This is a genomic window from Pseudomonas sp. KK4 (genome assembly GCF_001984065.1).
GTDB lineage: Bacteria > Pseudomonadota > Gammaproteobacteria > Pseudomonadales > Pseudomonadaceae > Aquipseudomonas.
This window is the reverse complement of the sequence record NZ_LYVP01000013.1, coordinates 1-57,437: the sequence shown is the minus strand read 5'-3', so window position 1 is coordinate 57,437 and position 57,437 is coordinate 1. Positions and strand designations below refer to the sequence as shown.

The 57,437-nt window shown below is 61.1% G+C and carries 50 protein-coding genes and 1 pseudogene (1 of these 51 running past the window's edge); 28 read left to right on the top strand and 23 right to left on the bottom strand.

Going from position 1 to position 57,437, the window contains the following annotated elements; all coding sequences use genetic code 11:
* The 10 genes from rlmB to B0W55_RS07470 form a co-directional block, all read left to right on the top strand.
* On the top strand, positions 1-512 hold the 3' portion of the coding sequence (gene rlmB / locus B0W55_RS07515) for a 23S rRNA (guanosine(2251)-2'-O)-methyltransferase RlmB (RefSeq protein ID WP_077045381.1). The gene continues 256 nt to the left of window position 1, outside the view; the window shows 512 of its 768 coding nt (coding positions 257-768); its start codon lies off the left edge, out of view; the stop codon is at positions 510-512.
* Between the two features lie 316 nt (positions 513-828).
* Positions 829-1,251, top strand: coding sequence for a 30S ribosomal protein S6 (gene rpsF / locus B0W55_RS07510; protein ID WP_007939579.1), 423 nt, complete (start codon positions 829-831; stop codon positions 1,249-1,251).
* 28 nt (positions 1,252-1,279) lie between these two features.
* Entirely contained in the window at positions 1,280-1,510 is a 231-nt protein-coding gene (rpsR, locus tag B0W55_RS07505; RefSeq protein WP_002551829.1) for a 30S ribosomal protein S18, read from the top strand.
* A 36-nt stretch (positions 1,511-1,546) separates the two neighbouring features.
* Positions 1,547-2,440: a hypothetical protein gene (locus B0W55_RS07500; RefSeq protein WP_077045380.1), complete on the top strand. Its 894-nt coding sequence runs from the start codon at positions 1,547-1,549 to the stop codon at positions 2,438-2,440.
* 19 nt (positions 2,441-2,459) lie between these two features.
* Positions 2,460-2,906 carry a 50S ribosomal protein L9 gene (gene rplI, locus B0W55_RS07495; protein ID WP_007973276.1) on the top strand — a complete coding sequence of 149 codons (447 nt, stop codon included), beginning with the start codon at positions 2,460-2,462 and terminating at the stop codon, positions 2,904-2,906.
* 122 nt (positions 2,907-3,028) lie between these two features.
* Positions 3,029-4,426 carry a replicative DNA helicase gene (gene dnaB / locus B0W55_RS07490; RefSeq protein ID WP_077045379.1) on the top strand — a complete coding sequence of 466 codons (1,398 nt, stop codon included), beginning with the start codon at positions 3,029-3,031 and terminating at the stop codon, positions 4,424-4,426.
* A 255-nt stretch (positions 4,427-4,681) separates the two neighbouring features.
* Positions 4,682-6,985, top strand: coding sequence for a YgiQ family radical SAM protein (locus tag B0W55_RS07485; protein ID WP_077045378.1), 2,304 nt, complete (start codon positions 4,682-4,684; stop codon positions 6,983-6,985).
* A gap of 353 nt (positions 6,986-7,338) precedes the next feature.
* Positions 7,339-10,614, top strand: coding sequence for a DUF2126 domain-containing protein (locus B0W55_RS07480; protein WP_077045377.1), 3,276 nt, complete (start codon positions 7,339-7,341; stop codon positions 10,612-10,614).
* Between the two features lie 88 nt (positions 10,615-10,702).
* Positions 10,703-13,189, top strand: coding sequence for a circularly permuted type 2 ATP-grasp protein (locus B0W55_RS07475; RefSeq protein WP_077045376.1), 2,487 nt, complete (start codon positions 10,703-10,705; stop codon positions 13,187-13,189).
* A complete protein-coding gene (locus tag B0W55_RS07470) occupies positions 13,189-14,079 on the top strand; it encodes a transglutaminase family protein (RefSeq protein WP_077045375.1) in 891 nt (296 codons plus the stop codon). Before B0W55_RS07475 ends, B0W55_RS07470 begins: the two co-directional genes overlap by 1 nt.
* Before the next feature lie 224 nt (positions 14,080-14,303).
* On the opposite strand, the gene B0W55_RS07465 is transcribed toward B0W55_RS07470, so the two are convergent.
* Entirely contained in the window at positions 14,304-14,495 is a 192-nt protein-coding gene (locus B0W55_RS07465) for a hypothetical protein (RefSeq protein ID WP_077045374.1), read from the bottom strand.
* Positions 14,496-14,563: 68 nt separating this feature from the next.
* Positions 14,564-15,151, bottom strand: a complete 588-nt coding sequence (locus B0W55_RS07460) for a TIGR00730 family Rossman fold protein (RefSeq protein ID WP_077045373.1) — start codon at positions 15,149-15,151, stop codon at positions 14,564-14,566.
* A gap of 344 nt (positions 15,152-15,495) precedes the next feature.
* On the opposite strand from B0W55_RS07460, the gene azu reads away from it, so the two are divergent.
* Entirely contained in the window at positions 15,496-15,942 is a 447-nt protein-coding gene (gene azu / locus B0W55_RS07455) for an azurin (protein WP_077045372.1), read from the top strand.
* Positions 15,943-16,117: 175 nt separating this feature from the next.
* Here the strand turns inward: azu and nadE are convergent, their stop codons facing one another.
* The 3 genes from nadE to B0W55_RS07440 form a co-directional block, all read right to left on the bottom strand.
* Positions 16,118-16,945, bottom strand: coding sequence for an ammonia-dependent NAD(+) synthetase (gene nadE, locus B0W55_RS07450; RefSeq protein WP_077045371.1), 828 nt, complete (start codon positions 16,943-16,945; stop codon positions 16,118-16,120).
* Positions 16,946-16,970: 25 nt separating this feature from the next.
* Entirely contained in the window at positions 16,971-18,176 is a 1,206-nt protein-coding gene (pncB, locus tag B0W55_RS07445) for a nicotinate phosphoribosyltransferase (RefSeq protein ID WP_077045370.1), read from the bottom strand.
* 190 nt (positions 18,177-18,366) lie between these two features.
* Positions 18,367-19,278, bottom strand: a complete 912-nt coding sequence (locus tag B0W55_RS07440) for a LysR family transcriptional regulator (protein WP_077045369.1) — start codon at positions 19,276-19,278, stop codon at positions 18,367-18,369.
* A gap of 175 nt (positions 19,279-19,453) precedes the next feature.
* On the opposite strand from B0W55_RS07440, the gene B0W55_RS07435 reads away from it, so the two are divergent.
* From B0W55_RS07435 to B0W55_RS07400, 8 genes are all read left to right on the top strand, one after another.
* Entirely contained in the window at positions 19,454-20,944 is a 1,491-nt protein-coding gene (locus tag B0W55_RS07435) for an aldehyde dehydrogenase family protein (protein ID WP_077045368.1), read from the top strand.
* Between the two features lie 187 nt (positions 20,945-21,131).
* Positions 21,132-22,415 (top strand): FAD-binding oxidoreductase, encoded by a 1,284-nt coding sequence (locus B0W55_RS07430; protein WP_077045367.1) that lies wholly within the window; start codon positions 21,132-21,134, stop codon positions 22,413-22,415.
* Positions 22,416-22,778: 363 nt separating this feature from the next.
* Entirely contained in the window at positions 22,779-23,912 is a 1,134-nt protein-coding gene (locus B0W55_RS07425) for an ABC transporter substrate-binding protein (RefSeq protein ID WP_077045366.1), read from the top strand.
* 239 nt (positions 23,913-24,151) lie between these two features.
* The gene (locus tag B0W55_RS07420; RefSeq protein ID WP_077045365.1) at positions 24,152-25,066 is read left to right on the top strand and encodes a branched-chain amino acid ABC transporter permease LivH; all 915 of its coding nucleotides are present in this window, start codon (positions 24,152-24,154) and stop codon (positions 25,064-25,066) included.
* 3 nt (positions 25,067-25,069) lie between these two features.
* A complete protein-coding gene (gene livM, locus B0W55_RS07415) occupies positions 25,070-26,353 on the top strand; it encodes a high-affinity branched-chain amino acid ABC transporter permease LivM (RefSeq protein ID WP_077045364.1) in 1,284 nt (427 codons plus the stop codon).
* The gene (locus tag B0W55_RS07410; RefSeq protein WP_077045363.1) at positions 26,350-27,222 is read left to right on the top strand and encodes an ABC transporter ATP-binding protein; all 873 of its coding nucleotides are present in this window, start codon (positions 26,350-26,352) and stop codon (positions 27,220-27,222) included. The genes livM and B0W55_RS07410 overlap by 4 nt, the downstream gene beginning before the upstream one ends.
* Positions 27,219-27,935 carry an ABC transporter ATP-binding protein gene (locus tag B0W55_RS07405; RefSeq protein WP_077045362.1) on the top strand — a complete coding sequence of 239 codons (717 nt, stop codon included), beginning with the start codon at positions 27,219-27,221 and terminating at the stop codon, positions 27,933-27,935. The genes B0W55_RS07410 and B0W55_RS07405 overlap by 4 nt, the downstream gene beginning before the upstream one ends.
* 832 nt (positions 27,936-28,767) lie before the next feature.
* Positions 28,768-29,538 carry an SDR family oxidoreductase gene (locus B0W55_RS07400; protein WP_077045361.1) on the top strand — a complete coding sequence of 257 codons (771 nt, stop codon included), beginning with the start codon at positions 28,768-28,770 and terminating at the stop codon, positions 29,536-29,538.
* Between the two features lie 241 nt (positions 29,539-29,779).
* Here the strand turns inward: B0W55_RS07400 and B0W55_RS07395 are convergent, their stop codons facing one another.
* The 8 genes from B0W55_RS07395 to B0W55_RS29820 all read right to left on the bottom strand — a co-directional run bounded on the left by B0W55_RS07395 (position 29,780) and on the right by B0W55_RS29820 (position 35,222).
* On the bottom strand, positions 29,780-30,913 hold the full coding sequence (locus B0W55_RS07395; RefSeq protein WP_077045360.1) for an AGE family epimerase/isomerase: 1,134 nt from the start codon (positions 30,911-30,913) through the stop codon (positions 29,780-29,782).
* A gap of 165 nt (positions 30,914-31,078) precedes the next feature.
* Positions 31,079-31,651: a HupE/UreJ family protein gene (locus B0W55_RS07390; RefSeq protein WP_077045359.1), complete on the bottom strand. Its 573-nt coding sequence runs from the start codon at positions 31,649-31,651 to the stop codon at positions 31,079-31,081.
* Between the two features lie 29 nt (positions 31,652-31,680).
* Complete coding sequence (gene ureG, locus B0W55_RS07385) at positions 31,681-32,295, bottom strand: urease accessory protein UreG (RefSeq protein ID WP_077045358.1); 615 nt, start codon at positions 32,293-32,295, stop codon at positions 31,681-31,683.
* Between the two features lie 24 nt (positions 32,296-32,319).
* Positions 32,320-32,994, bottom strand: a complete 675-nt coding sequence (locus B0W55_RS07380; RefSeq protein WP_077045357.1) for an urease accessory protein UreF — start codon at positions 32,992-32,994, stop codon at positions 32,320-32,322.
* Positions 32,991-33,491 carry an urease accessory protein UreE gene (gene ureE, locus B0W55_RS07375; RefSeq protein WP_077045356.1) on the bottom strand — a complete coding sequence of 167 codons (501 nt, stop codon included), beginning with the start codon at positions 33,489-33,491 and terminating at the stop codon, positions 32,991-32,993. The genes B0W55_RS07380 and ureE overlap by 4 nt, the downstream gene beginning before the upstream one ends.
* Before the next feature lie 270 nt (positions 33,492-33,761).
* On the bottom strand, positions 33,762-34,394 hold the full coding sequence (locus tag B0W55_RS07370; protein WP_077045355.1) for a TetR family transcriptional regulator: 633 nt from the start codon (positions 34,392-34,394) through the stop codon (positions 33,762-33,764).
* 175 nt (positions 34,395-34,569) lie between these two features.
* Positions 34,570-34,950 (bottom strand): hypothetical protein, encoded by a 381-nt coding sequence (locus B0W55_RS07365; protein WP_077045354.1) that lies wholly within the window; start codon positions 34,948-34,950, stop codon positions 34,570-34,572.
* 89 nt (positions 34,951-35,039) lie between these two features.
* Positions 35,040-35,222, bottom strand: a complete 183-nt coding sequence (locus B0W55_RS29820; RefSeq protein WP_139340878.1) for a hypothetical protein — start codon at positions 35,220-35,222, stop codon at positions 35,040-35,042.
* A gap of 117 nt (positions 35,223-35,339) precedes the next feature.
* Between B0W55_RS29820 and B0W55_RS07360 the strand changes: the two genes are divergently transcribed.
* Positions 35,340-37,409 (top strand): AsmA family protein, encoded by a 2,070-nt coding sequence (locus tag B0W55_RS07360; RefSeq protein WP_077045353.1) that lies wholly within the window; start codon positions 35,340-35,342, stop codon positions 37,407-37,409.
* Positions 37,410-37,537: 128 nt separating this feature from the next.
* Here B0W55_RS07360 and B0W55_RS07355 read toward each other — a convergent pair whose 3' ends face one another.
* The gene (locus B0W55_RS07355; protein ID WP_077045352.1) at positions 37,538-38,224 is read right to left on the bottom strand and encodes a hypothetical protein; all 687 of its coding nucleotides are present in this window, start codon (positions 38,222-38,224) and stop codon (positions 37,538-37,540) included.
* A 66-nt stretch (positions 38,225-38,290) separates the two neighbouring features.
* Entirely contained in the window at positions 38,291-39,058 is a 768-nt protein-coding gene (locus tag B0W55_RS07350; protein ID WP_077045351.1) for a hypothetical protein, read from the bottom strand.
* A gap of 222 nt (positions 39,059-39,280) precedes the next feature.
* Here B0W55_RS07350 and B0W55_RS31520 point away from each other — a divergent pair.
* Both B0W55_RS31520 and B0W55_RS07345 read left to right on the top strand, forming a co-directional pair.
* A pseudogene (locus tag B0W55_RS31520) lies at positions 39,281-39,352 on the top strand (QacE family quaternary ammonium compound efflux SMR transporter); the annotation flags it as partial.
* A 110-nt stretch (positions 39,353-39,462) separates the two neighbouring features.
* The gene (locus tag B0W55_RS07345; protein ID WP_077045350.1) at positions 39,463-40,353 is read left to right on the top strand and encodes a triacylglycerol lipase; all 891 of its coding nucleotides are present in this window, start codon (positions 39,463-39,465) and stop codon (positions 40,351-40,353) included.
* A gap of 142 nt (positions 40,354-40,495) precedes the next feature.
* Here B0W55_RS07345 and B0W55_RS07340 read toward each other — a convergent pair whose 3' ends face one another.
* A complete protein-coding gene (locus B0W55_RS07340) occupies positions 40,496-41,371 on the bottom strand; it encodes a DMT family transporter (protein WP_077045349.1) in 876 nt (291 codons plus the stop codon).
* Between the two features lie 96 nt (positions 41,372-41,467).
* Between B0W55_RS07340 and B0W55_RS07335 the strand changes: the two genes are divergently transcribed.
* The 3 genes from B0W55_RS07335 (at position 41,468) to B0W55_RS07325 (ending at position 43,885) form a co-directional block, all read left to right on the top strand.
* On the top strand, positions 41,468-42,262 hold the full coding sequence (locus tag B0W55_RS07335; protein ID WP_175645476.1) for a helix-turn-helix transcriptional regulator: 795 nt from the start codon (positions 41,468-41,470) through the stop codon (positions 42,260-42,262).
* Between the two features lie 64 nt (positions 42,263-42,326).
* A complete protein-coding gene (locus B0W55_RS07330; protein WP_077045347.1) occupies positions 42,327-42,632 on the top strand; it encodes a PsiF family protein in 306 nt (101 codons plus the stop codon).
* Between the two features lie 239 nt (positions 42,633-42,871).
* Positions 42,872-43,885, top strand: a complete 1,014-nt coding sequence (locus B0W55_RS07325) for an AI-2E family transporter (RefSeq protein WP_077045346.1) — start codon at positions 42,872-42,874, stop codon at positions 43,883-43,885.
* Positions 43,886-44,009: 124 nt separating this feature from the next.
* On the opposite strand, the gene B0W55_RS07320 is transcribed toward B0W55_RS07325, so the two are convergent.
* A complete protein-coding gene (locus tag B0W55_RS07320; RefSeq protein WP_077045345.1) occupies positions 44,010-45,284 on the bottom strand; it encodes an Hsp70 family protein in 1,275 nt (424 codons plus the stop codon).
* 295 nt (positions 45,285-45,579) lie between these two features.
* On the opposite strand from B0W55_RS07320, the gene B0W55_RS07315 reads away from it, so the two are divergent.
* Both B0W55_RS07315 and B0W55_RS07310 read left to right on the top strand, forming a co-directional pair.
* Complete coding sequence (locus B0W55_RS07315) at positions 45,580-46,524, top strand: DnaJ C-terminal domain-containing protein (protein WP_077045344.1); 945 nt, start codon at positions 45,580-45,582, stop codon at positions 46,522-46,524.
* Between the two features lie 24 nt (positions 46,525-46,548).
* A complete protein-coding gene (locus B0W55_RS07310; protein WP_077045343.1) occupies positions 46,549-46,854 on the top strand; it encodes a chaperone modulator CbpM in 306 nt (101 codons plus the stop codon).
* 176 nt (positions 46,855-47,030) lie between these two features.
* Here the strand turns inward: B0W55_RS07310 and B0W55_RS07305 are convergent, their stop codons facing one another.
* The gene (locus B0W55_RS07305; protein ID WP_077045342.1) at positions 47,031-48,158 is read right to left on the bottom strand and encodes a sensor histidine kinase KdpD; all 1,128 of its coding nucleotides are present in this window, start codon (positions 48,156-48,158) and stop codon (positions 47,031-47,033) included.
* A gap of 370 nt (positions 48,159-48,528) precedes the next feature.
* Here B0W55_RS07305 and B0W55_RS07300 point away from each other — a divergent pair, with 370 nt between their 5' ends.
* Positions 48,529-53,688 carry an NEL-type E3 ubiquitin ligase domain-containing protein gene (locus B0W55_RS07300; protein ID WP_077045341.1) on the top strand — a complete coding sequence of 1,720 codons (5,160 nt, stop codon included), beginning with the start codon at positions 48,529-48,531 and terminating at the stop codon, positions 53,686-53,688.
* A 105-nt stretch (positions 53,689-53,793) separates the two neighbouring features.
* Here the strand turns inward: B0W55_RS07300 and ureC are convergent, their stop codons facing one another.
* From ureC to ureA, 5 genes are all read right to left on the bottom strand, one after another.
* The gene (ureC, locus tag B0W55_RS07295) at positions 53,794-55,494 is read right to left on the bottom strand and encodes an urease subunit alpha (protein WP_077045340.1); all 1,701 of its coding nucleotides are present in this window, start codon (positions 55,492-55,494) and stop codon (positions 53,794-53,796) included.
* A 139-nt stretch (positions 55,495-55,633) separates the two neighbouring features.
* On the bottom strand, positions 55,634-55,939 hold the full coding sequence (locus B0W55_RS07290) for an urease subunit beta (protein WP_077045339.1): 306 nt from the start codon (positions 55,937-55,939) through the stop codon (positions 55,634-55,636).
* The gene (locus B0W55_RS07285; protein ID WP_077045338.1) at positions 55,939-56,472 is read right to left on the bottom strand and encodes a GNAT family N-acetyltransferase; all 534 of its coding nucleotides are present in this window, start codon (positions 56,470-56,472) and stop codon (positions 55,939-55,941) included. Before B0W55_RS07285 ends, B0W55_RS07290 begins: the two co-directional genes overlap by 1 nt.
* Before the next feature lie 6 nt (positions 56,473-56,478).
* A complete protein-coding gene (locus B0W55_RS07280; RefSeq protein WP_077045337.1) occupies positions 56,479-57,012 on the bottom strand; it encodes a GNAT family N-acetyltransferase in 534 nt (177 codons plus the stop codon).
* A 9-nt stretch (positions 57,013-57,021) separates the two neighbouring features.
* Entirely contained in the window at positions 57,022-57,324 is a 303-nt protein-coding gene (gene ureA, locus B0W55_RS07275) for an urease subunit gamma (RefSeq protein ID WP_077045336.1), read from the bottom strand.
* Positions 57,325-57,437 lie beyond the last annotated feature (113 nt).

Genomic DNA, 57,437 nt, shown 5'->3' with positions numbered 1-57,437 from the left:
TCGACGAACTGCTCGATCGTACCGACGGCGCACCGCTGCTGCTGGTGCTCGACGGCGTGACCGATCCACATAACCTCGGCGCCTGCCTGCGTTCTGCCGATGCAGCCGGTGCGCTGGCGGTAATCGTGCCCAAGGACAAGTCGGCCACGTTGACGCCGACGGTGCGTAAGGTTGCCTGCGGCGCAGCGGAAGTGATTCCGTTGGTCGCAGTGACCAACCTGGCGCGTACTCTTGAAAAGCTCAAGCAGCGCGGCTTGTGGGTTGTCGGCACCGCAGGGGAGGCTGAGGTCAGCCTGTACGAACAGGACCTGACGGGCCCTACGATCCTGATCATGGGCGCCGAAGGCAGTGGCATGCGGCGTCTGACGCGTGATCTTTGCGACTACCTGGTGCACCTGCCGATGGGCGGTAGCGTCAGCAGTCTCAACGTGTCCGTGGCGACGGGCGTTTGCCTGTTCGAGGCGCAGCGCCAGCGCGGTGTCAAGGCTGCCGGATCCGCCAAGAAGTCGTAAGCCGAACGCAGTTCAATGGTGGGAGCGGGCTTGCTCGCGAATACGGTCTGTCAGTCGACATCCATGTTGCCTGATGAACCGCTTTCGCGAGCAGGCCCGCTCCCACATTGGTTTGTGGTGATGCGAAAATTTCCGTTTGAGCGAACTGTTCAAATAATCACCAATTACCTTGCGCCTCCCACGCCCCTTCTCTACAATTGCGCCCCTTGCTGTGACGGCAGGCGCGCATGTGCCTTACCCACGCAAGTCCATAAGTGTCATTCACTCCTTGTCTGACCGCTTTTGAGCGGCAGGCTACAACCCGTAAGGAGCATTCATGCGTCATTACGAAATCATCTTTTTGGTCCACCCGGATCAAAGCGAGCAAGTCGGCGGCATGGTTGAGCGTTACACCAAGCTGATCGAAGAAGACGGCGGCAAAATCCACCGTCTGGAAGACTGGGGCCGTCGTCAACTGGCCTATGCAATCAACAATGTTCACAAGGCTCACTACGTGATGCTGAACGTTGAGTGCACCGGCAAGGCCCTGGCCGAGCTGGAAGACAACTTCCGCTACAACGATGCAGTGATCCGTAACCTGGTCATCCGTCGCGAAGAAGCCGTTACCGGCCAATCCGAGATGCTCAAGGCTGAAGAAAACCGCAGTGAGCGCCGTGAGCGTCGCGACCGTCCTGAGCACTCCGACGCCGAAGGCGTTGACAGTGATGACAGCGACAACAGCGATAACGCTGACGAGTAATCCACGGACCTTTTAAGGAGCCTATCAAATGGCACGTTTCTTCCGTCGTCGTAAATTCTGCCGCTTCACCGCTGAAGACGTGAAAGAGATCGATTACAAAGATCTCAACACTCTGAAAGCCTACGTATCCGAGACCGGCAAAATCGTTCCAAGCCGCATCACCGGTACCAAAGCTCGTTATCAGCGTCAGCTGGCCACCGCTATCAAGCGCGCCCGCTTCCTGGCCCTGCTGGCCTACACCGACAGCCACGGCCGCTGAGACCGGGCAGTCGACACGTAGCAAAGGATTGAATGTATGCGTGCCTTAGCTGAGTTCATCATGCGGGGCCGTATGCAGGCCACTCTGGTAGTGGCCGGATGCGCGGCGTTGCCGTTGTTGTATTGGTTGGGTGCTGCCGCCGGATGCCTTGTGCTCCTGCGGCGCGGATTGAGGGACGCCCTGGGCGTTCTTGCTCTGGGACTGCTGCCGGCGTTGATCTGGTGGCTTTACTCCGACGACCCTCGGGCACTTCTGGTGCTGCTGGGGTCGGCGAGCCTTGCGTTGGTTTTGCGCGCAAGCGAGTCCTGGAACCGCGTGCTGCTGGTCAGCATAGCGATGGGAGTGGTGTTTTCAGTGGTGCTGGGGACGGCTTTTGGTCCTCAGATCGAGATGCTGGCGCAGGCGTTGATCAAGGTCATGCCGTCGCTACTCGGTCAGGTCTACCAGCAGATGTCGGTAGACGAGCAAGCGCGTTTCGCGGCCCTGATTGCACCTATCCTGACCGGCCTGATAGCGGCCTTGCTGCAAATCGTCAGTGTGCTGAGCCTGATTATCGGGCGCTACTGGCAGGCGTTGTTGTACAACCCCGGTGGTTTCGGTCGCGAGTTTCGCGCCGTCCGAATCCCGCTGGGGCCCGCGATGTTGCTGCTGGCGGGCATGGTTGTGACACCGAATTTCGGTGCCCAGATGTCCATGCTCGTGCCGTTGTGCAGTGTACCGCTGGTTTTCGCCGGGCTGGCCCTGATTCACGGGCTGGTGGCGCAAAAGCGACTGGCCAGGTTCTGGCTGGTGGGGTTGTACGTGACGCTGTTGCTGTTCATGCAACTGATCTATCCGTTGCTGGTGGTCCTGGCCATCGTCGACAGCCTGATTGATTTTCGCGGTCGTCTGGCGCCGAAAGACGCCGATAACGCGAACGGTGAAGGTTAAAAGTTAAGAGGATTTTCACATGCAACTGATCCTTCTGGAAAAAGTCACCAACCTGGGCAACCTGGGTGACAAAGTGAACGTTAAGGCTGGTTACGGTCGTAACTACCTGCTGCCTTACGGCAAAGCTACCGCTGCGACCCCAGCCAACCTGGCTGCGTTCGAAGAGCGTCGCGCTGAGCTGGAAAAAGCTGCAGCAGACCGTAAAGCATCGGCTGAAAGCCGCGCCGCCCAACTGGCTGAGCTGGAAGTGACTATCACTGCCACCGCTGGTGACGAAGGCAAGCTGTTCGGTTCGATCGGCACCCACGACATCGCTGATGCACTGACCGCCTCCGGCGTTGAAGTGCAGAAGAGCGAAGTTCGTCTGCCGAACGGCACCATCCGCAACGTAGGCGAATTCGACGTAGCCGTGCACCTGCACGCCGAAGTTGAAGCCACCGTACGCGTTGTCGTGGTAGCAGCTTAAGCAGCACTTGTCGGCTGGCACCCTCGGGTGCTTGCCGGTAACATCGGGCACGATCCTGTTTACAGGTCGTGCCCTTTGTCTTTCTGGTAACTCCCGATTTTAAATCCTGACTCCAAGTGGCCATGAACGAAATCTCCGCTCCCGAGCAATACGATCTGCAAACCGCCGCGCTGAAGGTGCCGCCGCATTCCATCGAAGCCGAACAGGCTGTGCTCGGTGGTCTGATGCTGGACAACAACGCCTGGGAACGCGTGCTCGATCAAGTCTCCGACGGCGATTTCTACCGACATGACCACCGCCTGATTTTCCGCGCGATCGCCAAACTGGCCGATCAGAACTCGCCGATCGACGTCGTGACCCTTGCCGAGCAATTGGACAAGGAAGGTCAGACCTCGCAGGTCGGTGGCCTGGGTTACCTTGGCGAACTGGCGAAAAACACGCCGTCGGTCGCCAACATCAAGGCCTACGCGCAAATCGTTCGCCAGCGCGCGACCCTGCGCCAACTGATCGGCATCAGCACTGAAATCGCCGACAGCGCCTTCAACCCGGAAGGTCGCACCGCTGAAGAAATCCTCGATGAAGCTGAACGGCAGATCTTCCAGATCGCTGAGGCCCGGCCAAAAACCGGCGGCCCGGTGGGCGTGAATGAACTGCTGACCAAAGCCATCGACCGTATCGACACCCTGTTCAACACCGACAACGCCATCACCGGCCTGTCCACCGGTTACACCGACCTCGACGAGAAGACCAGCGGCCTGCAACCGGCCGACTTGATCATCGTCGCCGGTCGTCCGTCCATGGGTAAGACCACCTTTGCGATGAACCTGGTGGAAAACGCCGTGCTGCGCAGCGAGAAGGCCGTACTGGTTTACTCGCTGGAAATGCCAGGCGAATCGCTGATCATGCGTATGCTTTCGTCCCTGGGCCGCATCGACCAGACCAAGGTCCGTTCCGGTCAGTTGGAAGACGACGATTGGCCGCGCCTGACCTCGGCGGTGAACCTGCTCAACGACCGCAAGCTGTTCATCGACGATACCGCCGGCATCAGCCCATCGGAAATGCGCGCCCGTACCCGACGCCTGGTGCGTGAGCACGGCGACGTTGGCCTGATCATGATCGACTACCTGCAACTGATGCAGATTCCGGGTTCCAGCGGCGACAACCGGACCAACGAGATTTCCGAGATTTCCCGGTCCCTCAAAGCCCTGGCCAAGGAATTCAACTGCCCGGTGGTGGCGCTGTCCCAGCTCAACCGCTCCCTGGAGCAACGGCCGAACAAGCGCCCGGTGAACTCCGACTTGCGCGAATCCGGAGCGATCGAGCAGGACGCCGACGTGATCATGTTCGTGTACCGCGACGAGGTGTATCACCCGGAAACCGAGCACAAGGGCATCGCCGAAATCATCATCGGCAAGCAGCGTAACGGCCCGATCGGCTTTATCCGCCTGGCGTTCATCGGTAAATACACCCGCTTCGAGAACCTCGCGCCGGGTAGCTATAACTTCGATGATGACGAGTAACTGTTGATGCAGGGCCCCTGTGGCGAGGGAGCTTGCTCCAGCAGGGCTGCGCAGCAGTCCTCATACCTGCGGCACCGCATTGCTGGTTTTGCGACTGCTGCGCAGTCGAGCGGAAGCAAGCTCCCTCGCCACAAGGGTTGGGCCACGCTCTGAGGGTGGCGCCGCAATTTCCGACCACAACCGTCGGAATTGATCAAAATTTGTGCTATATTCCGCGCCCGCGAAATTCAATGAAAGCCAACACCGGTTATCGACATGCAAGCAGCCAAGCCGTTATTTGACTATCCCAAGTACTGGGCCGAATGTTTCGGGCCGGCGCCGTTCCTGCCAATGAGCAGGGAGGAGATGGATCAGCTCGGCTGGGATTCCTGCGACATCATCATCGTCACCGGTGATGCCTACGTCGATCACCCGTCGTTCGGCATGGCGATCATCGGCCGGCTGCTGGAGTCCCAAGGCTTCCGCGTCGGGATCATTGCCCAGCCGAACTGGCAGTCCAAAGACGACTTCATGAAGCTCGGCGAGCCGAACTTGTTCTTCGGCGTCGCTGCCGGCAACATGGACTCGATGATCAACCGCTACACCGCCGACAAGAAAATCCGCTCCGACGACGCCTACACCCCCGGTGGCCTGGCGGGCAAACGTCCGGACCGCGCGAGCCTGGTCTACAGCCAGCGCTGCAAGGAAGCCTACAAGCACGTACCGATCGTGCTCGGCGGCATCGAGGCCTCCCTGCGCCGCATCGCCCACTACGACTACTGGCAGGACCGGGTGCGCAACTCGATCCTGATCGACGCCAGCGCCGACATCCTGCTCTACGGCAACGCCGAGCGTGCGATCGTCGAAGTCGCCCAGCGTCTGTCCTACGGCCACAAGATCGAAGACATCACCGATGTGCGCGGCACCGCGTTCATCCGTCGTGACACGCCCAAAGACTGGTACGAAGTCGATTCCACGCGCATCGACCGTCCGGGCAAGATCGACAAGATCATCAACCCGTACGTGAACACCCAGGACACCCAGGCCTGCGCCATCGAGCAAGAAAAAGGCCCGGTCGAGGACCCGCAGGAAGCCAAGGTCGTGCAGATCCTGGCCAGCCCGAAAATGACCCGCGACAAGACTGTGATTCGTCTGCCGTCGGTGGAGAAGGTCCGCAACGACGCCGTGCTCTACGCCCACGCCAACCGCGTGCTGCACCTGGAAACCAACCCGGGTAACGCCCGCGCGCTGGTGCAGAAGCATGGCGAAGTCGACGTCTGGTTCAACCCACCGCCCATTCCGATGACCACTGAAGAAATGGACTACGTGTTCGGCATGCCCTATGCGCGCGTTCCGCACCCGGCCTATGGCAAGGAGAAAATTCCTGCCTACGACATGATTCGTTTCTCGGTGAACATCATGCGTGGCTGCTTCGGCGGCTGCACCTTCTGCTCGATCACCGAGCACGAAGGGCGGATCATCCAGAACCGCTCCGAAGAATCGATCATTCGCGAAATCGAAGAAATTCGTGACAAGGTCCCCGGTTTTACCGGCGTGATCTCTGACCTCGGCGGCCCGACCGCGAACATGTATCGCATTGCCTGCAAGAGCCCGGAGATCGAATCCGCCTGCCGCAAGCCGTCCTGCGTGTTCCCGGGTATCTGTCCGAACCTGAACACCGACCACTCGTCGCTGATCCAGCTGTATCGCAGCGCCCGTGCCTTGCCGGGTGTGAAGAAAATCCTGATCGCTTCCGGCCTGCGCTACGACCTCGCGGTCGAGTCGCCGGAATACGTCAAGGAACTGGTGACCCACCACGTCGGTGGTTACCTGAAGATCGCCCCGGAACACACCGAGGAAGGTCCGCTCAACCAGATGATGAAACCGGGCATCGGCAGCTATGACAAGTTCAAGCGCATGTTCGAGAAATATTCGAAGGAAGCGGGCAAAGAGCAGTACCTGATTCCGTACTTCATCGCCGCCCACCCGGGCACCACCGACGAAGACATGATGAACCTGGCCCTGTGGCTCAAGGGCAACGGTTTCCGCGCCGACCAGGTGCAGGCGTTCTACCCGTCGCCGATGGCCACTGCCACTGCGATGTATCACTCGGGCAAGAACCCGCTGCGCAAAGTGACCTACAAGAGCGACGCGGTGACCATCGTCAAGAGCGAAGAGCAGCGTCGCCTGCACAAGGCGTTTCTGCGCTACCACGACCCGAAAGGCTGGCCGATGCTGCGTGAAGCGTTGACCCGCATGGGCCGCGCCGATCTGATCGGCCCGGGCAAGAATCAGTTGATCCCGTTGCACCAGCCGTCCACGGACAGTTACCAGAGCGCCCGTCGCAAGAACTCGACGCCGGCCGGCAGCCATAAAGTGGCGGGGGAAAAGACCACCAAGATCCTGACCCAGCACACCGGCCTGCCACCGCGCGCCAGCGATGGCGGCAACCCGTGGGACAAGCGCGAACAGGCCAAGGCGGCGGCATTCGCCCGCAACCAGCAGGCGGCCAAGGAGCGCAAGGATGCGGCCAAGGGCAAGGGACCCAAGCCTGCACGCAAGCCGGTCGTACCGCGCTGAACCTCGCTTGAGCTGAACAGAACGCCAACCTCCGGGTTGGCGTTGTGCTTTTTGAGCGTCAATCAATTCCATTGTGGCGAGGGCGCTTGCTTGTGGCGAGGGAGCTTGCTCCCGTTGGTCGCGAAGCGACCCTGAAAGCATACGTCTGCTTCGCAGCCGAGCGGGAGCAAGCGCCCTCGCCACAAAATCTCATCCTCGCGCCACAAATCCGTGCAACCCCTGCAAACCATTTTCCCGCATCGCCCGATTTTGGTGCTGTACTGCCTCCAGTAACCGGAGAAAGTGCCAAGACCGCCGGGTGGCATAAGTCTTGCGCGCTTTCCAATACGCTTAGGGCTCGCAGGAGGCACGCCGTGTCGATTCATGTCGCATTGCATCACGTCACGCATTACCGCTACGACCGCGCCGTCGAACTCGGTCCGCAGATCGTTCGTCTGCGCCCGGCCGCCCACAGCCGCACGCGGATACTGTCGTACGCGCTGAAAGTCTCGCCCGAGCAGCATTTCATCAACTGGCAACAGGACCCCCAGGGCAATTACCTGGCGCGGCTGGTGTTCCCGGAGAAAACCGATGAACTGCGCATCGAAGTCGACCTGCTGGCGGAAATGGCGATCTTCAATCCTTTCGACTTCTTCCTCGAACCCTACGCAGAAAAAATCCCCTTCACCTACGCCGCCGACGAGCGCAAGGAGCTGGCGCCGTACCTGGAAACCTTGCCCCTGACGCCGAAGTTCAAGGCCTATCTGGACGGCATCGACCGTACGCCACTGCCCACGGTGGATTTCCTCGTGGCGCTCAACCAGCGCCTGAGCGAAGACGTCGACTATCTGATCCGCATGGAACCGGGTGTACAAACCCCCGAGTACACCCTTGAACACACCTCCGGGTCGTGCCGGGATTCGGCGTGGCTGCTGGTGCAACTGCTGCGCAACCTCGGGTTGGCCGCCCGCTTCGTTTCGGGCTACCTGATTCAACTGACCGCTGACCAGAAAAGCCTCGACGGCCCTTCCGGCACTGAAGTGGACTTCACCGATCTGCACGCCTGGTGCGAGGTGTATTTGCCCGGTGCCGGCTGGATCGGCCTGGACGCCACCTCTGGGTTGTTTGCCGGTGAAGGACATATACCGTTGGCCTGTAGTCCCGATCCGTCCTCGGCGGCACCGATCAGTGGCCTGGTGGAACCTTGCGAGTGCGAATTCAGCCACGAAATGTCGGTAGAGCGGATTTGGGAAGCGCCACGGGTCACCAAGCCCTACAGCGAAGACCAGTGGCTGGCGATCCAGGCCCTTGGGCGGCAGATCGATGCCGACCTGCTTGAAGGCGATGTGCGCCTGACCATGGGCGGCGAGCCGACGTTCGTGTCCATCGATGACCCTGACGGTGCCGAGTGGAACACCGCGGCACTGGGGCCGGACAAGCGTCGCCTGTCCGCCGAGCTGTTCCAGCGCATGCGCAAACGCTACGCCCCGCACGGCCTGGTGCACTTCGGCCAGGGCAAGTGGTACCCGGGTGAGCAGCTTCCACGCTGGTCCCTCAATTGCTATTGGCGCCGCGACGGCGTGCCGATCTGGCACAACAGCGCGCTGATTGCCGATGAACAGCAGGACTACGGTGCCGATGGCGAATTAGCCGGGCGTTTTCTGGCGAGCGTGGCCGAACGTCTGAAAATTCCGACACGCTTCGTGTTCCCGGCCTACGAAGACAATTTCTATTACCTGTGGCGCGAAGGCACCTTGCCGCAGAACGTCAGCGCCGAAGACTCGCGTCTTGAGGAGCCGCTGGAGCGTGCACGCCTGCGCAAAGTCTTCAGCCAGGGCCTGGACAAGGTCATTGGCCAAGTGCTGCCGCTGGCGCGTACCGCCAAGGGTGATCAATGGCAGAGCGGGCGCTGGTACCTGCGGGATGATCATTGCCGGCTGGTGCCAGGGGATTCACCACTGGGCTATCGGCTGCCCCTCGGTTCGCAGCCTTGGGTGAAAGCGGCGGAGTACCCGTTCATTCATCCCCGGGACCCGAATCAGGATTTCCCCGAGCTGCCCGACACGGCGCAACTCCAGAGCCAAGGCACTGCCGCCGTTGCCGATGAGCGCGTTCCCAGGATCGATGAGTCCGCCGACTGGCTGACCCGCACGGCGTTCTGTGCCGAAGCGCGGGAGGGTCGCCTGTACCTGTTCATGCCGCCGCTGGAGCGGGTCGAGGACTATCTGGAGCTGGTCGCAGCCATCGAAGCCACCGCCGAAGAATTGCATTGCCCGATCCTGCTCGAAGGCTATGAACCACCGAGCGATCCACGCCTGAGCAACTTCCGTATCACCCCGGACCCTGGCGTGATCGAAGTCAACGTGCAGCCGTCCGCGACCTGGGATGAGCTGGTCGAGCGCACCGAATTTCTTTACGAAGAAGCGCGCCAGACCCGACTGACCACCGAGAAATTTCTGATCGATGGCCGCCACACCGGCACCGGCGGCGGTAACCATTTCGTGCTCGGTGGTGCGACTCCGGCTGACTCACCCTTTCTGCGACGCCCGGATCTGCTGCGCAGCCTGATCAGTTACTGGCATAACCACCCGTCATTGTCCTACCTGTTCTCCGGATTGTTCATCGGCCCGACCTCCCAGGCGCCACGGATCGACGAGGCGCGCAATGATTCGCTGTATGAGCTGGAAATCGCCTTCGCGCAGATGCCGCCGCCGGGCGAGGAATGCCCGCCGTGGCGGGTGGACCGATTGCTGCGCAACCTGCTGATCGACGTCACCGGCAACACCCATCGCGCCGAATTCTGCATCGACAAACTGTATTCCCCTGACGGCGCTACCGGCCGCCTGGGCCTGCTCGAATTGCGTGCTTTTGAAATGCCTCCCCACGCGCGCATGAGCCTGGCCCAGCAATTGTTGCTGCGGGCGTTGGTCGCGCGGTTCTGGCGCGAGCCTTATGCACCGCCGAAGCTGGCGCGCTGGGGCACGGAGCTGCATGACCGCTTCCTGTTGCCGCATTTCATCGAGCAGGATTTCGCCGATGTCATCGTCGACCTCAACGCCGCCGGTTATCCGGTGCGGGCCGAGTGGTTCGCGGCGCACCTCGAATTCCGCTTTCCCAAGGTGGGCGATTACGCCGTCAGTGGCATTGCCCTGGAGCTGCGTCAGGCCCTTGAGCCGTGGCATGTGCTGGGCGAGGAGGGCGCGGTCGGTGGCACCGTGCGTTATGTGGATTCGTCACTGGAACGCTTGCAGGTCAAGCTCAGCGGTCTGCCGCCGCAACGTTACCTGCTGACCTGTAACGGTATCCCGGTGCCGTTGCAGCCCACCGGGCGTGCAGGCGAATTCGTCGCCGGTGTGAGATTTCGCGCCTGGCAACCGGCCAATTGTCTGCACCCGACCATCCCGGTCCACGCGCCGCTGGTGTTCGACCTGCTCGACACCTGGATGGGTCGTTCACTGGGCGGCTGCCAATACCACGTCGCCCATCCGGGCGGGCGCAATTACGAGACCTTGCCGGTAAACGCCAATGAAGCCGAGAGCCGACGCATGGCGCGTTTCTTCCGCATCGGGCACACGCCGGGGAAACTGCCCATCCCGATGCTGGACGTCAGCGATGAGTTGCCGATGACACTCGATTTGCGACGTTTCTAAACCGTACGCGACGCCCGGATCTTTCGTCTATCCGGGCGTCATGAGCCTGCGTTAGTCTGACCGTTCCTTGCTGTCTGCCGAGCTTTCCATGCCTGACCTGCTAGACCGCTACCCGCTGACAGCGGGCACCTATCACGAACTGCTCGACGACAGTGGCGCCGTGCGCCCGCACTGGCGGCGGCTGTTCGATCAGTTGCAGCGCAGCACGCCTGCACAACTGATGCAGCGTCAGGCGCTGCTGACCCGGCAGATCCAGGAAAATGGCGTGACTTATAACGTCTACGCCGACCCCAAGGGCGCAGATCGGCCCTGGGAGCTGGACCTGCTGCCCCATGTCATCGCTGCCGATGAGTGGGCGCAGTTGTCTGCCGGCATCGCCCAGCGCGCCCGTTTGCTCAATGCGGTGTTGGCCGACCTTTACGGTCCGCAGCGCCTGATTACCGAAGGTTTGCTGCCGGCGGAGCTGGTGTTCGGCCACAACAACTTCCTCTGGCCCTGTCAGGGCATCAACCCGCCGGACGGGGCCTTTCTGCACCTGTATGCCGTGGATCTGGCGCGCACGCCCGATGGTCGCTGGTGGGTGACGGCAGACCGCACACAGGCGCCGTCCGGTGCCGGTTATGCCCTGGAAAACCGCACCATCGTGTCCCGGGCGTTTCCGGAGTTGTACCGCGATTTGAAGGTGCAGCACCTGGCCGGCTTCTTCCGCACGCTTCAGGAAACCTTGGCGCGCCAAGCCCCCAGCGATGCAGAAGCGCCGCTGGTGGTGCTGCTGACGCCGGGTCGTTTCAACGAGAGTTATTTCGAGCACCTGTACCTGGCGCGCCAGCTCGGTTATCCGTTGGTGGAGGGCGGCGACCTGACGGTGCGCGACGCCACGGTGTACCTGAAAACGCTGAGTGGTCTGCGCCGGGTCCACGCGATCATGCGTCGGCTCGACGACGATTTCTGCGATCCGCTGGAACTGCGCACCGATTCGGCATTGGGCGTGCCGGGCCTGCTGGAAGCGGTGCGACAGGGGCGGGTGCTGGTGGCCAATGCCCTGGGCAGCGGCGTACTGGAATCGCCGGGCCTGCTGGGCTTCCTGCCGAAGATCAATCAGTTCCTGTTCGGCGAAGACTTGATTCTGCCGTCCATCGCCACCTGGTGGTGCGGCGAAGCCCCGGTTTTGGCTCAGGCGCTGGAAAAATTGCCGGAGTTGCTGATCAAACCGGCATTTCCGTCCCAAAGCTTCGCGCCAGTGTTTGGCCGTGACTTGAGTGAAAAACAGCGCCATTCCCTCGCCGAGCGCATGCAGGCGCGTCCTTATGCCTATGTCGCGCAAGAATTGGCCCAGTTGTCCCAGGCGCCGATCTGGCAGGCCGAGGCCAGTCAATTGCAACCACGGGCCATTGGCATGCGCGTATACGCGGTGGCCAGCCGCGACGGCTATCGAGTGTTGCCCGGTGGCCTGACCCGTGTGGCGGCCGACGCCGATGCCGAAGTGGTGTCGATGCAACGTGGCGGCGCGAGCAAGGACACTTGGGTGCTCGGCGATCGCCCGCCCAGCGGCGAACAATGGAAAGCCCAGCGCAACATTGGCGTGCACGACCTGGTACGCCGCGATCCCTACCTGCCGTCGCGGGTGGTGGAAAACCTGTTCTGGTTCGGCCGTTACTGCGAGCGCTGCGATGACAGTGCGCGCTTGCTGCGCATCATGCTGGCGCGTTACGTCGACGGTGATGACCCTCAGGCACTGCAGGCCGCCGTCGAGCTTGGCGAACGACTGATGCTGCTACCCGATGAGGGCGAGCTGCCGGAGCGCCTGTTGGCCGCGATTCTGGGCGATGACTGGCCGTTCAGCCTGCGCTCCAACCTGCAACGCTTGCAGTGGGCGGCTTCGCAGGTGCGCGGCAAGCTCTCGCGGGAAAACTGGCAGGCGCTGGTGGAGTTGCAGCGTGAAGCCATCGAGCTGGAAACCGAAGAGCCGGATTTTGGCCAATTGCTGGATTTCCTTAACCGTCTGGTGATGTCCCTGGCGGCGTTGTCCGGGTTTGCCCTCGACGACATGACCCGGGACGAAGGCTGGCGCTTCTTGATGATCGGCCGGCGCATCGAGCGTCTGCAGTTTCTCAGCGGCAGCCTGGCGGCGTTTCTGCGCGGCGCCGGGGCGTACGATCAGGCCGGTCTGGAGTGGTTGCTGGAGCTGGGCAACAGCAGCATCACCTATCGCTCGCGTTACCTGGCGGTGGCGCAATTGATCCCGGTGCTCGATCTGCTGCTGCTCGACGAGCAGAACCCTCACGCCGTGCTGTTCCAGCTGAAACTGGTGACCCGCACCCTCAAGCGTCTGAACGACGACTTTGCTGCCCCGAGAGAAGCCGGCCTGGCGCAATTGATCGAGCGATTGGCACGGTTCGATCTCGGCTGTCTGGAGAACCCGTTGTTCGGCGAGGCCAGCGTGCGCGCAGCCCTCGAAGGCCTGGCGGATCTGCTGCAACAGATCGCCGAAGCCAGCGGGCAAGTGTCCGATCGCCTTGCCTTGCGTCACTTTGCCCACGTCGATGATGTCAGCCAGCGCACGGTGTCCGTCTGATGAGCGCTCGATACCAGATCTTCCACGACACCCATTATCACTATGACAGCCCGGTGTCCCTGGCTCAGCAATTGGCGCACCTGTGGCCGCGGGACTGCGGCTGGCAGCGCTGTACCGAACGGCAGTTGCAGATCAGCCCGGACCCGACATCGCGCCGTGATGAGCAGGATGTGTTCGGCAACCCGCTGACCCGGCTGGCGTTCGAACGCCCCCATGACGAGTTGCTGGTCAACGCGAGCCTGACGATCGAGGTGCTGCACCGGCCTGTACCTGACTTCACGTTGTCTCCCGCCTGGGAAGACACCCGCAACGCGCTGACCTACAGCAGCCAGCCGCTTTCACCGCAGTTGCTGGAGGCCTGTCGTTATCGATTCGAATCGCCCTACGTGCATTTGAAACGCAACTTCGTCGAGTTTTCCGAAAGCTGCTTTCCTGCGGGGCGCTCGCTGTTGCTGGGCGTGCAGGCGCTGATGGAGAAAATCTTCAGCGAGTTCACCTTCGACGCAGAGGCGACCCAGGTGGCGACGCCATTGGTGGAAGTGTTGGAGCGTCGGCGCGGGGTCTGCCAGGACTTTGCCCATCTGATGCTCGCCTGTGTGCGCTCCCGGGGCCTGGCGGCGCGATACATCAGCGGTTATCTACTGACCCAGCCGCCCCCGGGCCAGCCAAGGCTGATCGGTGCCGATGCATCCCACGCCTGGGTGTCGGTGTATTGCCCGGTGTCGGGCTGGGTCGACTTCGATCCGACCAACAACGTGCAGCCGGCACTGGAGCACATCACCCTGGCCTGGGGCCGGGATTTTTCCGATGTCTCGCCGCTGCGCGGGGTGATCCTGGGCGGCGGTAACCACGACCCGGAAGTCCGGGTCACCGTCATGCCACTGGGGTAATGAAGATCTTAATGTGGGAGCGGGCTTGCTCGCGAAAGCGCAATGTCAGGCAACTTCATTGTTGAATCTGAAACCGCTTTCGCGAGCAAGCCCGCTCCCACAAAGGGTATGTGCGTTCATTCAAGAAAGGGGGAGGCAGGTTGGGCTGTGAGGGTCAGCAAAGGTGCCGCTGACCCTGGACACAGATCCGGTGGGCCCGATCGATTCATCCGGCCCGGAGGGTCTCAGGCGTCGGGCGCCTGGTCTTTCGGTGCTTCAACATCATCTTGCGCCGCCACTTCACCGTCTGCATCCGGGTTCAGTGCTGCTGCATCTTCTTCAGCCATCGCTTTCTTGCGCTGAAGCTTTTCCTCTTTCTTCTGCTCCTTGGCCAAGTCACGCTGACGTTTGGCGAAGGAATAATTGGGTTTAGCCATGGGCGATCCTCTGGGGTCGAAGGTGAGGTTGAGCGGCGCGTATTCTGCCCTGTATCGGTGTCGAGTCGTTAGTCGGGTTTTTGCTCGACCCACTTGGGCAGTACGCTGGGTTGCCAGCTGTCGAGGGCATCGAGCAGCGTTTGCGGCGATTCGCTCACTTGCAGCATGTCACGGTGAGGCCCGCGAACGAAGCCTTCGCCGACGATGTGATCGAGAAAACCGGTGAGTTTGTCGTAGAAACCGTTCACTTCCAGCAGGCCCAGGGGTTTGCCGTGGTAGCCCAGTTGGCCCCAGGTCCAGACTTCGAACAGTTCTTCCAGGGTGCCCAGGCCGCCGGGCAGGGCGATGAACGCGTCACTGAGTTCGGCCATACGCGCCTTGCGCGCATGCATGCCGTCGACCACTTCCAGCCGGGTCAGGCCGCTGTGACCGATTTCCTTGTCCTTGAGGCTTTGCGGGATGATGCCGATGACTTCGCCGCCGGCCGCCAGCGCGGCGTCAGCCACGATGCCCATCAGGCCCACGGCACCGCCGCCATAGACCAGGGTCAGCTTGCGCTCGGCCAATGCCTGGCCCAGGGCCACGGCCGCTTCGCGATACGCCGGGTGGGTGCCGGTGCTGGCACCACAAAATACACACACGGATGTTAAAGACATGCCTTGCTCCAAGGTCGATCAGGGCCACAGAGTAAAGGCATGCACGCGACGCTCCAAGGGCTAAACTTCCCGCTTGGGCGTTTCAAAGGTGCCGCTGGCGCCACAGGCATAGGCGGCAAGCAGGCTGCACAACAGGCTATTGAGGGACATGACAGACGCTCCAATGAAGTGATGACGGTCTGATCATAGGGCCGGGCCAGACGCCTGGCTGGTTGATTGTCTCGATGAGGGTGATAGCTCAGAAGTTGTATACAATTTTTGATTCAAGTCATATGAACTTGCGAAGTTTTCAGGCAGTCTTCTGTCCATTCGCACTTCCGATAACCCTGCCTTGGAGATTCACCATGTTTGCCAAACTCGTTGCGGTATCCCTGTTGACACTGGCCAGCAGCCAATTGATGGCTGCGGAATGCAAAACCACCGTTGACTCCACCGACCAGATGTCCTTCAACACCAAGGCCATCGAAATCGACAAGAGCTGCAAGACTTTCACCGTCGAACTGACCCACTCCGGCAGCCTGCCGAAGAACGTCATGGGCCATAACTGGGTGCTGAGCAAAGAAGCCGACATGCAGCCGATCGCCACCGATGGCCTGGCCGCCGGTATCGACAAGAACTACCTCAAGGACGGCGATGCCCGCATCATCGCGCACACCAAGATCATCGGCGCCAACGAGACCGACTCGGTGACCTTCGATGTCTCCAAGCTCGATGCCAACGAAAAATACGGTTTCTTCTGCTCGTTCCCGGGCCACATCTCGATGATGAAAGGCACTGTGACGCTGAAGTAAGCAGGCTCACCGCGTCATCGTTCTTCGCGAGCAAGCCCGCTCCCACAAGGATGACGCGATCCACTGTGGGAGCGGGCTTGCTCGCGAAGAGGCCGGTAGCATCGCGAAATGTTCCGGCCAAAGAAAAGCCCGCTGAAGTTCAACCCTTCAGCGGGCTTTTTCTTTTAGTCACACCTTAAGGCGTGAACGGCATCACGCGTTTGTGATGGGTCTTGTTGTAGGTGTCGACGATGATCTTGAACGCGTCCTCGCGCACCGGGTTGCCGTGCAGGAAGGCGTCGATCTCGGCGTAAGTCACGCCGTGGGAGGCTTCGTCCGGTTTGCCGGGGGACAAGTCTTCAAGATCGGCAGTCGGGACCTTCTCGACCAGGGATTCCGGCGCGCCGAAGCTGCGGGCAATCGCCCGGACCTGATTTTTCACCAGACCGCTGAGCGGCGCCAGGTCGCAGGCGCCATCACCGAACTTGGTGAAAAAACCCATGACCGCTTCCGCCGCGTGATCGGTGCCGATCACCAGACCATGGGCCGCGCCGGCGATGGTGTACTGGGCGACCATGCGCATCCGCGCCTTGGTGTTGCCGAGCACGAAGTCCACCGACACCGCATGCTTGCCTTCGAACGCCGCGACTTCATTGGCCAAGGCCTTGACGGCCGGGCCGATGTTCACGGTGTGGCGCTCATCGGGCTTGATGAAATCCACTGAGGCCTGGGCATCGTGTTCATCGAACTGGGTCTCGTACGGCAGGCGCACGGCGATGAACTTGTAGTTGCCGTCGCCGGTACGCTGGCGAAGTTCACGCATGGCGCGCTGGGCCAGCAGGCCGGCGGTCAGGGAATCGACGCCGCCGCTGATGCCGAGCACCAGGGTCTTGAGCCCGGAGTTGACCAGGCAGTCCTGAATGAAGGTGATCCGCCGGGCGACTTCCGCCTCCAGGGCGGCCTCGTCGGCGAACGGCGGTTGGACATTGAGCTGTTCAGCAATCTCACGCTGTACGGCTTGCATGAATTCACTCCTTGCTAGAGGCGCTTTAAAGGGCGGCAGGTACTTGGAAAACGTGTCGCAAATAGGCGACGAAATTCGGGTCTTTGCAGTGGGTCTTGCCAGGCTCGTCGGAGATCTTCGCCACCGGCGCACCGTTGCAGGCGGTCATTTTAAGCACGATGCTCATCGGTTCGACACCGGGAATATCGCACGTCAGGTTGGTACCGATGCCGAAGCTGACATTGATCCGCCCCCGCAGCGCGCGAAATATTTCCAGGGATTTGGGCAGCGTGAGGCTGTCGGAGAAGGTCAGCGTCTTGCTCATCGGGTCGATGCCGAGCCTTTCATAGTGGGCGATGGCTTTTTCCGCCCATACCACCGGATCACCGGAGTCGTGGCGCAGGCCGTCGAACAGCTTGGCGAAGAACAGATCGAAGTCGCCGAGGAAGGCATCCATGGTGATGCAGTCGGTCAGAGCGATCCCCAGCAGGCCACGGTACTCGCGGACCCAGCAATCGAGGGCGGCAATCTGGCTGTCGATCAGCCGCGGACCGAGTTGCTGATGGGCCATGATCCATTCGTGGGCCATGGTGCCCAGCGGTTTCATGTCCAGCTCCCGGGACAGGTGCACGTTGCTGGTACCGACGAAACGCCCGGGGAAGTCGTGCTTGAGCACGTTCACCACCTCTTCCTGCACGCGATACGAAAAGCGCCGGCGGGTGCCGAAATCGGCGACCTGCAGTTCGGACAACTCATCGGCGCCGGCATTGGAGGTCAGCCAATCAAACTTGCGATAGAGCTGCTCGCGGGCCTGTTCCAGGACGATTTCCCGGTAGCGATAGCGATTACGCACTTCGCTGACGATGGCCAGCATCGGCACTTCAAACAGGATCACATGCAGCCACGGGCCGCGCAGGCGGATGAACAGCTCGCCATTCTCGATACCGGTGTGGATGTAGCGCAGGTTGAAGCGAAACAGCCCGAGAAACCGCAGGAAGTCAGGCTTGAGGAAGGTGATGCGCTCCAGAAAGCTCAACTGATCGGCACTGAGGCTCAACTCGGCCAGGCGCTCGATCTGGAAGCGGATTTCCGCCAGATAGGGGCGCAGATCTTCACTGTTGCGACAACGAAACTCCCATTCGACTTCGACGTTGGGGTAGTTGTGCAGCACTGCCTGCATCATCGTCAGTTTGTAGAAGTCGGTGTCGAGCAGGTTCTGCACGATGCGATCGGCAAACACACTCTCGCTCATAAAGGGGTTCTCCATATTCAATAGAGACAGTGGCGCATATCAGCGGTGGGTTTTGCCAGCGATTTTTAAGCCAGCGCAGATCCCGGTGGGAGCGGGCTTGCTCGCGAAAGCGCAGTGTCAGGCAACTTCATTGTTGAATGTGAAACCGCTTTCGCGAGCAAGCCCGCTCCCACAGGTGCGCAGTACAACCTTATGTTTTTGGCGATTCAGGGCTGTCGATCTGCTCCAGCATCCATTTCACAAAATCCCGCACCTTGGGCACTTCCGCCGCATGCTCCGGGTACGCCAGGTAGTAGGCATCGGTGCTGGGCATTGCATGCTTCCATGGAATGACCAGTTTGCCTTCGGCCAGTTCTTCTTCCACCAGAAACCGTGGCAACAACGCCACGCCGCAGCCGACCTGCGCCGCGCGGATGCACATGTAGAAGGTTTCGAAGCGTGGGCCGTGGTAGCTGTGTTCGGTGTGGTAGCCCTGGCTGTCGAACCAGTCATGCCAGGCCTGTGGGCGGGAGGCGTTTTGCAGCAGGACCAGGTCGGTCAATTGCGTCGGGTCGGTGAACGGCTCATCGGGCAGGCTGCCGGGGGCACACACAGGCACCAGTTCTTCGCCGAACAGCTTCAGGCATTCGGTGCCAGGCCGCGAACCTTGCCCGAAGTAGAACGCCAGGTCGCTGCGCCCTTGCAGCAGATCGTCGGGCTCCTGTTCGCTGCACAGGTCCAGGTGAATCGACGGATGGCGCAGGCGCCAACCCTTGAGCCGTGGCACCAGCCAGCGCGCACCGAATGTCGGGGGCGTGGACACCCGCAAGACTTCGGTTTCGCCGCCGTAGGAACGCAGGTAATGGGTCGACATCTCGACCTGAGTGAGGATTTTTCGTACCTCGACCAGGTACAAGTCCCCGGCCGGCGTCATTTGCAGGCGTCGGCGTACCCGGCGAAACAGCAAATGCTGCAACAGCTCTTCAAGCTGCGCGACCTGCTTGCTGACCGCGCTCTGGGTCAGGTTCAGCTCTTCGGCGGCCCGGGTGAAGCTCAGATGCCGAGTCACGGCTTCGAAACACTGCAGGGCAGCGATCGATGGCAAATAGCGTTTGTTCAGCATGGGCGGTCCTTTGTTCTTGTCTCTTTATTGCCTGCGATGCACAGCATGAATAAACGGAATGATATCTCTCTTAATGGTCGTTTGTTGAGTAACCTGCGGAGCGCTAAAACTACAGGTCTGATCAGCCGGGATCTTTCGGCTGCACCCGTTCCGTTTTTTGCTTGAGGAGTGACCCATGGTTGCCGCATTGCTTGATCGTCTTGGCGTGAACCCGGCCCTGTACCAGAACGGCAAAGTGCCGGTGCATTCACCCATCGACGGCAGCCGCATCGCCGCCGTGAACTGGGAAGGCGCCGCCGAAGTCGAGCAGCACATCAGTCGCGCAGATCATGCGTTCGAACTGTGGCGCAAGGTTCCGGCCCCGCGCCGTGGTGAGCTGGTGCGCCAACTGGGCGACATCCTGCGTGAATACAAGGCCGATCTCGGCGAGCTGGTGTCCTGGGAAGCCGGCAAGATCACTCAGGAAGGCCTGGGTGAAGTTCAGGAAATGATCGACATCTGCGATTTCGCCGTCGGCCTGTCCCGCCAGCTGTACGGCCTGACCATCGCTTCGGAGCGCCCTGGCCACCACATGCGTGAAACCTGGCATCCGCTGGGCGTGGTCGGCGTGATCAGCGCCTTCAACTTCCCGGTGGCGGTCTGGGCGTGGAACGCAGCGCTGGCGCTGGTCTGCGGCAACCCGGTGATCTGGAAGCCTTCGGAAAAGACCCCGCTGACCGCACTGGCCTGCCAGGCACTGTTCGATCGCGTACTGAAGAATTTCAGCGATGCACCGCCGCACCTGAGCCAGGTCATCATCGGCGGCCGCGATGCCGGCGAAGCCTTGGTCGATGACCCGCGCGTCGCCCTGGTCAGCGCCACCGGCAGCACCCGCATGGGCCGCGAAGTGGCGCCGAAAATCGCTGCGCGCTTCGCCCGCAGCATTCTGGAGCTGGGCGGCAACAACGCGATGATCCTCGGCCCAAGCGCCGACCTGGACATGGCCGTTCGCGCCATTCTGTTCAGCGCCGTCGGCACCGCCGGTCAGCGTTGCACCACCCTGCGTCGCCTGATTGCCCACGAATCGGTGAAGGAAGAAATCGTCACCCGCCTCAAGGCAGCCTATTCCAAGGTGCGCATCGGCCACCCGCTGGAAGGCAACCTGATCGGCCCGCTGATCGACAAGCAAAGCTTCGACAACATGCAGGACGCGCTGGAGCAGGCCCTGAGCGAAGGCGGCAAGGTGTACGGCGGCCAGCGTCAGTTGCAAGACCAGTTCCCCAATGCCTACTACGTTTCCCCGGCCATCGTCGAAATGCCGGAGCAGAGCGACGTGGTCTGCCACGAAACCTTCGCGCCGATCCTGTACGTGGTCGGTTACACCGATTTCAACGAAGCCCTGCGTCTGAACAACGCTGTACCGCAAGGCCTGTCTTCGTGCATCTTCACCACCGACGTGCGTGAAGCCGAGCAGTTCATGTCGGCGGTGGGCAGCGACTGCGGCATCGCCAACGTCAACATCGGCCCGAGCGGTGCGGAGATTGGTGGAGCGTTCGGTGGCGAGAAAGAAACCGGCGGCGGCCGCGAGTCCGGCTCCGATGCCTGGCGCGGCTACATGCGCCGCCAGACCAATACCGTGAACTACTCGCTCGAGTTGCCGTTGGCGCAGGGCATCACGTTCGACTGATTTTCACGTCGTACAGTCATCCCCCTGTGGGAGCGGGCTTGTGGTGAGGGGATTTATTCCCGATGGACTGCACAGCAGTCCCATGGTTTGGGGCCGCTTCGCAGCCCATCGGGGATGAGTCCCCTCACTGCATAGATGATCCACATTGAAATAAGTGTGTTGGTTAGGTTTCTGTTGGAGTCTGGCAATGCCGTTACGCGAAGAGTGTCTGTGGGAAAAACTGACGCCGCAAAGGCCTGACAACGCGGCGCTCAAGGGTGAAGTGACAGTCGATGTCTGCGTCATCGGCGCCGGTTTCACCGGGCTGTCGGCGGCGGTGCATTTGCTGGAACAGGGCAAGACCGTGTGTGTGCTGGAAGCTCATCGCGCCGGCCATGGCGGTTCGGGGCGCAACGTCGGGCTGGTCAACGCCGGGATGTGGATACCGCCGGACGAGATCGAGGCCGGGTTCGGCGAAGCGGTCGGCAGTCAGCTCAACCGCATGCTGGGCGCGGCGCCCGCGCTGGTCTTCAGCCTTGTGGACAAATACAACATCGATTGCCAGTTGCGTCGCGAAGGCACGTTGCACATGGCGCATAACGCCCGTGGCGAAGCCGATCTGCGCAGTCGTGAAGAACAATGGAAACGTCGCGGTGCGCCGGTGGAACTGCTGACCGGCCAGGCTTGCGAGCAGGCGACGGGCACCAAAAAGATCGCTGCCGCGCTGCTGGACAAGCGTGCCGGCACCCTCAACCCCATGGCCTACACCACGGGGCTTGCCAAAGCGGCCATCGGCCTGGGCGGCCAGTTGTACGATCACTCACCGGTCACCCGGCTCGAGCGTCAGGGATCGCGCTGGTCGGTGCAGACTGAACAGGGATCGGTGCTGGCCGAGCAGGTCGTGATTGCCTCCAACGCCTACACCGAAGGCGACTGGACCGAGCTGCGGCGCAATTTCTTCCCCGGTTATTACTATCAAGTGGCCTCGGTCCCGCTGACCGAAGAAGCCGCCCGGCAAATCCTGCCCGGTGGCCAGGGCTCCTGGGACACCCGCCAGGTCTTGAGCAGTATTCGTCGTGACAAGGACGGTCGTCTGTTGCTCGGCAGCCTGGGCAACGGCAACCAGAAACCGACCTGGTTCCTCAAGGCCTGGGCCGATCGCGTCCAGCAGCATTACTTCCCGTACCTCAAACCGGTGGAGTGGGAGTGCACCTGGACAGGGCGCATCGCCTTCACCCCTGATCACTTGATGCGCCTGTTCGAACCGGCGCCGGGCATAGTGGCAGTTACCGGTTACAACGGTCGTGGCGTGACCACGGGAACGGTGGTCGGCAAGGCGTTTGCCGATTACCTGTGTAACGGAAATCCTCAAGCGCTACCGATTCCGTTCGCACCCATGCAGCCCCTGGCAGGGGTGGGGTTGCGCAGTTGTCTATACGAGGCTGGGTTTTCGCTGTATCACGCAGGCCAGTGCTTGCGCATCGTGATCTGATTGTTGAAATATGTTGCTGGAAGCGGCGCTTTTCTGCGCAGCGACTAGCCTGTAGTGGTGCGTGTTGTAGCAGTCCTGCACCACCAGTGTGCAGTTCGGTGACGCGCGTTGTTACAGGCTGGTTGCACGCCGTTTGGTGCCGCGGTTGCAATGATGGCGCAGGCGGGTTGCGCCTTGAAAAATAAATGGTTTCACCTTCCGCGGTTTAGACGGTTGCACGCCCAATGAAAATGGGAACAAAACAGTCGAAATAACAATAAAGCAGCGACTTTTTTCAGAATAAAAAACCGATGGCACGGCCCTTGCTCTGAGCATTCAGTGAAGTCGCAGTGCCAATTAAAAAAAACCTTGGAGCACCACCTCATGTCCCAGACGTTTTACAAGAAAGGCTTTCTGGCCCTCGCAGTGGCTACTGCGTTGGGTGTTTCTGCGTTTGCTCAGGCTGACATCAAGATCGGCGTAGCGGGTCCAATGACGGGCGCCAACGCAGCATTTGGCGAGCAGTACATGAAGGGTGCACAGGCAGCAGCCGATGCGGTCAACGCATCGGGCGGCGTAAACGGGGAAAAAATCGTACTGGTCAAGGGCGATGACGCCTGCGAACCGAAACAGGCTGTGACGGTCGCCAAGGACCTGACCAACCAGAAAGTCGCCGGCGTGGTCGGTCACTTCTGCTCCTCGTCGACCATCCCGGCCTCCGAGATCTATGACGAAGCGGGCATCATCGCCATCACCCCAGGCTCCACCAACCCACAGGTTACCGAACGCGGCCTGAGCGCCATGTTCCGTATGTGCGGACGTGACGACCAGCAAGGCATCGTGGCCGGCGACTACATCGTCGACGTGCTCAAGGGCAAGAAAGTCGCGGTGCTGCACGACAAGGACACCTACGGCCAAGGCCTGGCTGACGCCACCAAGGCCCAGCTGGAAAAACGCGGCGTCAAGCCGGTGCTGTATGAAGGCCTGACCCGTGGCGAGAAAGACTTCAGCGCCGTAGTGACCAAGATCCGTGCCGCCGGTGCCGACGTGGTCTACTTCGGTGGCCTGCACCCAGAGGCCGGTCCTCTGGTCAAGCAACTGCGTACCGAAGGCCTCAAGGACGTGAAATTCATGTCCGACGACGGCATCGTGACCGACGAACTGGTGACCACCGCTGGCGGCCCGCAATACGTCGACGGCGTGCTGATGACCTTCGGCGCCGACCCACGCCTGCTGCCAGACAGCAAGACCGTGGTAGACGCCTTCCGCAAGGCTGGCACCGAGCCTGAGGGCTACACCCTGTACGCCTACGCGTCGGTGCAGGCACTGGCTGCCGCGTTCAACGGCGCCAAATCCAACAAGGGCGAAGACGCCGCTGCGTGGCTGAAGAAAAACCCGGTCAAGACCGTCATGGGCGAGAAGACCTGGGACAGCAAGGGCGACCTGAAAATCTCCGACTACGTGGTTTACCAGTGGGACAAGGACGGCAAATATCACCAACTGGAAAAACAGAAGTAAGGGCTGACTCGATCACCTGAACCCCAGTTCCCTTGTAGGAGCGGGCTTGCCCGCGAATGCGCCGGATCAGTCGACATCCCTGTTGGCTGATACACCGCTTTCGCTGGCAAGCCAGCGCCTGCAGGGGGCGGCGGTGGGCCGGTTGATCGTGATTGACATTGCTCCTACGTATATCTGTATTTTCCTTAGAAGAACCGCACACTTCAGGTGTGCAGGTTCTCATTGCGTGAGATTGCGTTATGGATGGTATTTTCCTGCAGCAACTGGTCAATGGCCTGACCCTCGGGTCGGTCTATGGCCTGATCGCCATCGGCTACACAATGGTCTACGGCATCATCGGCATGATCAACTTCGCCCACGGCGAGGTTTACATGATTTCCGCTTACCTCGCGGCAATCAGTCTGGCTCTGCTGGCATATTTCGGGATTGAATCCTTCCCCCTGCTGATGCTTGGCACACTGATCTTCACCATCGTCGTCACGGCGGTGTATGGCTGGGTCATCGAGCGTGTCGCCTACAAACCCCTGCGCAACTCCACCCGACTGGCACCGCTGATCAGCGCCATCGGTATCTCCCTGATCCTGCAAAACTATGCACAGATCGCCCAGGGCGCCAAGCAACAGGGTGTTCCGACCCTGCTGACCGGTGCATGGCGCGTTGATGTGGGCAGCGGCTTCGTCCAGCTCACCTACACCAAAATCTTCATTCTGGTCGCAGCTTTCGCCGGCATGGCGCTGCTGACCTACGTCATCAAGTACACCAAGCTCGGCCGCATGTGCCGCGCGACCCAGCAAGACCGCAAGATGGCCTCGATCCTGGGGATCAACACCGACCGGGTGATTTCCTACGTGTTCATCATCGGTGCCGCGATGGCGGCCCTGGCCGGCGTGCTGATCACCATGAACTACGGCACGTTCGACTTCTACGCAGGCTTCGTCATCGGTATCAAGGCGTTCACTGCCGCGGTACTCGGCGGGATCGGCTCACTGCCCGGCGCCATGCTCGGCGGGATCATCCTCGGGATTTCCGAGTCGCTGTTCTCCGGCCTGGTCAACTCGGACTACAAAGACGTATTCAGCTTCTCCCTGCTGGTACTCGTTCTGGTCTTTCGGCCTCAAGGCCTGCTCGGCCGTCCTCTTGTGTCGAAGGTGTAAGCGATGTCTTCAACCACTAAAAAAACCATTGATCTCAAAAAAAGTCTGGTTGATGCGATTCTTGCCGGCCTCATTGCCCTGATCGTGTTCGGGCCGATTGTCGGCGTCGTGCTCGATGGCTATGGCTTCAACCTGGAAACCACGCGAGTGGCATGGATCGTCGCCATCGTCATGGTCGGTCGCTTTATCCTGAGCACCTTCCTGCAAACCCCAAAGGGCCTGAAAATCCTCGAAGGTTTCGAAAGCACCGGCTCCGGGGTGCACGTGCTGCCGCCCGACTACAAGTCGCGCCTGCGCTGGATCCTGCCGCTGGTGATCGTGGTCGCCGTGGCGCTGCCGTTCTTCTCCAACTCCTACCTGCTGGGCGTGGTCATCCTCGGGTTGATCTACGTACTGCTGGGTCTGGGGCTGAACATCGTGGTCGGCCTGGCCGGCCTGCTCGACCTGGGTTACGTGGCGTTCTACGCCATTGGTGCCTACGGCCTTGCGCTGGGTTATCAGTACCTGGGGCTCGGCTTCTGGACGGTACTGCCGCTGGCGGCAATCACTGCCGGCCTGGCCGGGTGCATCCTCGGTTTCCCGGTGCTGCGCCTGCACGGTGACTACCTGGCGATCGTGACCCTGGGCTTCGGTGAAATCATCCGTCTGATCCTCAACAACTGGCTATCGCTGACCGGTGGCCCGAACGGCATGCCGGCGCCGCTGCCGACCTTCTTCGGCCTCGAGTTCGGCAAACGGGCGAAGGATGGCGGGGTTCCGTTCCATGAGTTCTTCGGCATCGCCTACAACCCGGACGTGAAGTACTACTTCATCTATGCGGTGTTGTTCCTGGTCGTGCTGGCCGTGCTGTACATCAAGCATCGCCTGGTCAAGATGCCGGTCGGCCGTGCCTGGGAAGCGTTGCGTGAAGACGAAATCGCCTGCCGCTCCATGGGCCTGAACCACGTGCTGGTCAAGCTCTCGGCGTTCACCATCGGTGCGTCGACGGCAGGTCTCGCTGGCGTGTTCTTCGCCACCTACCAGGGCTTCGTCAACCCGACCTCGTTCACCTTCTTCGAATCGGCGCTGATCCTGGCCATCGTGGTCCTGGGCGGCATGGGTTCGACCATCGGTGTGGTCATCGCGGCCTTCGTGCTGACCGTGGCCCCGGAACTGCTGCGTGGCTTCGCCGAATACCGCGTGCTGCTGTTCGGCATCCTGATGGTGTTGATGATGATCTGGCGCCCGCGCGGCCTGATTCGGATCAGCCGTACCGGTGTGACCCCGCGTAAAGGAGTAGCGCCATGAGCGAAGTCGTACTCAGTGTCGAAAAGCTGATGATGCACTTCGGCGGCATCAAGGCGTTGAATGACGTCAGCCTGAAGGTCAAGCGCAACTCGATCTTCGCCCTGATCGGCCCCAACGGCGCCGGCAAGACCACCGTGTTCAACTGTCTGACCGGGTTCTACAAGGCCTCCGGGGGCAAGATCGAACTCAACGTGCGCGGCCAGCAGACCAATGTCATCAAGTTGCTGGGCGAGTCGTTCAAACCGAAGGATTTCGTCTCGCCGAAATCCTTCGCCAGCCGTCTGTACTACAAAATGTTCGGCGGTACCCACCTGGTCAACCGTGCCGGTCTGGCGCGGACCTTCCAGAACATTCGCCTGTTCAAGGAAATGTCGGTGCTGGAAAACCTGCTGGTGGCCCAGCACATGTGGGTCAACCGCAGCATGCTGGCGGGCATCCTCAACACCAAGGGCTACCGCAAGGCCGAAAGCGATGCGCTGGACCACGCCTTCTACTGGCTGGAAGTGGTGGACCTGGTGGACTGCGCCAACCGTCTGGCCGGTGAACTGTCCTACGGTCAGCAGCGTCGCCTGGAAATCGCCCGGGCCATGTGCACCCGTCCGCAGATCATTTGCCTGGACGAACCGGCCGCCGGCCTCAACCCTCAGGAAACCGAAGCGCTGAGCGCGATGATCCGGCTGCTGCGCGACGAGCATGATCTGACCGTGGTGCTGATCGAACACGACATGGGCATGGTAATGAGCATTTCCGACCACATCGTGGTGTTGGACCACGGCGTCGTCATCGCCGAGGGCGGCCCCGACGACATCCGCAACGATCCGAAAGTGATTGCCGCTTACCTGGGCGCCGACGAAGAGGAGGTGGTATGAGCCAACCCATCCTCGAACTCAAGGAGCTGGACGTGTTCTACGGGCCGATCCAGGCCCTGAAGAAAGTCTCGCTGCACATCAACGAAGGTGAAACCGTCAGCCTGATCGGCTCCAACGGCGCCGGCAAGTCGACCTTGCTGATGTCGATCTTTGGTCAGCCGCGGGCGGCGGACGGGCAGATCCTTTATCAGGGCGTGGACATCACCCACAAGTCGTCGCACTACATCGCCTCCAATGGCATCGCGCAGTCGCCGGAAGGACGGCGGGTGTTCCCCGACATGACCGTCGAGGAAAACCTGCTGATGGGCACCATTCCGATCGGCGACAAGTATGCCAAGGAAGACATGCAACGCATGTTCGAGCTGTTCCCGCGGCTCGAAGAGCGGCGCAACCAGCGTGCGATGACCATGTCCGGCGGCGAACAGCAAATGCTCGCCATCGCCCGCGCCCTGATGAGCCGGCCGAAACTGCTGCTGCTCGACGAGCCGAGCCTGGGCCTGGCGCCGATCGTGGTGAAACAGATTTTCGCCACCCTGCGGGAACTGGCCAAGACCGGCATGACCATCTTCCTGGTCGAGCAGAACGCCAACCACGCCCTCAGGCTGTCGGACCGGGCCTATGTGATGGTCAACGGCGAAATCCGCATGACCGGCACGGGCAAGGAACTGCTGGTGAATGAGGATGTACGTAACGCCTACCTGGGCGGACACTGATCTTCAATGAAGTACCCGCAGCCCCGACGAGCAATCGTCGGGGCTTTTTTTGTCCTTTCAACACACCCCAAAACCTGTGGGAGCGGGCTTGCTCGCGAAAGCGGTGTATCAAACACCTTTAATGTCGACTGACACGCCTTCTTAGCGAGCAAGCCCGCTCCCACATTTGTCTGGGCCCGATTGTGGACAACAAATTTTCCATGCTCCCAAACCGCGACATAAAGCCGCTGCAAATAGCTGTTTTGTCACGGTTTTGACTTGTCCCCGTTTGCTGTGGAGCCGGCTGTGAATAACGTGGGAGTAGCTGGCTGAGAGCCTTTGAATTCGCGGCTTGCAGCGCCATGGTTGTTTTTTGATCAGGGGTTTTTACACGGCCGGAGGCACGGTTTGTCAACTCTTTTCTTGAGGACGGATCAGCCGTAAACGGGTGTGAGCAAGCCTGTGGATAAGTCTGTGGTTAAACTCTGGAAAGACCGGGCTGAAGGCCGTAGTTACTGGCTTGCGGCCATCGTCGATTTGACTGTCCGCAACGCCGATCTGCGATGGGCTACACAATGGGGTAATGAGGGTCAAGCGAAAAAGTTTTAAAAACCCGCGCAAAGCCTTGTGGATAGCGGCTTTCAGCTTTTCGACTTGCCCCCGGATTGTGTGGATGGGGCTGTGGATAACGTGCGTGCATATCGCTGCAAGCCACGTTCTATGGGACGTTGACCAGTTTGATTGTTTTTTGAACAGCGTCTGCGGAGGTTGCCGCTCTGGTCAAGGCCGGGCATGCTGCCCGCTGATTGTCCATTCCACTGGCTGACCCCTCAGCCACCGCTAGGAGAACACGATGTCCAACACCCTGTTTATTACCGGCGCGACCTCCGGTTTTGGTGAAGCCTGCGCCCGTCGTTTTGCCGAGGCTGGCTGGAAACTGGTGCTGACCGGCCGTCGTGAAGAACGCCTCAACGCGCTGTGCGCCGAGCTGTCGAAGCAGACCGAAGTGCACGGCCTGGTACTCGACGTGCGTGATCGCAAGGCCATGGAAGATGCCATCGCCAACCTGCCGCCCACCTTCGCCACGCTGCGCGGGTTGATCAACAATGCGGGCCTGGCCCTGGGGGCGGATCCGGCGCCCAAGTGCAGCCTGGACGATTGGGACACCATGGTCGACACCAACATCAAGGGCCTGATGTACAGCACTCGCCTGTTGTTGCCGCGCTTGATCGCCCACGGGCGTGGCGCCGGTATCGTCAACCTGGGTTCCGTCGCCGGCAACTACCCGTACCCGGGCAGCCATGTGTACGGCGGTACAAAAGCCTTCGTCCAGCAGTTCTCCCTGAGCCTGCGTTGCGACCTTCAAGGTACGGGCGTGCGCGTCAGTAACCTCGAGCCGGGCCTGTGCGAAAGCGAGTTCTCGCTGGTGCGTTTTGCCGGTGATCAGGAACGCTACAACGCCACCTACGCCGGTGCCGAGCCGATCCAGCCGCAGGACATTGCCGATACCATTTTCTGGATCCTCAATGCCCCGGCGCACATCAACATCAACAGCCTGGAGTTGATGCCGGTCAGCCAGACCTGGGCCGGGTTTGCGATTCATCGTGAGAGTGGCAAGGCGTAAGACCGCGTAACGGCCATTCGCGAGCAAGCCCGCTCCCACAGTGTTTTGTGCTGACCATGAATGTTGTGAACGACACAAATCCACTGTGGGAGCTGGCCTGCCAGCGATGACGGTGTGTCTGTCACTTTTGATGTTGGATATGCCGGCCTCTTCGCGAGCAAGCCCGCTCCCACGTGTTCAGCGGCGAACACGTCACACAACCCATGTGGGAGCGGGCTTGCTCGCGAAAGCGGTTGATCGGTCAACGCAGATAATCGGCCAGCCCGCGATAACAGGTCGCCAGGTGATAGGGCGTGGTTGACGGCATATCACGCCGACTTACTTCCCCCTGCTCATCGCGACACTCATACCATCCCCCCGCATGCAGCGAGCGCTGCTGCAACGCCTGCAACTGATGCATCACCGCCGCCTCGCTGTCCGGGCGCAGAGTCAATGCCCGCAGATATTCCGCCTGCGCCCAGATACGCTGGGTTGCGTCTCGCGAACCGCCCTCGGGGCCAAGATCGAGCATTGCCCGGACCGCGCCGGTCTGTTGATCGACGCCCAGTTGCTCGGTAAAGGCAAACGCACGCTCCAGTGACCCATGCAGTTGGGTCCCGCGCAGCACATCGGACGATTGCAGCAGGAAATACCACTCGAACTGATGCCCCGGCTCGAACCAGTTATCCACAGCACCCAGCGGCTTCTCCATCAGCACACCGTGCTGCGGATCGATGAAGCGCTTGTGCATGGCTGTGCATAACTCGATCAGCGCGCGTTGTACCGCCAGGTCATCGCGCACCGACAGCGTGGCCAGGAAGGCTTCGGCCAGGTGCATCAGCGGATTCTGCAGCGGCCCGCTGCTCAGCGACGACCAGTCTCGGTCGAGAACGGCGTCGTAGAGGCCATCGCCGGTGGCGAAACGTCGTGCGATCACCTCCAGGGCGGCGTTGAGTACCGATTCCACCAGCGGCTCGCGGACCTTGTCCCAGTAATGGGCGCAGGCGAACAGGATGAAGGCGTGGGTGTAGAGGTCTTTGCGGGTGTCTTGCGGTGCGCCTTGCGGGTCGATGCTGTAGAACCAGCCGCCGTGTTCGGCGTCGTGGAAATGCCGCTGCAAGGAGCGGAACAGCGCCGCTGCCCGTTCTTCGGCGGCCGGTACCTGGCCGATCAGGCTGGCGAACAGATACAACTGCCGGGCGCAGGCCATCGCACGGTAGCGCTGGGGGGGCAGGGGGTGGTGTTCGGCGTCCAGGGCCTCATAGGGCAACGCCATGTCGGCATTCCAGCCAGGACCTTGCCAGAGCGGCACGATCACGTTCAGGAAGTGCTGCTGCACCGAAGTGAACAGAGCGGTCAGTTCAGGCTGGGAGGCGGAGCGGGAAGCATGCGGCATTGGCTGGCGTCGTCACGGCAGGGTTGATTGCGCGACATGGTAGCAGGCCTGAGCGCTGTGTTGTCTGTCAGGCCGCTTTCGCGAGCAAGCCCGCTCCCACAGGGCACCGCGTTCAACTGTGGGAGCGGGCTTGCTCGCGAAGGCGCCGGTTCTGGCGCTAACGAATCAACCCGCCAGCAACCAAACCCCAGTCGCCGCCGAAGCCGCACCCGCCAAACGAACCAGCGGAGCCGCCGCCTGAGGCAACACCCGCACCACGGCATAACCCGCCGCATGCAACGCCGCCGTCGCCGCTACAAACCCCGCCGCGTACGCCCAGGGGCTCGACATGTCCGGCAATTCCAGGCCATGGGCCACGCCATGGAACAGCGCAAACAGCGCCGTCGCGACAACCGCCATGCTCAACGGCGGACGCGCCGCCAGTGCCACTGCCAGGCCCAGCGCCAGTACGGAGGCGGCAATGCCGCTTTCCAGTGCCGGCAAATTCAGCCCTTCAAACCCCAGCAACCCGCCAAGGAGCATGGTGCCCACGAAGGTCGACGGCAGCGCCCAACGCGCCGCACCTTTTTGCTGCGCCGCCCACAGGCCCACCGCCAGCATCGCCAGCAGATGGTCGAGCCCACCGATCGGGTGGCCGATGCCGGCGATCAGGCCATTATCGCTGTGTCCCGGGTGGGCGAAGGCGATGGCCGGGGTCAGCAGCAGGGCCATGGCGCCCAGAATGCGTTTCAGTGTCATGGGTAAGCTTCCTTGTTGATCAGTCGGGTTCAGGCTGCGGTCAGCAAGCCTTGGCGTTCGATGAAGGCAATGATTTCTTCCAGACCCTGACCGGTTTTCTGGTTGCTGAAGACGAACGGCTTGCCGTTGCGCATGCGTGTGGTGTCGCTGTCCATCAAGGTCAGCGAAGCACCCACCAGCGGCGCCAGGTCGATCTTGTTGATCACCAGCAGGTCGGATTTGCAGATGCCGGGCCCGCCCTTGCGCGGCAGCTTGTCGCCGGCGGAAACGTCGATCACGTAAATGGTCAGGTCCGACAGTTCCGGGCTGAAGGTCGCCGACAGGTTGTCGCCACCGGACTCCACCAGAATCAGGTCCAGCCCCGGAAAGCGGCGGTTGAGTTGATCCACGGCTTCGAGGTTGATCGAGGCGTCCTCGCGGATCGCCGTGTGCGGGCAGCCGCCGGTTTCCACGCCGATGATGCGTTCCGGCGCCAGGGCCTGGTTGCGCACCAGAAAGTCGGCGTCCTCACGGGTGTAGATGTCGTTGGTCACCACCGCCAGGTTGTAGCGATCGCGCAGGGCCAGGCACAGGGCCAGGGTCAGGGCGGTCTTGCCGGAGCCGACCGGGCCGCCGATGCCGACGCGCAGAGGTTGTGTGTTCATGTGATTCTCCAAAATCAACAGGTCCTAGGAACGGAACAGACGGCTGTACTGGCGCTCGTGGGCCATGCACGCCAGGGACAGGCCAAACGCGGCGCTGCCGAAGTGTTCGGGGTTGAGCCGGGTGGCGTCGTGCTGGGCCTGTTGCAGCAGGGGCAACAGTTCGCTGGTCAGGCGCTGGGCCGCTTGCTGGCCCAGCGGCAGGGTCTTCATCAGCACCGCCAGTTGGTTTTCCAGCCAGCTCCAGAGCCACGCAGCCAAGGCATCCTGCGGGCTGATGCCCCAGGCTCGGGCCGCCAGGGCCCAACCGAGCGCCAGATGCGGCTCGGGGCGTTGCGCGAGAAAGGCGCGGGCTGGCGCGTCCAGTTCGGGCAAACCGTTGAGCAACTGTTGCAGGGAATAGCCCATCTGCCGGCTCTCCTGATGCAGTTCGCGGGTTTCCCGGCTGGCGCGGTGTTCTTCGCAGCGTTGCAGCAATTCGCCCCAGTTTTCTTCGGTGGCGGCCAGGCAATGGGCGAGCAGCACCGGGGCTTCGAAGCGGGCGAGGTTGAGCAATAATTGATCACTGATCCAGCATCGCGCGCTGTCGGGATCGTGCACGCGGCCATTTTCCACGGCCATCTCCAGGCCTTGGGAATAGCTGTAGCCGCCAATCGGCAACTGCGGACTGGCCAGACGCAGCAGCGCCCAGGCGGGATTCATGTGCGCACGCCGAACTGGTGCAATTTGGGCGGATAGTTGAAGTCTTCGTCGCCATGGCGCGAATGATGGTGGCCGCCGCCGTAGGCCCCGTGCTCCGGCTGGAACGGCGCTTCGATCTGCTCGCAAGTGGCGCCGAGCTGATCGAGCATGGCTTTGAGCACGTAGTCGTCGAGCAGGCGCAACCAGCCATCGCCCACCTGCAGCGCGACATGGCGGTTGCCCAGGTGATAGGCGGCGCGGGTCAGTTCAAAGGCGTTGGCGCAGGTGACGTGCAGCAGCTGCTCGGGGCGTGCGCAGACGCGCACGATGCGCCCGTCTTCGGCCTGCAGGCATTCGCCGTCAGACAGCGGCGACTGACCGCGCTCCAAAAACAACCCGACGTCTTCGCCCTCGGCACTGAAACAGCGCAAACGGCTTTTGCTCCGGGCTTCGAAGGTCAGGTGCAACTCGGCGGACCAGACAGGTTGAGGGTCGATTCTGCGGTGAATCACCAGCATCGCAAAGCTTCCAGCAGTGGACAATGCACAGGCTAGAGCAAGGGGCTTGCCAATCGGCGGGATGCGTAGGAAATGCCTGACGGAATTGGGGCATGCGGCAAAATGGGGCGCGGGAATTGAGCGGGGTTGGTGCGAAGTGGGTTTTGACGCACCATCTTGAAGCATTACTGCTTGCCTGTGGGAGCGGGCTTGCTCGCGAAAGCGGTGTGTCAAACAACTTCTACGGCGACTGACACGCCCTATTCGCGAGCAAGCCCGCTCCCACCGGGATTATTCGGTGCTGCCCAAGCCTTGCCAGTGCTTGAGGCCGATGAAGATGAAGCGCAACTGCTGGGTAATCTTCGCCTGGGGCGTCAGATGCTCGGGCAGCGCTTCGGCCGGCGGGTCGATGATGTCAGGCAAGGTGGCGAACACGCTTTTGACGATCAGGTCAGCCACGACGCTCAGGCCATCGATGTCCAGGTGCTGCAACTTGGGCATCAGCGAGAGGTCGGCTGCGAGGTCAGAGCTGATGTCTTCGCGCAAACGGCCAATGGCCAGGCGCACCGGCAACGAGCCGCCGTATTGCTCGCGGGCCAGGAACAGGAATTGCGAACGGTTGGCGCTGACCACGTCAAGAAAGATCCGCACCGACGCATCGATGATGCCGCCCATGACGAATTCGTTGTGTCGCACCAGGCGGATGGTTTCCCGGAAGGTCTGGCCCACCTCGCACACCAGCGCCAGGCCCAGTTCGTCCATGTCAGCGAAATGCCGGTAGAAACCGGTCGGCACGATCCCGGCGGTTTTCGCCACTTCACGCAGGCTCAGGCTGCCGAATCCGCGGCCGCCTTCCATCAAGTGACGGGCAGCGTCCATCAGGGCACAGCGGGTTTGTTGTTTCTGTTCGGCGCGAGGCAGCATCGCAAGGGTGTTTTCTGTAGAAGAAGAGCGGCGCACTCTAGCAAATCGGCTTTGCCGGCGTCGAACGGCGATCGGGAGAAATCAAGCGTGGAAGTGCAGTATCGACTGGCTCAGGCGCCAGAAAATCAAAAGCCCAATCCGGCGATTGGGCTTTTTTTCAGAGCGGCCACGGGGCTTAGCTCACGCTGCTGTTGCGTTCGATAACACGGTCACCACCACCTTCAGCCAGGATTTGGCCAGGGGTACGATCGGAGCCGTCAGCGGCAACGTTTTGACCTTGTGGGGTCTGGTCGTAGCCATCTTCAGCGACGGTTTGGCCTTGTGGAGTTTGGTCGTAGCCGTCTTCGGTGATCAGGCCTTTGTCTTTCAGGCGATCGTTGCCACCTTCGGCCAGGGTTTGGCCTGGAGTGCGGTCGGAACCATCGGCAGCGACGGTCTGGCTGAATACCGAGTGGCTGTCTTTGACTTGCGGGGTAGCCTGTTCAGCGGCCGGCAGCGCAAATGCAGTGCTGGCTAAAAGAGAGAGGGTAAGGCTGAGCAATAATTGGCGTTTCATGATTTGGGTGCTCCGTAGGAGGGCAATAAAGTGGGTACGAGTGCAATGCTACTCTCGATAAGTCGATATAAAAGTTCATAAACGCAATGTTAATAATCAACGGAATTGATTGTTCTCTGCAGGCCTTGTAAACCGGGGCTTTCAGGCCCGCGCTTTTGCACCGAGGTGGGTATTTTCGACTCACACTTGCCGCACGAAAGTGCGGGGCCGGTAACGCTGACAGTGACCGGCAGGTCATCGAGCGACCAATCGATTGCCGGAAAATCGGTCATCGGATTAAACCTGCGGGCCGTTTTTCAGTCGTAGATTCCATAGCGGGCCGCTTCTGGCCCAGCGTTTCTCATGTGCGTCGCGGTCAGGGCGCTCAGCCGTATCAGGAGCTTTGTGCAATGACGCGCACTCGTAAAATTCTCGCCTGGACCTTCAGCATCCTCATGGTGTTGCTGGCCGTGCTGGTGCTGGTCATCGTGTTCTTCGATTGGAACCGGATCAAACCACCGCTCAATGCCAAGGTGTCCGAAGAGCTGCATCGACCCTTTGCCATCGATGGCAACCTCTCGGTGATCTGGCGTCGCGAGTTGGATGAAGGCGGCTGGCGCGCCTGGGTGCCGTGGCCGCATGTGGTGGCCGAGGACCTGCGCCTGGGCAACCCGGACTGGTCCAAAGCGCCGAACATGGCCACCCTCAAGCGCGTGGAGTTGCGCATTTCGCCCCTGGCCTTGCTGACCCGGCGCGTGGTGATCCCGCGCATCGACCTCACCGAGCCCAACGCCGACCTGCAACGCCTGGCCGACGGTCGCGCCAACTGGGTATTCAAGTTCGATCCGAAAGACCCCAACGCCGAGCCTTCGTCCTGGGTGGTGGACATCGGCGCCATCGGTTTCGACAAGGGCCACGTCACCCTCGATGACCAGACCCTGAAAACCCAACTCGACGTGTTGATCGATCCGTTGGGCAAACCCATTCCCTTCAACGAAATCGTCGGCGACAAAGCCGCGAAAACCGCGCAGGAGAAGGGCGGGGCACCGCAGGACTACGCCTTTGGCCTCAAGGTCAAAGGTCAGTATCACGCGCAGAAACTGGCAGGCCAGGGCAAGATTGGTGGGCTCCTGGCGCTGCAGGACGCGGCCAGGCCGTTCCCGTTGCAGGCACAGGTGAAGATCGCTGACACCAGTGTCGAGCTCGCCGGGACCCTGACCGATCCCATGAACCTCGGCGCCCTGGACTTGCGCCTGAAACTGGCCGGCACCAGCCTTGGCAACCTCTATCCATTGACCGGCGTGACCCTGCCGGACACCCCGCCCTACGCCACCGACGGTCACCTGATCGCCAAGCTGCATGAGCCGGGCGGCGCGGTGTTTCGCTATGAAGAGTTCAACGGCACCATTGGCGCCAGCGATATCCACGGCAACCTGAGCTACGTCGCCAGCAAGCCGCGGCCGAAACTCAGCGGTGCGTTGCTTTCCAATCAGTTGCTGTTTGCCGACCTGGCGCCGCTGATCGGTGCCGACTCCAACGCCAAGCAAAAGGCCCGCGGCGGCGAGAGCAAGCAGCCGACGGACAAGGTACTACCGGTCGAAGAGTTCAAGACCGATCGCTGGCGTGACATGGACGCCGATGTCGAATTCACCGGCAAACGCATCGTCCACAGTGAAAAACTGCCGTTCAACGACCTTTACACGCATCTGGTATTGAATGACGGTGTGCTCAGTCTGGAGCCTCTGCGCTTTGGTGTTGCGGGCGGCAAGCTGGATGCGCAGATTCGCCTGAACGGTCACACCGAGCCGTTGGAGGGCACGGCGAAGCTGACCGCCCGTGGCTTCAAGCTCAAACAGTTGTTCCCGACCTTCGAACCGATGAAAACCAGTTTCGGCGAGCTCAATGGTGATGCCGATATCAGCGGTCGCGGCAACTCGGTGGCCAAGTTGCTGGGCGGTGCCAACGGCAACCTGAAAATGCTGATCAACGACGGCGCCATCAGTCGCGAGTTGATGGAGCTGGCCGGGTTGAACGTCGGCAACTATGTCGTGGGCAAGATCTTTGGCGACAAGGAAGTGAAGATCAATTGCGCGGCGGCTGACTTCGACATCAAGACTGGCTTGGCGACGACACGCCTGTTCGTCTTCGATACCGAGAACGCCATCATCTATATCGACGGCACGGCGAACATGGCGACCGAGCAACTGGACCTTACAGTCACCCCGGAATCCAAGGGCTGGCGTCTGATCTCCCTGCGTTCGCCGTTGTATGTGCGGGGCAAGTTCATCAAGCCTGACGCGGGGGTGAAAGCCGTGCCCCTGATGCTGCGCGGGGCGGGGATGGTAGCACTGGGTGTGATCGCCGCACCGGCCGCCGGGTTGCTGGCGTTGGTCGCGCCCAGTGGCGGCGAACCGAACCAGTGCGCGCCGTTGCTGGAGCAGATGAAAGCGGGCAAGGCACCCAAGACCGTAAAGAACTGAAGCTTCGCTTTAAGTAGGAGCGAGCATGCTCGCGATGAACCTGAGAACACCGCGGGGTGTCAGGTTGCCAGCGTTATCGTTGACGACCATCGCGAGCGAGCTCGCCCATACAGGTTTGTGGGTGGGTGCTACGCCAGACGACTGGGCGTCGGCACATGCAGTAGATCGGTATCGATGTGATGGCCGATCTTCTTGATGACCGTTGCCCGCAGGTTGTCGTACTGACGCGCATCGAGTGAACTGACCAGCAACCAGGTATTGGGTTTTCCATCCTTGATAGCGTCGAGCACAGGTTGATCCAGGATGTCGATGCCAATCCCTTGGGCCGACTTGAAGGCGACCTGCAGGGTGATGATGCTTGCGTTGCTGCGAACAATCGTCAATCGGGCTGAAGCGCAGGCATTGGTCTCATCGCAGGGCGCAAAGGTATTGGCCTGGAGCTTGTCGATCATGGCTTTGGTTGCCTGCGATTGAGATCCCGGCTTTTTCAATTGCAGGAAAGCATTGAGTAGCCCCTGCTTTTCTTCTTTCGTCAGGGTATTGCCTGTCGTCGTTTCAATGATCTTCAGGAGGCTTTTGGCCGAGAATTCTTGACGCTTGAGTTCCCGGCTTTTTGTAATCCAGCCTATTTTGCTGACCGTATCCACATAACCCGCCCACAAGGCGTCCTGGTTGTCCGAGTGCTTTGAAGTGGAGGCAAGTTCGCCGAGCAGGCTGGAGTTTAGAATGTCGTTTTTAAAGCTTTCGGCATGCGGGCCGCAGAATGCGGTGATGCTGCCGTTGACTAGATAAATGTCAAATGACGGAGTTGGCATGATTAAGGGTGCTCAATGAGTATTGCTTGAATCGGAAACGATTTCCGATTCAAGCAATATTTTATTTTAGAAATCTGGAAGTTCTTCGATAAACTTTTGCCCGGCTTCACTGTACTTTTGGTACATCGCGTTGCGCAGTCCAGAAAATACTTTGTTATCCAGATAAGTTCGCACTGCGCCGGTTTTAATGGTGGTGGATTGTTTTGTGGATTTCCAAAACAGAATGCCTCGCGTGCTTTCTCTGGCATCCAGGGATATGCAGTTGAGGACCATGTTCGCCTGGTTGTTGTTATCGACCCAGACCGGGGCGATGTCGAACTTGGCCTGTTTGCCGAGCTTGAATTCACGGTTGAAAATATCGATCGCGCGAGGATTCTTTTGCACGGCCTCTACCGCCTGACTGCCGACATGGGCCAGAACCTGCGCGGCGTTGGCGCCGATCAACCCTTTGGCGATCTCCAGTGAGACCTGATCCATCGTCAAGCCGACGCGGCGAATGGTCACCTCCTGAATGTCCTTGTTCTGGATGACCCAGCCCAGATTTTTCAGGCCCTCGACGTAATATTTGTACCACTCGAACAGTTGAGCGTCTTCCGGGTATTTTTTGGACGCGGCGTTTTGCATGACCAATTTGCAGAGGTTGACGTCGTCGATGGTTTGCTGCGGTACGCCGGGGAGAAACGCATCAATGGTGCCCGGCATGACGCTGGCCGTTGGTTTGTTGATGTCATGGGGCGGTTTGTCTTGCCCGAAGTCTGTAAACGCTCTTGGCGTAATGACAGTTGGCAGCGCCGCCAGGGAGTCGATGAATTCAAGTCGTTTTTCAAGAAGCATGAAAGTAGTCCTTTACTTATTTATAAAACAACCATGGGGTTGTGGTTGGTAGAGTAATTTCATTCAAGCAAAAGTCTATTCATGGTTTGTAACTTTGAATATTTCGACGGTGTGGTTGTTTTTTATTAGTTGCAGTTATTGGGTTTAATTAATCAGTTTCGAGGTCGGCGGACGTTCAACCCAGAGCCGCCCGGACAAAGACGCTTGCTCTTGCAACCTGAAGTACTGCTGGGGGAAAGCCTCAGTGCGGTGAAGCTGCTGTCGGTGGGGCTGATCGTGGGGGCGGGGCTGAAGCAGGGCGGATGTCATAGACTGGTCGTCCAGTTGTCATCTTCGCTGGCGATGCTTGGCGGATGTCTTGCATCGCGCCTTGCGTCAGCACTCGATCACAAGGAAGTCCACCCATGTCGCAAGGTTCGTCCACGCGTTATCCCCTGGTGCTGGTCCCGGGAATGCTCGGGTTTGTCCGGTTGCTGTTGTATCCGTACTGGTACGGGATCCTGTCGGCGCTGCGCCAGGGTGGTGCGGTGGTGTTCGCGGTGCAGGTCTCGCCGCTCAATTCCAGTGAAGTGCGCGGCGAGCAGTTGCTGGCGCGGATCGAGGAGATTTTGCGCGAGACGGGCGCGGAAAAGGTCAACCTGATCGGCCACAGCCAGGGCTCCCTGACAGCCCGCTACGCGGCGGCCAGACGACCGGATCGGGTGGCGTCCGTGACCTCGGTGGCGGGGCCCAATCATGGCTCTGAATTGGCCGACTACCTGCACAAACATTATCCCCATGACAGCGCCAGGGGCCGGCTGCTGAGCTTTTTGCTGCGGGTGATCGCCGTGTTGATGGGCTGGATGGAAACCGGTTATCGCGGACCGAAGCTGCCTGTGGATATCCACGCCTCGCACCACTCGCTCACCACTGAAGGCGTGGCGCTGTTCAATCAGCGTTATCCACAGGGGTTGCCCGACACTTGGGGCGGGCACGGGCCGGAAGAAGTCAACGGCGTGCGTTATTACTCCTGGTCCGGCACCCTGCAACCGGGCCGGACCAATCGCGGGCGTAATCTGCTCGATGGCACTAACCGCACCTGCCGGTTGTTCGCCAGGACCTTCGTGCGTGAAGCCGGGCATTGCGACGGGATGGTCGGACGCTACAGCTCGCACCTGGGGACGGTGATTGGCGATGAGTATCCGCTGGATCACTTCGACATCGTCAATCAGTCGCTGGGGTTGGTGGGGAAGGGGGCAGAGCCGATTCGACTGTTTGTCGAGCATGCGGCGCGCTTGAAAGCGGCGGGGCTGTAGATGATCTGTGGCGAGGGAGCTTGCTCCCGCTGGGCTGCGAAGCAGCCCAAAATCCAGACATCCGGCAGTAGCTGACACACCGCATCGCCTGATTTACGACGGCTGCGCCGCCGAACGGGAGCAAGCTCCCTCGCCACAAAAGCTACGCGCGTCCTAAAACCGTGGTCCAGCGCTCCGAAACAATCACCCCACCCAAGGTCAACACTCCGCCCACCAGGTGATACACCGCCAACTGCTCACGCAACACCACCGCCGCAATCAACGCCGTCATCACCGGCAGCAGATTGAAGAACAGCGTGGTCCGACTCGGTCCCAACCGCACCACCGCCTGCATCCACGCCAGGGGTGCCACCATCGAGGCCAGCAAACAGGCATACAGCACCAGTGGGATGTTCTGCAGGTTCAGACCGATTTTCGGCGAGATGAGAAACAACGGGAACAACACCACCACCGCCACCAGCACCTGCAAATACAGCAATACCAGCGGTGGCAATTTCAGCTGCCATTTCTTCAGCAGCGTGCTGTAGATCGCATAGGCCAGGGTGGCCACCAGCATCATCGCATCGCCCAGGTTCACCCCGTGATCGAGCAGCACTGCCAGGCTGCCGTTCGAGACCACCACCAGCACTCCGGCGAACGACAGCACCGCACCGGCCAGGGCGCCGGCGGTCAGGCGCTGGCCGAGGCTGATGATCGCCATGGCCAGGGACATCAACGGCATCAGTGACAGGATGATGCCCATGTTGGTGGCGGTGGTCAGGCCCGCGGCGAAGTACGCCAGGCTTTGATAGACCGCCATGCCGAGCACGCCGAGGATGAAAATCCTGCCCAGGTTCGGTCGCACCATTGGCCAGTGAGCGATCAGCGGTTTGAGCATGAACGGGGTGAACAGCAAGCCCGCGAGCAGCCAGCGGTAAAAACCGATCTCGGCGGGGTGGATCGCCCCGGCCGACATCTTGGTGATCACGGTGTTGCCCGCCCAGATGAAAATGGCCAGCAGGGGATAAGCGTATTGCATCGGGAAAAACCAGAACGTTGATGAGCGCCGATTATCCTCTGTCCGGTTGCAGGCCTATACTTCGATCCAGACAACCCATCCTTGATGACGGACAGCATGAGCAGTCAACACATCGATCTGCTGGATTTCAGCGAACTGCCAGCCCCGGTGTACTTCCGCTACGCCGATTTTGACGCGCACCGGTTTGCCTCGGCCCATCGTCACCCGTGGGGCACCCTGGAATACGCGGCCCATGGCGTGCTGCACATGGAAATCGGCGGCAGCCGCTTCATGTCGCCGCCGCAGTACGCGGTCTGGGTGCCACCGCAGATCGAGCACAGCTTCTATAGCAATCAACCGGTCAATTACCGCGCGGTCTGTCTGGCCCCCAGCCATTGCCGCGACCTGCCACAGCACGCGTGCACCCTGGCCATCAGCGACATCCTCAAGGCCATCCTCAAGGACTTCGCCACCCGTGACGTGAAAATCCCTGAGCGAGACGCGGACCAGCGCCTGGCCCAGGTGCTGGTGGACCAGTTGCAACAGGCACCCACGCACGAGTGCTACCTGCCGTACGCCAGCAGCCCGGGCTTGCTGGGCATTCTCCAAGCCTTGCAGAACGAGCCCGGGGATAGCCGGCCGCTGGCCGATTGGGCGACGCAGATCCATGTGAGTGAGCGCACCCTGGCGCGGCAATTCATCCGCGAGTTGGGCATGAGCTTCGGCGAGTGGCGCCAGCGCCTGCGATTCCTGGCGGCCATCGAAGCATTGGACAGCCAGCGCAGTATTCAGGAAATCGCCTTCGACATGGGCTACAGCACCGGTTCGGCTTTCATCGCGATGTTCCAGCGCCAGGCCGGTTGTACGCCAGAGCAGTATCGGCGCAGCCACTTGGAGAGCAGGAAGGTGTAACAGCTGTTGTCTACACTTCAGAGCGAGGCCGTTCCCCTCGGTGCGGCGACAAGGAGAAAACTCCATGAAGATGTTGCGTGTCCCTTTGTTGATGATCGGGTTGCTGCTCTGCTCCCAGGGTTTTGCCGCCACTGCCCAGCAGAACAAGATGACCACCTGCAACGCCGACGCCACTGCAAAAAGCCTCAAGGGCGACGAGCGCAAAGCCTTCATGAGCACGTGCCTCAAGGCAGCACCGGCCGCCAACGACGCCGGCAAGGCTCTGACGCCGCAGCAAGAGAAAATGAAAACCTGCAACGCCGCTGCCGCGACCAAGGCCCTGAAGGGCGATGAACGCAAGGCATTCATGAGTGATTGTCTGAAGAAATAATAATCTCCGGGTCGGTTTATTCAGCGATAGTGAGGGCCCCTTCGCGAGCAAGCACGCTCCCACAATGGATCTTCGTACACAGGGCAAATGTGGGAGCGGGCTTGCTCGCGAAGAAGGCCTCAAGTGCAATAAAAAAACGTGTGCAACCCCCGACCAAGGTCGCCCCACACAATCCCTAGTGCTGTCACCGGAACGCTGGCAGACTGCCAATCCTTTTACGCTGTTCGTTTTGAGGCTGTATGCCAACGTTTTCTCAACGTCATGTATTGCTGGTCATCAGTTGGGTCATCATTTTTGGCGGGCTGCTGCTGGTCCTTCCGTTGCGGTTGCTGCCCAGCCTGCTGGCCGGGTTGCTGGTGTTCGAACTGGTCAACATGCTCACCCCGCAATTGCAGCGGCTGATCGAAGGTCGGCGTGCGCGCTGGCTGGCGGTGGCGTTGCTGGGGACACTGGTGGTCAGTGTGCTGACGCTGATCTTCGCCGGCGCCATCAGTTTCCTGCTGCATGAAGCGGAAAACCCTGGGGCGTCCCTCGACAAATTCATGCACGTGGTCGACCGCGCCCGCGGTCAGTTGCCGCCCTTCATCGATGCCTACCTGCCGGCCAGCGCCGCGGAGTTCCGGGTGGCGATCGGCGAGTGGATGAGCAAGCACCTGAGCGACTTGCAACTGGTTGGCAAGGACGCGGCGCACATGTTCGTGACCTTGCTGATCGGCATGGTGCTGGGCGCGATCATCGCTCTGCAGCGAGTGCCGGACCTGACCAAGCGCAAGCCCCTGGCCGCGGCGCTGTTCGATCGCCTGCACCTGTTGGTCCAGGCTTTTCGCAACATCGTCTTCGCGCAAATCAAGATTTCCCTGCTCAACACCTTCTTCACCGGGATCTTCCTGGCGGTGGTGCTGCCGATGTTCGGCATCAAGCTGCCATTGACCAAGACCCTGATCGTGCTGACCTTCCTGCTCGGCCTGTTGCCGGTGATCGGCAACCTGATGTCCAACACCCTGATCACCATCGTCGGCCTGTCGCTGTCGATCTGGGTGGCCATTGCGGCACTGGGTTACCTGATTTTCATTCACAAGCTCGAGTACTTCCTCAACGCGCGCATCGTCGGCGGGCAGATCAGTGCCAAGTCTTGGGAGTTGCTGCTGGCGATGCTGGTGTTCGAAGCCGCGTTCGGCCTGCCGGGAGTGGTAGCGGGGCCGATTTATTACGCGTACCTGAAGAGCGAGTTGAAGCAGGTGGGGATGGTTTGATCGGGTAGAGATGTGTTGCCTGGTCTGACGCCTTCGCGAGCAAGCCCGCTCCCACAATGGATCTGCGTACACAGGACAAATGTGGGAGCGGGCTTGCTCGCGAAGGGCGCACCGCGGTTTTGGGTCAGCCCATCGAGCCGTAACGCTTGGCCGCCTCGATCGCCAAGCCGCTGCCAATGCTGCCAAAGATATTGCCTTCCACATGCTGCGCATTCGGCAGCATCGCCGAGATGCTGTTGCGCAGGGCCGGGATGCCGCTCGAGCCGCCGGTGAAGAACACCGTATCCACCTGATCGACCCGTACATCGGCGTCCGCCAGCAACTGGGTCACGCTGTTGCGCACCCGCTCCAGCAAGTTGTCGATCGCCGATTCGAACAGTACGCGGCTCAGCTCAACGCTCAAGCCTGGCTCGATGCGGTCCAGCGGGACATGGCGGCTGTCGGCGTGGGTCAGCTGGATCTTGGTTTCTTCCACTTCCATCGCCAGCCAGTGCCCGGCGCGCTGTTCAATCAGTTTGAACAGGCGATCGATGCCGCCGGTGTCCTCGATGTCGTAGCGCATGCTGCCCAGGGCCAGTTGCGATTTCTGCGAGTACACCGAGTTGATGGTGTGCCAGGTCGCCAGGTTCATGTGGTGGCTGGTGGGCATGTAGGCGCCGCTCTTCATGCGGCTGCCGTAGCCGAACAGCGGCATCAGGCCTTGCAGGCTCAGCTGTTTGTCGAAGTCGGTCCCGCCGATGTGCACGCCGCCGGTGGCCAGGATGTCGTCGTGACGGTTGTCATGGGTGCGGCGCTCCGGGGACAGGCGCACCAGGGAGAAGTCCGAGGTACCGCCGCCGATGTCGACGATCAGCACCAGCTCTTCCTTCTCGATGGTCGACTCGTAGTCGAACGCCGCCGCGATCGGCTCGTACTGGAACGAGACGTCTTTGAAGCCGATGGCACGGGCCACGTCCACCAGGGTGTTTTCCGCTTCCTGGTCGGCCATTTCATCGTCATCGACGAAGAACACCGGACGGCCCAGTACCACTTCTTCGAATTCCCGACCGGCGGTGGCCTCGGCGCGCTTCTTCAACTGGCCGATGAACAGCCCGAGCAGGTCCTTGAACGGCATCGCCGTGCCCAGGACGCTGGTGTCGTGCTTGATCAGCTTGGAACCCAGCAGGCTCTTGAGCGAGCGCATCAGGCGGCCTTCGTAGCCTTCGAGGTATTCGTGCAGTGCCAGGCGGCCGTACACCGGGCGGCGTTCTTCCATGTTGAAGAACACCACCGACGGCAGGGTGATCTTGTCGTCCTCCAGCGCAATCAGCGTTTCCATGCCGGGGCGCAGCCAGCCGACGGTGGAGTTGGACGTGCCGAAGTCGATGCCGCAGGCACGGGCTGGAGATGCGTTTTTCATGTCTTTCAGGTTCCGGTTAAAAAACGGCCGCGCAGTGTATGTCAGCGCGACGCAGAATCGAAGGCCGACTATCCGCTAAATCTTGCCATCGCGCCTTGAAAGACGTGCCATCACCCCCAAACTACCCTGCATCAACCGGCCAGCCGCGCCGCGACCGCAAGTCGCCACGCCTGCTGCCGATAAACTTCTGATGCGCTGACCGGTCACAACCTTGAGATCGATCAACCTCTGCGCTGCAAACGGGCGCATGCTGTGGCAGGTGGCGCGATTTCGATAACGGATGGTGATTCCCGCGATGGACTTCAAAGACTATTACAAGATTCTCGGTGTGGAACCGACGGCAGACGACAAGGCGATCAAGGCTGCCTATCGCAAGCTGGCGCGCAAATACCACCCCGACGTCAGCAAGGAAAAGGACGCCGAGGCCAAGTTCAAGGACGCCTCGGAGGCTTATGAAGCGCTGAAAAGCGCCGACAAGCGCGCCGAATACGACGACCTGCGCAAATACGGCCAGCACGGCCAGCCGTTCCAGGGCCCGCCGGGCTGGCAGAGCCGTGGCGGGTTCGGCGGCGGTGGTCAGGACGCCGGTGATTTCTCGGACTTCTTCAGTTCGATTTTCGGCAACCGCGGCCCCGGTTTCGGTGGCGGCGAGTCCCGTCGCAGCAGTGGTCGTCGAGGGCAGGACGTGGAAATGGAACTGGGCATTTTCCTTGAGGAAACCCTGTCGAACGAGTCGAAGAAGGTCACCTTCCAGGTGCCGCAGTACAACGCGGCCGGGCAGCACGTCAGCAACACCCCTAAAAGCCTGAACGTGAAGATCCCCGCCGGCGTCACCGACGGCGAACGCATCCGCCTCAAGGGCCAGGGCGCGCCGGGCATCGGTGGCGGCGCCAATGGCGATCTGTACCTGACCATCCGTTTTGCGCCGCACCCCAAGTTCGATGTCGAAGGCGAGAACCTGATCATCACACTGCCGCTGGCACCGTGGGAACTGGCGCTGGGCACCGAAGTGGCGGTGCCGACCCTGACCGGCAAGATCAACCTCAAGGTCCCGGCCGGCAGCCAGAATGGCCAGCGCATGCGCGCCAAGGGCCACGGCCTGCTGAACAAGGCCGGCGAGCGCGGTTATCTGTTCGTGCAACTCAAAGCCGTCATGCCGAAGAAATCCGACGATGACATCAAGGCCTTGTGGCAGGAACTGGCGAAGAAAGCCGCCTTCGACCCCAGAGAGAATTTCTGATACTGAACCAAGGAGTCACTGACCATGAGCAGTCCCCTGATCGTTCAACTGGACCTGGCAGAATTCTGTGAGGCGACCGACCTGTCGGACGTCTACGTGATCGAAATCGTCGAACACGGCATCCTCGAACCTCAGGGTGCCTTGCCCAGGGATTGGCTTTTTACCGATTACGAACTGGCGCTGGCCAAACGCGCTGCCAAGCTGCGTCATGATCTGGAACTGGATTGGGAAGGTGTAGCCCTGGCGCTTGATTTGCTCGAAGAAGTCCAGCAGTTACGGGCTGAAAACCGGATGCTCAAGCAGCGACTGGGGCGGTTGGTGGTGGAATAGCTTTCATTGCCATAACACTGAACCTGTGGCGAGGGAGCTTGCTCCCGTCGGGCTGCGCAGCAGCCCTTATATGCCAGAATCGCATTGGATTTTTTCGACCGCTGCGCGCTCGAGCGGGAGCAAGCTCCCTCGCCACAAAAGCTCCCTCGCCACAAAAGCTCGCAGGCTACAACCCGCTAGGCCTTCCTGGGCAACACCACCGTAAACAACGTCCCCGCCGCCTCACTGGAGCTGACCTCGATCGTTCCTTTGTGAGCGTCGACCACTTCCTTGACGATAAACAACCCTAACCCCAGGCTGGTGGACGGCTGCCCGACTACTTCATCAGCGCTGCGCACCAGCGGATCGAAGATCGTGCCGATCGCGTCCTCGGCAATCGGCACTCCGTAGTTATGCACCGTCAGGCGGATGCTGTCTGGCATCCCGGTGAGGGTCACCGTTACCTCACGCTTGTTCGTGCCATGCTGCATGGCGTTGCCGATGAGATTTTGCAGCAACTGACCCAGTCGCGAGGCGTCCCAGACGCCGTGGGTATCGCCTTCGATCTTCACCGTCGGATCGCATTCGGGGTTGCCTGCGCAGGCCTGGGCGACCGCCTCGTGCGTCAAGGTGGCCAGGTCCATCGACGCCGGTTCGATCGGCAGGCTTTTGCCCAGGCGACTGCGCACCAGCTCCAGCAAATCGCTGACCATTGCTGCCATATGCAGCGCGCCGTGCTTGATGTTGTTGGCGCAGACCAGTGCATCGCCTTGCAGCGTGGTTTTGCGTAGCAACAACTCGGTGGACATGCTCACCGCCTGCAGCGGCGCGCGCAGGTCGTGGCCCAGGATCGCCAGGAAAATATCCCGCGAACGATTGACCTGTTCGGCGTAGGCCGCGGTGGATTCGGCCAAGGCTTCGTCGATGGCTTCGTTGAACCGGATCATGTCCTGGAAGTAGGTCATGTCCGGGGATTCCAGGCTGCCCACCCACAGGCGAATCACACAGGCGCGCAGGTGGCGGAATTCGCTGGTCATCTGCACCAGATCGAAACCCACGGTATGGCGCAATTCGCCATGGCTGGCGCCGGCCTGGTCCAGGCTCGGGGTCTTCTCCGGACCTTCGCCCTTGGCCTTGGCCATCTGCTCGCCGGTGGTCTGAGGCTTGGTCATGTCCCGCGCGGCGGCTAGCAAAATCGCCTTGGCGTGGTCGCGCAAGGCTACCTGATCCATGTGTTCGGCTGCCGGGGTGATGGTTCTGGCGAACTGTTCCCATTCATCGACGATACGGTCCGCCTGTTGCCTGATGAAATCGGGTAATCGCATGGTGCCGGGTCCTGGTAGGTGAAAGCGAAGCGTGTCGCAATAGTAGACCCTTTGCGGCGGGAGTAAACCTGCCGCAGGGCGGCGGTACGATGCGCCTTTATCGTGTTGAAACACAGGTGCAATTGCGCACTTTTTTCCAGCACCATGGGACCGCACGATCCTGTAGCAGCCTGCGTCCGGCTACGCAGCAGTCGTAAACCTGATTGCAGAATCTACCTGAAGCGCCGCCTCGTCTGAATGGGCGACTTCTTCGCGGCCGAACGCAGCCTCGCAGGCTCGGCCGCCGCTACAGGGCGGTACATATGTAGGCTTTTTCCACAGGGCCGCTGGTTAGGCTGATGGCTCACCCATCAGTCACGGATGACCTGTCATGACCGACTCAACCACACCGCCTTTAACTTCTGAAGGCTCGTTCACCACCGATCTTCGCGGCGTGCACTACGACTTCCTCAAAGACCGCATCCCCCATTGGTTTACCCAGGCGAGCACCCAGCGCCAGACGGAACTGGGCAGCCACGAGTTGCAACTGCCGAACTGGTACCGCAGCGCCACGCCCGAGCAGAGGAAAGCCCTGGCGGACAGCCACAGGCGCTTTCGCGAGACCCTCAACAGCGTCGACTCCAGCCTGGGCCAGATCAAGGACGTGTTCGAGTTTGCCGAGCAGCCGCTCAAGGACGCGATCAAGGCGACCTTCAACCTGGATCTGGACGTCAAAAATGTCTACTTCGCCCGCAAATACGGCCTCAAGGGGCGGGATGATTTGTACGGGGTTTTCATTTTCGATCAGCAACACGACCCGCGCCTGAACACCGAATACCGTGGCATTTCGCTGCTCGAGGCGGCGCTGGCCAACTTCGGACCCGACGAAGAAAAGCCCCTGGCGTGCAACGACTGCCAGATCATCACCACATGGGGCAGTTACGACGACATCTTCCCCACCTTCGAAACGCTCAAGTCACAAGCCGTCGACATCGCTCCCCACGCGTTCGCCAAGCTCTGCCGCACCCTGGACCTGGGGGCGAAATACCAGCAACACATCAAGGACCTCGTGCAACCTGAGGACGACAGCGAGCGCAAGGCCCTGGAACAGGCCCTTGAGGAACACCTGCAACAGCAATTGGCTGTGGCCACCGAAGCCGGTCGCTTGCAATTGGCGATAGGGACCCATGGCGGTATCGAACAGGGCATCGGTGGCGGCGTGTACCGGATGCTTCAGCAAGTGCTGGGCAATGACGGTAGCGCCACGCTGGACGGTCGGCCGGTGACCTTCGCGGCGTTGAAGCTGTTTGACATCGAACTGGTGGGGCCGCTGCTGATCGGACCGAATCGCAAAGAGGCCAATCAGGTCGAGCGCCTGGCGGTGTACCTGCCCAACGACCCCCGGCAGCCGCTCAAGGAATATGCCTCCAGTGGCGAGTTCATGGTGGACCTGCGCACCCGCTTGCACAGCGCCGAATTCCGCCGTTATTTCAGTCAGTTCGTGCCCGTGCGTCAGCAGGGCGTGTTCATCAGCCAGCTGAGCGCGTTGTACAACACCACGAACCTCAGCCTCCATGCGGATTACCCGCTGCAAACCAGGCCGGCGAAGCTGCCGATGGGCGAGGCGGCAATCGAGGGCGAGGTGTGGCAGCAGCTGCGTGAAAACGCGATCAACAGGATCTGCAACGACGCGCGAGCAGTCGCGGTGCCGACCGATGACGAGGACCGTGCCGCGCGCATGGAAAGGCTGCAGAGCTACTTCGACGCCGCCAACAGCGTGTTCAACCTCGCCGCCTTCGTGGTGCCGGTGATCGGCCCGATAATGCTCACCATGGGCGCCGCGCAACTGTGTGACGAGGTGTTCGAGGGCATCGAGGCCTATGAACGGGGCGAGCCGAAGGAAATGTGGGCGCACCTGGCCAGCGTCGCGCTGAACGTGGCGTTCGTCGGTACCGGCGCGGCGGTGCTGCCCAAGGTCCAGGTGTCGAGCGTGGTGGACTCGCTCAAGCAGGTCAGGCTGGCCGACGGCAAACAGAAGCTGTGGAAGCCTGACATGGCGCCGTACAAGGCGTCCGTCACGCTGCCGACCGAGGCCACGCCCAATGAGCAGGGCCTGCATGCCCACGAGGGGCAGACGGTGTTGCCCCTGGACGGTGACCACTACCTGGTGGAGCAGGGCACGGTCGACGGGCAATACCGGATCAAGCACCCGACCCGTGCCGGCGCCTATTCGCCCGAACTCACGCACAACGGCCAGGGCGCCTGGCACCATGAAGCGGAGCATCCGCAGACCTGGGAAGGCGCAACGCTGATGCGCCGGCTCGGCCCGATGGCGCAGGGTTTGAGCGACGCGGAACTGGAACACGTCCGTCAGACCAGCGGTGTCAATGACGATGTGCTGCGTCGGGTGCATGCCAAGGGCGAACCCGTGCCAGCGATCCTGTTGGAAACCCTGAAGAAGTTCAGGGCCCACGGCGAAGCGGTGAAGGTCGCTGAAGGGATCGACAAGAGTCCGTACTCGGTCTACGCGGCGCCCTTGGCCGTCGAGTTGCCGGGCTGGCCGGCGCACAAGGCGATCGAGGCGTTTTCGGCGGATCAACTGAACGGCCCTTCAACCCAGTACGGCAACCCGGATGCTTCAGCGCAAAATACCCTTCAGGTCACGCTGTCGGACGTGATGAGCGGCCGGCTGTTGGAGCGCATCATCACGTTCCTGAGCGAGGACGAGATCAAGGCGCTGCTGCCCCACTACACGCCCAACACGACCGAGCAACGGATCGCCGCCCTGCGCGACCGGCTGCAGGAGCAAGCGCTCAAGGCAAGGGCGCGGATAACCGACAGCCGCTATGCCGAGCGCCAGGCACCTGCCGATCAAGCCGTCGCCGTGGTAAAGCGCGATTTCAGCGGCTTGCCTGCGTCGATGATTCAAGAGTTGCTGATCGACGCCACGCCTGCCGAACTGAGCCGATTGAACAGCGAACGGCGCGTACCGCTGCGCATCGCCGAGGGCGCTCGCCGGTTGCAGCAGCAAGTGCGTCTGAGCCGCGCCGCCGAGGGCTTGTCCATGGAAGCTCTGGCCAACAAGGACACCGAGACCCTGGCGCTCAATACGCTGGCGGCCTTGCCGGGCTGGTCGAGCGATCTGCGCATCGAGGTGCGTGAGGGTGACCTCGAGGGCGAGTTGCGCGCCAGTGTCGGCCCCGAAGACGCCAGCGAGCGCAAGGTGCTGGTGCGCCGGGGCGACGGCCGCTACGAGGCCCGCACCGACCGCGACGAACACCTGCATGGCATCGACGATCTGTTCAGCTCGCTGCAGCACGCCTTGCCCGATCGCCACCGCAAGGCGATTGGCCTGCCTGAAGTTTCCCAAGGCGCGCAATTGAAAGCGAAAATCATCGAGCATCAGTTGAGCCCGGATCAACTGCGGCCGCTGCTGAAGATGCAACCGCGTCGAAACCCATTCTTCAGGGCGCCCATGCGCCTGTCGGGCGAGCGCATCGGTTACCCCCTGAGCGATCACCCGGACGTTCCCCAGTGGCATAAAAGGCTCAGGGCGCGGATTCGCAAGTTGTATCCCACCATGGAGGAGGCGGAGCTCGAACAGCATGTCGCGACCATGGTGGCCGAAGGCGACGAACTGTTGAGGCTCCGTGAGCGCGAGTTCGGCGGGCTCTTCAACACCTTGCGCAACTGGCAACGGGAGCTTTTGGAAAGTGCATCGGCACAAGAGCGATCGACCCGTGCCTTTCGCCGAAAACAGCGCGCGCGCAAAGCGATCAGCGAGGCTTTGCTCGAGGCCTGGCGGTACGAAGGGCCGTTGGACTTTGACAATACCGGGTTGCCTCAAGGGCAATACCTCGACCTGTCGAACGTCAAATTGTATGACCAACTCGATGAGTTGCCGCCGCTGGCAGCGAATTTCGATCACGTCACCTACCTGAATGTGTCCGGCACCGGCATCGTCGATAACGCCAACGGTTTTTTGCGAAACTTCAAGCGCTTGCGCAAGCTGGACATGAGCAATAACGAATTGGTCGAGTTGCCGGAGAACCTGGGGCGAATGGTGCGCCTGACGGACCTGGACCTGTCGGAAAACCTGATCAAGCTCGATCCGCCGGCGGTCGCTCAATTGCGCCAGTTGCAGCATCTACGCTACCTGGGACTTGAGGTCAATCCGCTGGAGTTGTCGCCGGACATCAGTCAGATGCCGGATCTGCAGCGGGTTTTGTTGGCCGTGACCGGCATCGATGGCTGGCCGGTGGGTGTGTTCGATCAGCCACGGCCGCGCACTTTCTATCTGGATTTGAGCGGCAATGAAATCCGCAACATTCCACAGGTGGCGCGGGGGACGGCGCAGGCGGAGATCGTCGCGCGTACGGTCATCAGCGAGGAACCGGCGGCGATTTCCGCACAGAACCTGCAAAGGGTCAGGGACTATGCCGAGTCCGTCGGGTTCGATCCGGTTCGGCCGATCCCGGCCCAAGGTGTGCTCGACAGTTCGCGATGGACCGCGGGACTGACAGAGCAACAATGGAAGGCCAAGCAGAACGCGTGGGCGGATCTTGAACGGGAAGCGGGGTCGGAGGCGTTTTTCCGCGAGTTGAGGAAGCTGTCGCAGTCGGCCGATGCCCTGTCCAAAGACGAAAAGGCCAACGCCGAATTGTGCGACAGGGTCTGGCAAATGATTGAAGCGGCTGTCGCGAACAAGGAACTGCGCACGACCCTGTTCAACATGGCCACCGCCCCGGGGACCTGTGTCGACGCCAGCTCGCTTCTGTTCAATACCATGGGTGTCGAGGTCCTGGTTTACCAGGCTTATGAACTGGGCAAGATCGACCTGACCGAAGCTCGTTTGCTGGAGCTGGCCAGAGGCAAATCTCGTCTGGATGAGCTGGGCAAGATTGCGTCCGAGCGGGTTGAGGCATTGCAGGCCGAAGGGTTCCACCATGTCGAGTTCGATGAGCTTGGGGCACCGGTTCCCCACTATGACGCCGCGGGCAATCTGCTCGACGATATCGATCATGTGGAAATCCATTTGACCTACCCCACGCAGTTGGCCGAGCGCCTGGATTTGCCGTGGCAGTCCAGGGAAATGGCGTACCGGGCAACCCAGGTTACGCAGCAAATGGTGGAGGACGCCTACGTGCGCGTGTTGGCAAAGGAGGAGGGATCGCTGTTGCAGGCTCAGCTGGCTGAACAGCCCTTCTGGGAGAACTACCTGCATCAGGTTTATGCGCAGGAGATCAAGGCGCTGCGGGCCAGGGGCGAGCAGTTGCTGGACTTGCAGGCTGCGCAGCAGGAGTGGCTGGACACCGATTCCGGTGTGCACAAAATTTACTGGCGCTCGGAAATCACCCGCCTGGCGGAACTGCTCGGCAAGCCGGCCAGCGAGGTGAAACCGGGGATGGTCATGAGCGATGAAGAGTACACCGCCGAGATGAGCGACCTGGGGGTGCGGGAGAAAGCGCTGATGTTCAAACTGACCGGTGAAGCCATGCAGCGGCACAAGTTGCAGCGGGTAGAGATGCCCTTCAAGGTCGAAGGCCTGTAGGAGCGAGGATGCTCGCGATGAATGCGCCGGCAGCGCGGGCATTCAGACAGCCCGCGTCATCGTTGACCTCCATCGCGAGTGAACTCGCTCCTGCAAGGCGTTCGTTCAGAACAGGAAATACCGCTGGGCCATCGGTAGGGTTTCTGCCGGTTCGCACCACAGCAGAACGCCATCGGCCTTGACCTGATAGGTCTGCGGATCGACGTCGATGTTCGGCAGGTAATCGTTGTGGATCAGGTCGGTTTTCTGCACGTCGCGGCAACCCTTGACCACAGCGATTTTTTTCTTCAAGCCCAAGGTTTCGGCAAGACCGGCCGCTTGCGCCGCCTGGCTGATGAAGGTCAGGCTGGTGGCGTGCAGCGAGCCGCCGTAGCTGGCGAACATCGGGCGGTAATGCACCGGTTGCGGCGTCGGAATCGAGGCATTCGCGTCACCCATCAGGCTCGCCGCAATGGCGCCGCCCTTGAGAATCAGCGTCGGCTTGACCCCGAAAAACGCCGGCCGCCACAGCACCAGATCCGCCCATTTACCCACCTCCACCGAGCCCACCTCATGGCTGATGCCGTGGGTGATCGCCGGGTTGATGGTGTACTTGGCGATGTAGCGTTTGGCGCGGAAGTTATCGTTGCCTGCGCCGTCGCCGGGCAGCGGACCACGCTGTTTTTTCATCTTGTCGGCGGTCTGCCAAGTGCGGGTGATGACTTCGCCGACCCGGCCCATGGCCTGGCTGTCGGAGCTGATCATCGAGAACGCACCGAGGTCGTGGAGGATGTCTTCGGCGGCAATCGTCTCGCGGCGGATGCGACTCTCGGCGAAGGCCACGTCTTCGGCAATGCTCGGGTCCAGGTGGTGGCAGACCATCAGCATGTCCAGGTGTTCGTCGATGGTGTTGCGGGTGAACGGCCGGGTCGGGTTGGTCGAGCTCGGCAATACGTTGGCGAAACCGCAGGCCTTGATGATGTCCGGCGCATGACCGCCGCCCGCGCCTTCGGTGTGATAGGTGTGGATGGTGCGGCCCTTGAACGCGGCGAGGGTGGTTTCGACGAAACCGGATTCGTTGAGGGTGTCGGTGTGGATCGCCACCTGCACGTCGTACTGGTCGGCGACGCTCAGGCAGTTGTCGATGCTCGCCGGGGTGGTTCCCCAGTCCTCGTGCAGCTTGAGGCCGATGGCGCCGGCCTTGACCTGTTCGATCAAGGGTTCCGGCAGGCTGGCGTTGCCCTTGCCGGTCAGGCCGATGTTCATTGGGAAGGCGTCTGCCGCCTGGAGCATGCGCGCCAGGTGCCAGGGCCCCGAGGTACAGGTGGTGGCATTGGTGCCGGTGGCCGGGCCGGTGCCGCCGCCGATCATGGTGGTGACGCCGCTCATCAGCGCTTCTTCGATCTGCTGCGGGCAGATGAAGTGGATGTGGGTGTCGATGCCGCCAGCGGTGAGGATCATGCCTTCACCGGCGATGACTTCGGTGCCGGCGCCGATGGCGATGGTCACGTTCGGTTGCACGTCCGGGTTGCCCGCTTTGCCGATCCCGGCCACGCGCCCGTCCTTGAGGCCGACGTCGGCCTTGACGATGCCCCAGTGGTCGATGATCAGCGCGTTGGTGATCACCGTGTCGACCACCTCGGCGGCGAGCAACTGGCTCTGCCCCTGGCCATCGCGGATGACTTTGCCGCCACCGAATTTCACTTCTTCGCCGTAGGTGGTGAAGTCCTGCTCCACTTCGATCCACAGCTCGGTATCGGCCAGGCGCACCTTGTCGCCGACGGTGGGACCGAACATGTCGGCATAGGCTTGACGGGAAATCTTCATTCGTTCGCCTTGAGATTCAATTGAATTTGAAACCGCTCGCTGCGCTCACTATCGCGGGCAAGCCCGTTCCCACAGGGAACACCGCAAACCTGTGGGAGCGGGCTTGCCCGCGAAGAGGCCGGTACAGACAACAAAAAGCCTACAGGTCACCCATGATCCGCCCGGCGAAGCCGAACACCCGGCGATGCCCGGCCAGGTCCACCAGTTCCACCTCGCGGCTCTGCCCCGGCTCGAAGCGCACGGCGGTGCCGGCGGGGATGTTCAGGCGCATGCCGCGGCTGGCGGCGCGGTCGAAGGCGAGGGCGTCGTTGGTTTCGAAAAAGTGATAGTGCGAGCCGACCTGGATCGGCCGGTCGCCGCTGTTGGCCACCGTCAGGCTGATCGTGCGGCGGCCTGCGTTGAGTTCGATGTCGCCGGGCTGGATCTGATATTCACCGGGAATCATCAATGGGCTCCTTGGAGAATCTTGTAATAGAGGGCAGTCGGTTTGTAGCGACCGCTCGGGTCGCAGGCGTAGTCGGGGATTTCACCGGCACGGGTATACCCCAGCGCCTTGTAGAAGTCTTCGGCGGGGGAACCCGCCTCGGTGTCGAGGTAGAGCATGCCGCGCTTGAGCTGCAGCGCCGCCTGCTCCAAAGCCGACATCAACTGCTGGCCCAGGCCACGGCGCCGCGCATGCTCGCGCACCAGCAGCTTCTGCACCTCGGCGCGATTCAGGCCGTTGGCTTTCTGGCACAAGGTCAACTGCACGCTGGCCTGCACCTGTTCATCCTTGACCACCACCCACAGCAACACATTGCCCTTGTTCAGGTTGTCCTGGACTTCATCGAAATAGGCGCAGGCCTGGGCGGCATCCAGATCGGCCATGAAGCCAACGCTGGCGCCATAACCGACCGCATCGAGCAGCAGGTCGATCAGACCCTGACGATAATGCGCAAAGCTTTCAACGTTGACGCGTCGCAGTTGGGCGGGGTTCATCAGGCATTACTCCTTGCCGGCGCTCGGGGGTTCAGCGCCAGGGTTGAGGGTCAGTTGCATGAAGGTCAGGTCCAGCCAGCGCCCGAACTTGGTGCCCACCTGGGGCATTTGCCCGGTGGTCACGAAGCCTGCGCGCTCGTGCAGGCGAATGGACGCGGCGTTGCCGCTTTCGATGGCAGCGACCATCACGTGCTTGCCGCAACCTTTGGCGCGCTCGATCAGTACGTCCATCAGTTTCGGCCCCAGGCCGTTGCCGCGCTGGTCGCTGCGCACGTAGACCGAGTGCTCGACGGTGTGGCGAAAACCGTCGAACGGCCGCCAGTCACCGAATGAAGCGTAGCCCAGCACCGCGTTGTCGGCGTTGACGATCACCAGGATCGGGTAGCTTTGTGATTGCCGGGCGCTGAACCAGGCCTGGCGGTTGCCCAGGTCCACGGCCTGTTCATTCCAGATCGCAGTGGTGTTGAGCACGGCGTCGTTGTAGATGTCGCGGATCGCCGGCAGGTCGGCGTGCACGGCATCGCGAATGGTGTAAGTCATGGCGTGGCCTCAAGCGATCGGTTGATGGACGGTGACCAGTTTGGTGCCGTCAGGGAAGGTGGCTTCGACCTGGATCTCCGGGATCATTTCCGGGATGCCTTCCATCACTTGTTCGCGGTTGAGCAGGGTGGTGCCGTAGTGCATCAGCTCGGCCACAGTCTGGCCGTCACGGGCGCCTTCGAGCAGCGCCGCGGAGATATAGGCCATGGCTTCCGGGTAATTGAGTTTCACGCCGCGGGCCAATCGCCGCTCGGCGACGAGGCCGGCGGTGAAGATCAGCAGCTTGTCTTTTTCGCGTGGGGTCAGGTCCATCGTAGACATCCATCAAGGCAGATAAAAAATTCGGATCTGTTAACGCATGACCCTGTGGGAGCGGGCTTGCTCGCGAATGCGGTGTGTCATGGGACATCAATGTTGTTTGATAC

Bases quoted from the DNA above. Each gene is read 5' to 3' on its own strand.
- B0W55_RS07335 (WP_175645476.1), top strand. From the start codon at position 41,468: ATGAGCAGTCAACACATCGATCTGCTGGATTTCAGCGAACTGCCAGCC.
- B0W55_RS07380 (WP_077045357.1), bottom strand. From the start codon at position 32,994: ATGAATCCCGCCTGGGCGCTGCTGCGTCTGGCCAGTCCGCAGTTGCCG.
- B0W55_RS07460 (WP_077045373.1), bottom strand. From the start codon at position 15,151: ATGTCTTTAACATCCGTGTGTGTATTTTGTGGTGCCAGCACCGGCACC.
- B0W55_RS07470 (WP_077045375.1), top strand. From the start codon at position 13,189: ATGAGCGCTCGATACCAGATCTTCCACGACACCCATTATCACTATGAC.
- azu (WP_077045372.1), top strand. From the start codon at position 15,496: ATGTTTGCCAAACTCGTTGCGGTATCCCTGTTGACACTGGCCAGCAGC.
- B0W55_RS07400 (WP_077045361.1), top strand. From the start codon at position 28,768: ATGTCCAACACCCTGTTTATTACCGGCGCGACCTCCGGTTTTGGTGAA.
- dnaB (WP_077045379.1), top strand. From the start codon at position 3,029: ATGAACGAAATCTCCGCTCCCGAGCAATACGATCTGCAAACCGCCGCG.
- B0W55_RS07430 (WP_077045367.1), top strand. From the start codon at position 21,132: ATGCCGTTACGCGAAGAGTGTCTGTGGGAAAAACTGACGCCGCAAAGG.
- B0W55_RS07360 (WP_077045353.1), top strand. From the start codon at position 35,340: ATGACGCGCACTCGTAAAATTCTCGCCTGGACCTTCAGCATCCTCATG.
- B0W55_RS07280 (WP_077045337.1), bottom strand. From the start codon at position 57,012: ATGACTTACACCATTCGCGATGCCGTGCACGCCGACCTGCCGGCGATC.
- B0W55_RS07355 (WP_077045352.1), bottom strand. From the start codon at position 38,224: ATGCCAACTCCGTCATTTGACATTTATCTAGTCAACGGCAGCATCACC.
- B0W55_RS07410 (WP_077045363.1), top strand. From the start codon at position 26,350: ATGAGCGAAGTCGTACTCAGTGTCGAAAAGCTGATGATGCACTTCGGC.
- rpsR (WP_002551829.1), top strand. From the start codon at position 1,280: ATGGCACGTTTCTTCCGTCGTCGTAAATTCTGCCGCTTCACCGCTGAA.
- rplI (WP_007973276.1), top strand. From the start codon at position 2,460: ATGCAACTGATCCTTCTGGAAAAAGTCACCAACCTGGGCAACCTGGGT.
- B0W55_RS07300 (WP_077045341.1), top strand. From the start codon at position 48,529: ATGACCGACTCAACCACACCGCCTTTAACTTCTGAAGGCTCGTTCACC.
- pncB (WP_077045370.1), bottom strand. From the start codon at position 18,176: ATGAGCGAGAGTGTGTTTGCCGATCGCATCGTGCAGAACCTGCTCGAC.
- B0W55_RS07465 (WP_077045374.1), bottom strand. From the start codon at position 14,495: ATGGCTAAACCCAATTATTCCTTCGCCAAACGTCAGCGTGACTTGGCC.
- nadE (WP_077045371.1), bottom strand. From the start codon at position 16,945: ATGCAAGCCGTACAGCGTGAGATTGCTGAACAGCTCAATGTCCAACCG.
- B0W55_RS07365 (WP_077045354.1), bottom strand. From the start codon at position 34,950: ATGAAACGCCAATTATTGCTCAGCCTTACCCTCTCTCTTTTAGCCAGC.
- ureC (WP_077045340.1), bottom strand. From the start codon at position 55,494: ATGAAGATTTCCCGTCAAGCCTATGCCGACATGTTCGGTCCCACCGTC.
- B0W55_RS07440 (WP_077045369.1), bottom strand. From the start codon at position 19,278: ATGCTGAACAAACGCTATTTGCCATCGATCGCTGCCCTGCAGTGTTTC.
- B0W55_RS07435 (WP_077045368.1), top strand. From the start codon at position 19,454: ATGGTTGCCGCATTGCTTGATCGTCTTGGCGTGAACCCGGCCCTGTAC.
- B0W55_RS29820 (WP_139340878.1), bottom strand. From the start codon at position 35,222: ATGACCGATTTTCCGGCAATCGATTGGTCGCTCGATGACCTGCCGGTC.
- B0W55_RS07370 (WP_077045355.1), bottom strand. From the start codon at position 34,394: ATGCTGCCTCGCGCCGAACAGAAACAACAAACCCGCTGTGCCCTGATG.
- B0W55_RS07325 (WP_077045346.1), top strand. From the start codon at position 42,872: ATGCCAACGTTTTCTCAACGTCATGTATTGCTGGTCATCAGTTGGGTC.
- B0W55_RS07350 (WP_077045351.1), bottom strand. From the start codon at position 39,058: ATGCTTCTTGAAAAACGACTTGAATTCATCGACTCCCTGGCGGCGCTG.
- B0W55_RS07290 (WP_077045339.1), bottom strand. From the start codon at position 55,939: ATGATTCCCGGTGAATATCAGATCCAGCCCGGCGACATCGAACTCAAC.
- B0W55_RS07320 (WP_077045345.1), bottom strand. From the start codon at position 45,284: ATGAAAAACGCATCTCCAGCCCGTGCCTGCGGCATCGACTTCGGCACG.
- B0W55_RS07330 (WP_077045347.1), top strand. From the start codon at position 42,327: ATGAAGATGTTGCGTGTCCCTTTGTTGATGATCGGGTTGCTGCTCTGC.
- B0W55_RS07390 (WP_077045359.1), bottom strand. From the start codon at position 31,651: ATGACACTGAAACGCATTCTGGGCGCCATGGCCCTGCTGCTGACCCCG.
- rpsF (WP_007939579.1), top strand. From the start codon at position 829: ATGCGTCATTACGAAATCATCTTTTTGGTCCACCCGGATCAAAGCGAG.
- ureE (WP_077045356.1), bottom strand. From the start codon at position 33,491: ATGCTGGTGATTCACCGCAGAATCGACCCTCAACCTGTCTGGTCCGCC.
- B0W55_RS07420 (WP_077045365.1), top strand. From the start codon at position 24,152: ATGGATGGTATTTTCCTGCAGCAACTGGTCAATGGCCTGACCCTCGGG.
- ureA (WP_077045336.1), bottom strand. From the start codon at position 57,324: ATGGACCTGACCCCACGCGAAAAAGACAAGCTGCTGATCTTCACCGCC.
- B0W55_RS07485 (WP_077045378.1), top strand. From the start codon at position 4,682: ATGCAAGCAGCCAAGCCGTTATTTGACTATCCCAAGTACTGGGCCGAA.
- B0W55_RS07285 (WP_077045338.1), bottom strand. From the start codon at position 56,472: ATGAACCCCGCCCAACTGCGACGCGTCAACGTTGAAAGCTTTGCGCAT.
- B0W55_RS07315 (WP_077045344.1), top strand. From the start codon at position 45,580: ATGGACTTCAAAGACTATTACAAGATTCTCGGTGTGGAACCGACGGCA.
- B0W55_RS07425 (WP_077045366.1), top strand. From the start codon at position 22,779: ATGTCCCAGACGTTTTACAAGAAAGGCTTTCTGGCCCTCGCAGTGGCT.
- B0W55_RS07395 (WP_077045360.1), bottom strand. From the start codon at position 30,913: ATGCCGCATGCTTCCCGCTCCGCCTCCCAGCCTGAACTGACCGCTCTG.
- B0W55_RS07475 (WP_077045376.1), top strand. From the start codon at position 10,703: ATGCCTGACCTGCTAGACCGCTACCCGCTGACAGCGGGCACCTATCAC.
- B0W55_RS07305 (WP_077045342.1), bottom strand. From the start codon at position 48,158: ATGCGATTACCCGATTTCATCAGGCAACAGGCGGACCGTATCGTCGAT.
- B0W55_RS07500 (WP_077045380.1), top strand. From the start codon at position 1,547: ATGCGTGCCTTAGCTGAGTTCATCATGCGGGGCCGTATGCAGGCCACT.
- B0W55_RS07310 (WP_077045343.1), top strand. From the start codon at position 46,549: ATGAGCAGTCCCCTGATCGTTCAACTGGACCTGGCAGAATTCTGTGAG.
- B0W55_RS07340 (WP_077045349.1), bottom strand. From the start codon at position 41,371: ATGCAATACGCTTATCCCCTGCTGGCCATTTTCATCTGGGCGGGCAAC.
- B0W55_RS07345 (WP_077045350.1), top strand. From the start codon at position 39,463: ATGTCGCAAGGTTCGTCCACGCGTTATCCCCTGGTGCTGGTCCCGGGA.
- livM (WP_077045364.1), top strand. From the start codon at position 25,070: ATGTCTTCAACCACTAAAAAAACCATTGATCTCAAAAAAAGTCTGGTT.
- ureG (WP_077045358.1), bottom strand. From the start codon at position 32,295: ATGAACACACAACCTCTGCGCGTCGGCATCGGCGGCCCGGTCGGCTCC.
- B0W55_RS07405 (WP_077045362.1), top strand. From the start codon at position 27,219: ATGAGCCAACCCATCCTCGAACTCAAGGAGCTGGACGTGTTCTACGGG.